Source organism: Paracoccus fontiphilus, from assembly GCF_017356265.1.
In the GTDB taxonomy this organism is placed as follows: Bacteria; Pseudomonadota; Alphaproteobacteria; order Rhodobacterales; family Rhodobacteraceae; genus Paracoccus; species Paracoccus fontiphilus.
The window spans coordinates 1-57,440 of record NZ_JAFNAW010000008.1; the positions used below are offsets into that span (position 1 = coordinate 1).

At 62.9% G+C, this 57,440-nt stretch carries 50 protein-coding genes and 5 pseudogenes (1 of these 55 running past the window's edge); 25 read left to right on the forward strand and 30 right to left on the reverse strand.

What is annotated here, in order from left to right:
• Window positions 1–74: 74 nt before the first annotated feature.
• Window positions 75–404: pseudogene (locus tag J0F76_RS04620) on the forward strand (ATP-binding protein); the annotation flags it as partial.
• 256 nt (window positions 405–660) lie between these two features.
• Here the strand turns inward: J0F76_RS04620 and J0F76_RS04625 are convergent.
• Window positions 661–882, reverse strand: a pseudogene (locus tag J0F76_RS04625) (transposase); the annotation flags it as partial.
• Between J0F76_RS04625 and J0F76_RS04630 the strand changes: the two are divergent.
• Together J0F76_RS04630 and J0F76_RS04635 are read left to right on the forward strand one after the other, a co-directional pair.
• Window positions 869–1,360: a transposase gene (locus J0F76_RS04630; protein ID WP_207466257.1), complete on the forward strand. Its 492-nt coding sequence runs from the start codon at window positions 869–871 to the stop codon at window positions 1,358–1,360. The pseudogene J0F76_RS04625 and the gene J0F76_RS04630 overlap by 14 nt on opposite strands.
• Window positions 1,361–1,375: 15 nt before the next feature.
• A complete protein-coding gene (locus tag J0F76_RS04635; RefSeq protein ID WP_207466260.1) occupies window positions 1,376–1,726 on the forward strand; it encodes a transposase in 351 nt (116 codons plus the stop codon).
• A 406-nt stretch (window positions 1,727–2,132) separates the two neighbouring features.
• Here J0F76_RS04635 and J0F76_RS04640 read toward each other — a convergent pair whose 3' ends face one another.
• Window positions 2,133–3,071 (reverse strand): GlxA family transcriptional regulator, encoded by a 939-nt coding sequence (locus tag J0F76_RS04640; protein WP_207466262.1) that lies wholly within the window; start codon window positions 3,069–3,071, stop codon window positions 2,133–2,135.
• Between the two features lie 133 nt (window positions 3,072–3,204).
• On the opposite strand from J0F76_RS04640, the gene bcoG reads away from it, so the two are divergent.
• From bcoG to J0F76_RS04665, 5 genes and pseudogenes are all read left to right on the forward strand, one after another.
• Window positions 3,205–4,131, forward strand: coding sequence for a 3-dehydrocarnitine:acetyl-CoA trimethylamine transferase BcoG (bcoG, locus tag J0F76_RS04645; RefSeq protein ID WP_207466264.1), 927 nt, complete (start codon window positions 3,205–3,207; stop codon window positions 4,129–4,131).
• Window positions 4,128–5,591, forward strand: coding sequence for a carnitine 3-dehydrogenase (locus J0F76_RS04650; RefSeq protein WP_207466266.1), 1,464 nt, complete (start codon window positions 4,128–4,130; stop codon window positions 5,589–5,591). Before bcoG ends, J0F76_RS04650 begins: the two co-directional genes overlap by 4 nt.
• Window positions 5,592–5,790: 199 nt before the next feature.
• On the forward strand, window positions 5,791–6,477 hold the full coding sequence (locus J0F76_RS04655; protein ID WP_207466268.1) for an alpha/beta hydrolase fold domain-containing protein: 687 nt from the start codon (window positions 5,791–5,793) through the stop codon (window positions 6,475–6,477).
• Between the two features lie 53 nt (window positions 6,478–6,530).
• On the forward strand, window positions 6,531–7,910 hold the full coding sequence (locus tag J0F76_RS04660) for a BCCT family transporter (protein ID WP_207466270.1): 1,380 nt from the start codon (window positions 6,531–6,533) through the stop codon (window positions 7,908–7,910).
• A gap of 116 nt (window positions 7,911–8,026) precedes the next feature.
• A pseudogene (locus J0F76_RS04665) lies at window positions 8,027–8,354 on the forward strand (transposase); the annotation flags it as partial.
• A gap of 80 nt (window positions 8,355–8,434) precedes the next feature.
• On the opposite strand, the gene J0F76_RS04670 reads toward J0F76_RS04665, so the two are convergent.
• Complete coding sequence (locus tag J0F76_RS04670) at window positions 8,435–9,583, reverse strand: helix-turn-helix domain-containing protein (protein ID WP_207466272.1); 1,149 nt, start codon at window positions 9,581–9,583, stop codon at window positions 8,435–8,437.
• A 258-nt stretch (window positions 9,584–9,841) separates the two neighbouring features.
• Here J0F76_RS04670 and J0F76_RS20850 point away from each other — a divergent pair.
• Window positions 9,842–10,620: pseudogene (locus J0F76_RS20850) on the forward strand (recombinase family protein).
• A 276-nt stretch (window positions 10,621–10,896) separates the two neighbouring features.
• Here J0F76_RS20850 and J0F76_RS04690 read toward each other — a convergent pair.
• The 6 genes from J0F76_RS04690 to J0F76_RS04715 all read right to left on the reverse strand — a co-directional run bounded on the left by J0F76_RS04690 (window position 10,897) and on the right by J0F76_RS04715 (window position 16,705).
• Complete coding sequence (locus J0F76_RS04690) at window positions 10,897–11,364, reverse strand: ParB N-terminal domain-containing protein (protein WP_207466279.1); 468 nt, start codon at window positions 11,362–11,364, stop codon at window positions 10,897–10,899.
• A 607-nt stretch (window positions 11,365–11,971) separates the two neighbouring features.
• Window positions 11,972–13,042, reverse strand: coding sequence for a plasmid replication protein RepC (repC, locus tag J0F76_RS04695; protein WP_207466281.1), 1,071 nt, complete (start codon window positions 13,040–13,042; stop codon window positions 11,972–11,974).
• Between the two features lie 294 nt (window positions 13,043–13,336).
• The gene (gene repB / locus J0F76_RS04700; RefSeq protein WP_207466283.1) at window positions 13,337–14,359 is read right to left on the reverse strand and encodes a plasmid partitioning protein RepB; all 1,023 of its coding nucleotides are present in this window, start codon (window positions 14,357–14,359) and stop codon (window positions 13,337–13,339) included.
• Window positions 14,359–15,567 (reverse strand): plasmid partitioning protein RepA, encoded by a 1,209-nt coding sequence (gene repA, locus J0F76_RS04705; RefSeq protein ID WP_207466411.1) that lies wholly within the window; start codon window positions 15,565–15,567, stop codon window positions 14,359–14,361. Before repA ends, repB begins: the two co-directional genes overlap by 1 nt.
• A gap of 558 nt (window positions 15,568–16,125) precedes the next feature.
• A complete protein-coding gene (locus J0F76_RS04710) occupies window positions 16,126–16,443 on the reverse strand; it encodes a type II toxin-antitoxin system RelE/ParE family toxin (RefSeq protein ID WP_207466285.1) in 318 nt (105 codons plus the stop codon).
• A gap of 4 nt (window positions 16,444–16,447) precedes the next feature.
• Complete coding sequence (locus tag J0F76_RS04715) at window positions 16,448–16,705, reverse strand: addiction module antitoxin (protein ID WP_207466287.1); 258 nt, start codon at window positions 16,703–16,705, stop codon at window positions 16,448–16,450.
• A 198-nt stretch (window positions 16,706–16,903) separates the two neighbouring features.
• Between J0F76_RS04715 and J0F76_RS04720 the strand changes: the two genes are divergently transcribed.
• The 4 genes from J0F76_RS04720 (at window position 16,904) to J0F76_RS04735 (ending at window position 23,256) form a co-directional block, all read left to right on the forward strand.
• Complete coding sequence (locus tag J0F76_RS04720; protein ID WP_242689987.1) at window positions 16,904–17,356, forward strand: metallophosphoesterase family protein; 453 nt, start codon at window positions 16,904–16,906, stop codon at window positions 17,354–17,356.
• A gap of 523 nt (window positions 17,357–17,879) precedes the next feature.
• Window positions 17,880–20,000: a hypothetical protein gene (locus J0F76_RS04725; protein ID WP_207466289.1), complete on the forward strand. Its 2,121-nt coding sequence runs from the start codon at window positions 17,880–17,882 to the stop codon at window positions 19,998–20,000.
• Between the two features lie 263 nt (window positions 20,001–20,263).
• Window positions 20,264–21,604: a hypothetical protein gene (locus tag J0F76_RS04730; protein WP_207466291.1), complete on the forward strand. Its 1,341-nt coding sequence runs from the start codon at window positions 20,264–20,266 to the stop codon at window positions 21,602–21,604.
• Window positions 21,601–23,256 (forward strand): DUF6119 family protein, encoded by a 1,656-nt coding sequence (locus J0F76_RS04735; RefSeq protein WP_207466293.1) that lies wholly within the window; start codon window positions 21,601–21,603, stop codon window positions 23,254–23,256. Before J0F76_RS04730 ends, J0F76_RS04735 begins: the two co-directional genes overlap by 4 nt.
• Window positions 23,257–23,616: 360 nt before the next feature.
• Here J0F76_RS04735 and nadC read toward each other — a convergent pair whose 3' ends face one another.
• The 3 genes and pseudogenes from nadC to nadA all read right to left on the reverse strand — a co-directional run bounded on the left by nadC (window position 23,617) and on the right by nadA (window position 27,055).
• The gene (gene nadC / locus J0F76_RS04740) at window positions 23,617–24,462 is read right to left on the reverse strand and encodes a carboxylating nicotinate-nucleotide diphosphorylase (protein ID WP_207466295.1); all 846 of its coding nucleotides are present in this window, start codon (window positions 24,460–24,462) and stop codon (window positions 23,617–23,619) included.
• Window positions 24,459–26,006 (reverse strand): L-aspartate oxidase, encoded by a 1,548-nt coding sequence (locus tag J0F76_RS04745; protein WP_377706610.1) that lies wholly within the window; start codon window positions 26,004–26,006, stop codon window positions 24,459–24,461. The genes nadC and J0F76_RS04745 overlap by 4 nt, the downstream gene beginning before the upstream one ends.
• Window positions 26,003–27,055: pseudogene (gene nadA / locus J0F76_RS04750) on the reverse strand (quinolinate synthase NadA). The gene J0F76_RS04745 and the pseudogene nadA overlap by 4 nt, the downstream one beginning before the upstream one ends.
• Window positions 27,056–27,616: 561 nt before the next feature.
• Between nadA and J0F76_RS04755 the strand changes: the two are divergent.
• The gene (locus J0F76_RS04755) at window positions 27,617–28,519 is read left to right on the forward strand and encodes an ArdC family protein (RefSeq protein WP_341351558.1); all 903 of its coding nucleotides are present in this window, start codon (window positions 27,617–27,619) and stop codon (window positions 28,517–28,519) included.
• A 232-nt stretch (window positions 28,520–28,751) separates the two neighbouring features.
• Here the strand turns inward: J0F76_RS04755 and J0F76_RS04760 are convergent, their stop codons facing one another.
• Both J0F76_RS04760 and J0F76_RS04765 read right to left on the reverse strand, forming a co-directional pair.
• Entirely contained in the window at window positions 28,752–29,195 is a 444-nt protein-coding gene (locus J0F76_RS04760) for a hypothetical protein (protein WP_207466301.1), read from the reverse strand.
• Window positions 29,195–29,944, reverse strand: coding sequence for a hypothetical protein (locus J0F76_RS04765; protein ID WP_207466303.1), 750 nt, complete (start codon window positions 29,942–29,944; stop codon window positions 29,195–29,197). The genes J0F76_RS04760 and J0F76_RS04765 overlap by 1 nt, the downstream gene beginning before the upstream one ends.
• Window positions 29,945–30,156: 212 nt before the next feature.
• Between J0F76_RS04765 and J0F76_RS04770 the strand changes: the two genes are divergently transcribed.
• The 11 genes from J0F76_RS04770 to J0F76_RS04820 all read left to right on the forward strand — a co-directional run bounded on the left by J0F76_RS04770 (window position 30,157) and on the right by J0F76_RS04820 (window position 43,342).
• The gene (locus J0F76_RS04770) at window positions 30,157–32,370 is read left to right on the forward strand and encodes a ParB/RepB/Spo0J family partition protein (protein ID WP_207466306.1); all 2,214 of its coding nucleotides are present in this window, start codon (window positions 30,157–30,159) and stop codon (window positions 32,368–32,370) included.
• A gap of 171 nt (window positions 32,371–32,541) precedes the next feature.
• Window positions 32,542–32,964 carry an antirestriction protein gene (locus tag J0F76_RS04775; protein ID WP_242689989.1) on the forward strand — a complete coding sequence of 141 codons (423 nt, stop codon included), beginning with the start codon at window positions 32,542–32,544 and terminating at the stop codon, window positions 32,962–32,964.
• 207 nt (window positions 32,965–33,171) lie between these two features.
• Entirely contained in the window at window positions 33,172–33,402 is a 231-nt protein-coding gene (locus J0F76_RS04780) for a type II toxin-antitoxin system VapB family antitoxin (RefSeq protein WP_207466308.1), read from the forward strand.
• Window positions 33,403–33,712: 310 nt separating this feature from the next.
• Entirely contained in the window at window positions 33,713–34,756 is a 1,044-nt protein-coding gene (locus tag J0F76_RS04785) for a DUF7146 domain-containing protein (protein WP_207466310.1), read from the forward strand.
• A gap of 327 nt (window positions 34,757–35,083) precedes the next feature.
• Complete coding sequence (locus J0F76_RS04790) at window positions 35,084–36,019, forward strand: DUF2493 domain-containing protein (RefSeq protein ID WP_207466312.1); 936 nt, start codon at window positions 35,084–35,086, stop codon at window positions 36,017–36,019.
• Window positions 36,020–36,487: 468 nt separating this feature from the next.
• Complete coding sequence (locus tag J0F76_RS04795) at window positions 36,488–36,970, forward strand: DUF3768 domain-containing protein (RefSeq protein WP_207466314.1); 483 nt, start codon at window positions 36,488–36,490, stop codon at window positions 36,968–36,970.
• Window positions 36,971–37,137: 167 nt separating this feature from the next.
• The gene (locus tag J0F76_RS04800; RefSeq protein ID WP_207466316.1) at window positions 37,138–37,380 is read left to right on the forward strand and encodes a hypothetical protein; all 243 of its coding nucleotides are present in this window, start codon (window positions 37,138–37,140) and stop codon (window positions 37,378–37,380) included.
• Window positions 37,381–37,744: 364 nt separating this feature from the next.
• Window positions 37,745–37,951, forward strand: coding sequence for a cold-shock protein (locus J0F76_RS04805; RefSeq protein WP_207466318.1), 207 nt, complete (start codon window positions 37,745–37,747; stop codon window positions 37,949–37,951).
• 1,008 nt (window positions 37,952–38,959) lie between these two features.
• Complete coding sequence (locus J0F76_RS04810; RefSeq protein ID WP_207466320.1) at window positions 38,960–39,508, forward strand: DNA mobilization endonuclease VirD1/MobC family subunit; 549 nt, start codon at window positions 38,960–38,962, stop codon at window positions 39,506–39,508.
• Entirely contained in the window at window positions 39,489–41,384 is a 1,896-nt protein-coding gene (locus tag J0F76_RS04815) for a relaxase/mobilization nuclease domain-containing protein (RefSeq protein ID WP_207466322.1), read from the forward strand. The genes J0F76_RS04810 and J0F76_RS04815 overlap by 20 nt, the downstream gene beginning before the upstream one ends.
• A 14-nt stretch (window positions 41,385–41,398) precedes the next feature.
• The gene (locus J0F76_RS04820) at window positions 41,399–43,342 is read left to right on the forward strand and encodes a type IV secretory system conjugative DNA transfer family protein (RefSeq protein ID WP_207466324.1); all 1,944 of its coding nucleotides are present in this window, start codon (window positions 41,399–41,401) and stop codon (window positions 43,340–43,342) included.
• Window positions 43,343–43,345: 3 nt separating this feature from the next.
• Here J0F76_RS04820 and J0F76_RS04825 read toward each other — a convergent pair whose 3' ends face one another.
• The 16 genes from J0F76_RS04825 to J0F76_RS04895 all read right to left on the reverse strand — a co-directional run.
• The gene (locus J0F76_RS04825) at window positions 43,346–44,209 is read right to left on the reverse strand and encodes an Abi family protein (protein ID WP_207466326.1); all 864 of its coding nucleotides are present in this window, start codon (window positions 44,207–44,209) and stop codon (window positions 43,346–43,348) included.
• A gap of 251 nt (window positions 44,210–44,460) precedes the next feature.
• The gene (locus tag J0F76_RS04830; RefSeq protein WP_207466328.1) at window positions 44,461–45,411 is read right to left on the reverse strand and encodes an ATPase, T2SS/T4P/T4SS family; all 951 of its coding nucleotides are present in this window, start codon (window positions 45,409–45,411) and stop codon (window positions 44,461–44,463) included.
• Between the two features lie 44 nt (window positions 45,412–45,455).
• The gene (locus J0F76_RS04835) at window positions 45,456–46,832 is read right to left on the reverse strand and encodes a TraB/TrbI/VirB10 family type IV secretion system protein (protein ID WP_207466331.1); all 1,377 of its coding nucleotides are present in this window, start codon (window positions 46,830–46,832) and stop codon (window positions 45,456–45,458) included.
• The gene (locus tag J0F76_RS04840; RefSeq protein ID WP_207466333.1) at window positions 46,832–47,563 is read right to left on the reverse strand and encodes a TrbG/VirB9 family P-type conjugative transfer protein; all 732 of its coding nucleotides are present in this window, start codon (window positions 47,561–47,563) and stop codon (window positions 46,832–46,834) included. The genes J0F76_RS04835 and J0F76_RS04840 overlap by 1 nt, the downstream gene beginning before the upstream one ends.
• Window positions 47,560–48,246, reverse strand: a complete 687-nt coding sequence (locus tag J0F76_RS04845) for a VirB8 family type IV secretion system protein (protein WP_207466335.1) — start codon at window positions 48,244–48,246, stop codon at window positions 47,560–47,562. The genes J0F76_RS04840 and J0F76_RS04845 overlap by 4 nt, the downstream gene beginning before the upstream one ends.
• 24 nt (window positions 48,247–48,270) lie before the next feature.
• Window positions 48,271–49,311, reverse strand: coding sequence for a TrbL/VirB6 family protein (locus J0F76_RS04850; RefSeq protein ID WP_207466337.1), 1,041 nt, complete (start codon window positions 49,309–49,311; stop codon window positions 48,271–48,273).
• Entirely contained in the window at window positions 49,311–49,856 is a 546-nt protein-coding gene (locus tag J0F76_RS04855) for a hypothetical protein (RefSeq protein WP_207466339.1), read from the reverse strand. Before J0F76_RS04855 ends, J0F76_RS04850 begins: the two co-directional genes overlap by 1 nt.
• 107 nt (window positions 49,857–49,963) lie before the next feature.
• On the reverse strand, window positions 49,964–50,650 hold the full coding sequence (locus J0F76_RS04860) for a type IV secretion system protein (RefSeq protein ID WP_207466341.1): 687 nt from the start codon (window positions 50,648–50,650) through the stop codon (window positions 49,964–49,966).
• Window positions 50,647–51,798, reverse strand: coding sequence for a lytic transglycosylase domain-containing protein (locus tag J0F76_RS04865; RefSeq protein ID WP_207466343.1), 1,152 nt, complete (start codon window positions 51,796–51,798; stop codon window positions 50,647–50,649). The genes J0F76_RS04860 and J0F76_RS04865 overlap by 4 nt, the downstream gene beginning before the upstream one ends.
• An 11-nt stretch (window positions 51,799–51,809) precedes the next feature.
• A complete protein-coding gene (locus J0F76_RS21140; protein WP_278250398.1) occupies window positions 51,810–51,932 on the reverse strand; it encodes a hypothetical protein in 123 nt (40 codons plus the stop codon).
• Window positions 51,925–54,198, reverse strand: coding sequence for a VirB4 family type IV secretion/conjugal transfer ATPase (locus J0F76_RS04870; RefSeq protein ID WP_207466345.1), 2,274 nt, complete (start codon window positions 54,196–54,198; stop codon window positions 51,925–51,927). Before J0F76_RS04870 ends, J0F76_RS21140 begins: the two co-directional genes overlap by 8 nt.
• Window positions 54,199–54,268: 70 nt before the next feature.
• Window positions 54,269–54,544 carry a VirB3 family type IV secretion system protein gene (locus tag J0F76_RS04875; RefSeq protein ID WP_207466347.1) on the reverse strand — a complete coding sequence of 92 codons (276 nt, stop codon included), beginning with the start codon at window positions 54,542–54,544 and terminating at the stop codon, window positions 54,269–54,271.
• Entirely contained in the window at window positions 54,544–54,849 is a 306-nt protein-coding gene (locus tag J0F76_RS04880) for a TrbC/VirB2 family protein (protein ID WP_278250399.1), read from the reverse strand. Before J0F76_RS04880 ends, J0F76_RS04875 begins: the two co-directional genes overlap by 1 nt.
• Window positions 54,850–54,863: 14 nt before the next feature.
• Window positions 54,864–55,532 (reverse strand): lytic transglycosylase domain-containing protein, encoded by a 669-nt coding sequence (locus J0F76_RS04885; protein ID WP_242689990.1) that lies wholly within the window; start codon window positions 55,530–55,532, stop codon window positions 54,864–54,866.
• A 142-nt stretch (window positions 55,533–55,674) separates the two neighbouring features.
• Complete coding sequence (locus J0F76_RS04890; protein ID WP_207466351.1) at window positions 55,675–56,046, reverse strand: hypothetical protein; 372 nt, start codon at window positions 56,044–56,046, stop codon at window positions 55,675–55,677.
• A gap of 453 nt (window positions 56,047–56,499) precedes the next feature.
• A protein-coding gene (locus J0F76_RS04895) for an RcgR family putative quorum lactone hydrolase (protein WP_207466353.1) crosses the window boundary here: on the reverse strand, window positions 56,500–57,440 show its 3' portion. 67 nt of this gene lie beyond the right edge of the window; 941 of the gene's 1,008 nt are visible here — the last part of the coding sequence; its start codon lies off the right edge, out of view; it ends in the stop codon at window positions 56,500–56,502.

Here is a 57,440-nt window from a genome sequence, read left to right on the forward strand (position 1 = left end):
CAGCCAGAAAAGGTTGCTCATCAATCAGGTCTCCTTGCGGGGCCTGAATCACGTCAAACGCCTGAAATCAATGGGTCTGGAGCCTAGTCAACAAGCTCGACGCCGAAGCCCGGGCCGAACGTCAGGGGCGAACCGCAGACCTGATCTCCCGTCTCGACTTCCTGATCCTCGACGAACTCGGCTATCTTCCGTTCGCCCAGACCGGCGGCCAGCTCCTGTTCCACCTGATCAGCAAGCTCTACGAGCGAACCTCGATCATCGTGACAACCAACCTGGCGTTTGGCGAATGGCCAACCGTCTTCGGCGACGCGAAAATGACCACCGCGCTCCTCGACCGTCTGACGCATCACTGCGAAATCGTCGAAACCGGCAACGAAAGCTGGCGCTTCAAGAACCGGGCGTAAACCGAAAAGGCGACCCCGCTGGCCCGCCGCCGCTGCGTTACATGGGGACTACGCAGCGCCGGGCCAGCTCAGCACCGGAGGGGTCAATATTGGACGCCGATAAGGGGTCACGATTGGATGCTGATTGACAGCCTACAGGCCAACATCTTGGCACATTGCGATGCCGTCTGGGGAGGGCGGCAACCATCCCATCTATCGATGGTGGACATCTAGCAGGCACTCCATCTCCCCGTCAGAGCGGGGAAACCGGACGGATACCTTTCACACGGTTCGTGGCAACTCCGTTCCGGCGGTTGGCCTGTTCGGGCGGGGGCTCCGCGCCGGCACCATAGCCCAGATGCGCCGTCAGTTCGGCTCCCAGCATTCGTTCCATCAGCCGGACCTTCAGCTCTTTCATCAGCCCGGCATCGCCAAGCAGATCCTCAGGCCGCTTGCAGCCTTTCAGCAACTCGTCCAGCAGTTCGTTGGAAATTGTCATCGTCAGTGCTCCTTTCAGGAAGCATGGACCGATTCAGCGATACACAGAAGACCGGACACTCTCCTATCTAGCGACGCTTGTCGATGAAGCCCCGTCGAAACCGCCTAAATACATCTCGGAAACCGATCCCGAGGCCGCCTGGTCGGTCAAGGATGGCCCCGGCCGCTTCAGCTATGAAACCAATTACCTGATCGACACCGATCATGGGATTATCGTCGATGTAGAGGCTACGCCTGCGCGCCTGAGCCGAGAAATCACCGCCGCCAAAGCGATGCTGGACCGCAGTGCCGACCGGCACGATTTCCGTCCTGACCGGATCGCGGCGGATGGTTCGTACGGCACCGGCCAGTTCCTGGCATGGCTCTGGCGGCGCAAGATCACGCCGCATGTGCCGGTGCTCGACCGCCACCACCAGACGGGCGGCAAATACGATATCGGGTACTTTCAGTACGACGCCGAGCGCGACAGCTACACCTGACTCGAAGGTCATGAAATGCCGCTGCGCCGGATCAGGGAAAAAGACCGGATCAAAAGCTACTATTCCGGCAAGCCCACCTGCGGCACCTGCCCGATCCGCAAAGCCTGCACCGACGCCCCATTCCGCACCGTGACGCGCCACATGGACGAAGACGCCCGTCAGGCCGCGCGCGATCTGGTCAGCAAGGCAGCCTTCGACACCAGCCGACGACGTCGCAAAAAGGTCGAGATGCTGTTTGCCCACCTGAAACGGCACCTCGGCCTCAAACGCCTCCGGCTCCGAGGGCTGAAAGGGGCCACCGAAGAATTCCTCCTCGCCGCCTCCGCCCAGAACCTAAAACGTATGGCCAAAATGGTCCCCTGCTAAGCGCCAAAGACCAGACCGACAAAACCCATAGCTTTGACCGCTATTACAGCGGGTTAAAACGGTTTAACCACCCCAAACACAACATGTAGTAAGTCGAGTTTTTCACCTAAATCGACCGTTTTGGGCGCGTAGTTTCTGGCAAGGGGTTATTGTCCTCCTAACCGACGCGCTTCAGGCTTTCCGCGCAAGTTCTGCAGTGGCGAACTCTGCTACTCCTTCGTCAACACCGTTTGTGAAGCAGGCCACCGTCACTGGGTCTGGTCTGTCTGGGAAGTGATAGACAGCGTTCACACTGAACGGTCCAAGCGCAGCCGTCACGCTTGGCCCGAAAGAGCTCACCGGACCACGACGCCACTTGCCCTTGTGAGCGGCAGCAACGAGGACTGCACCCATGCAAGAACCCTGTTCAGGATGTCGGGCGCCGTCCGATCCAGCGGCGCAACGGTTGACCGTAGGTCCGGGTGAAGGCCTTTTCCAGGGCGGCAGCATCCGAATATCCGCAGCGTAACGCGATCTCTCGCAGCGGCAGCTCGGTGGCCGTGGCCAGTTCCCGCGCCCGCGTCAGGCGCAGCATCTGGGCATAGCGCCCCGGCCCCATACCGATCTCGGATTTGAACATCCGGTTCAGGCTTCGCAGCGACGTACCGATCGTGGCGGCAAGGTCAGAAAGTGGCATGGGCGTCTCGACCTGCTCGACCATCATGCGGATGGCTTCCTGCAGCTTCTGCGATCCGCGACTGCCAATCCCCAGCCCCATCCGCGACCCAGCCTGCTTGCGCACGGCGTCATGCAGGAACATCGAGGTCGCGGCGAAAGCAGCCGCGGTGCCGAACGTCCGCCCGACCAGGGCCAGCATCATGTCCAACGACGATGCCGCGCCGCCGCTGCTCCAGACCGGACCGTCCAGGACGTATCGCTGATGGCTGACCGTCACCTCGGGGAAAGCCTCGGCGAAATCGGCAAGCACGCTCCAATGAAGCGTCGCCGTGTGACCCTGCAACAGCCCTGCTCGCGCGATCAACCAAGAGCCGCAATCGGCGCCGATCAGACGTGCCCCCCGTCGTGAAACGCGCCGCAACAGCGACGAGATGCGACCCGTGGAATGCTCGCGAAACCCGTATCCCGCCACAACAAGTAGTGCGTCCGGCGCCCCTAGTTCGGCCAGCGGCATGTCGGGCAGGACCCGCAAGCCGCTGGAACTGCGCACGGGGCCGTCATCGGCGGTGACGGTGCACCATGAAAGCTCGGGATAGCCGTGATCGTGAACCGCGCGCAGCGGCTCAATCAACGAGGACAGGACGAAGTTCGAAAAACCGTCGAACAGCAGAACGGCATAGCGAGGCATGGAAACGGGGCCATTTGTGACAATAAAATGGCATTATTGAACAACAAATGCGTAACGTGAACCCATATGATCGCCCCATGCTCCCGGCATCGGACGACCGGGGGAAACCTGACATACCCAAAAGGAGGAAACCTTGCCCCTGAGCATAAACCGCGAGGTCTTCATCACCTGTGCCGTGACCGGATCCGGTGGCACGCAGGACCGCAGCCCCCATGTGCCACGTTCGCCCCGCCAGATCGCCGAAAGCGCGATCGAGGCAGCAAGGGCGGGTGCCGCCGTGGTCCACTGCCATGTCCGCGATCCCGAAACCGGCGCACCCTCGCGCGACCTGGCGCTCTATCGCGAGGTGACCGACCGCATCCGCGCGGCCGATACCGATGTCGTGCTGAACCTGACGGCTGGCATGGGTGGAGACATCGTCTTCGGTTCGTCCGAGGCCCCCTTCCCCGTCAAAGCGGACGCCACCGACATGATCGGTGCGACCGAGCGGATGGCCCATATAGCCGAATGCCTACCCGAGATCTGCACGCTGGATTGCGGGACCATGAATTTCGCCGAGGCCGATTACGTCATGACCAACACGCCCGGCATGCTGCGGGCCATGGGCGCCATGATGACCGGGCTGGGCGTCAAGCCCGAGATCGAGGCCTTCGACACGGGCCACCTGTGGTTCGCCAAGGAGCTTGTTCGCGAGGGTACGCTTGCATCTCCAGCTTTGGTGCAACTGTGCATGGGCGTGCCATGGGGCGCGCCGAACGATCTGAACACCTTCATGGCGATGGTGAACAACGTGCCGGCCGACTGGACCTGGTCGGCCTTCAGCCTGGGGCGCGACCAGATGCCCTATGTCGCGCAATCAGTGTTGGCAGGCGGGAACGTGCGCGTGGGCCTCGAGGACAACCTGTTCCTGGACAAGGGCGTCCTTGCCACCAATGCGCAGCTTGTCGAACGCGCCGTATCACTGATCACGAGCATGGGGGCAAAGATCCTCGGCCCCCAGGATGTCCGCCGCAAGCTGGGCCTTCGCAAGCAGGCCCGCGTCGCGAAGGTGCCCGCATGACCGGGATGAAAAAGAAGGCCGCCATCATCGGCGGCGGCGTCATCGGTGGCGGTTGGGCCGCCCGGTTCCTTCTGAACGGTTGGGACGTCGCGATAGTCGACCCCGACCCGCAGGCCGAACGCAAAATCGGCGAGGTACTGGCAAATGCCCGCCGCGCGCTGCCCGCGCTCTATGATCGAGCACTGCCACCCGAGGGACGACTGAGCTGGCATGACGACATGGCCGACGCGGTTGCCGACGCCGATTGGGTGCAGGAAAGCGTGCCGGAAACGCTGACGCTGAAACATAAGGTACTGGGCCGGCTAAGCGCGATGGCCCCCGCCCATGCTGTCATCGGATCCTCGACATCCGGCTTCAAGCCGTCCGAACTGAACGCCGAAGGCGCCCGCGCCATCGTCGCGCATCCCTTCAATCCGGTCTATCTGCTGCCGCTTATCGAACTGGTGGGTGAGGCCGAAACCTGCACCCGCGCGTCCAAGCTACTGCGCGATGTGGGCTGCCATCCGCTGACCCTGCGAAAGGAGATCGAAGCCCATATCGCCGATCGCCTGCTGGAGGCGGTCTGGCGCGAGAGCCTCTGGCTGGTCAAGGACGGCATCGCCACGACCGAGGAGATCGATGAGGCCATCCGCATGGGCTTCGGCATCCGTTGGGCACAGATGGGTCTGTTCGAGACCTATCGCATCGCGGGCGGCGAAGCGGGAATGAAGCATTTCATGTCCCAGTTCGGCCCGGCGCTGTCCTGGCCCTGGACCAAGCTGATGGACGTCCCCGAGTTCAACGACGAACTGGTGGACCTCATCGCGTCGCAATCCGACGCACAATCCGGGCACATGTCGATCCGCGAACTGGAACGCCTGCGCGACGACAACATCGTGGGCATGTTGCGCGCGCTGCGTCGCACGAAGACTGGCGCCGGCGGCGTGATCACGGCGCACGAGGCCACCCTGCCCGCCCCCGTGCCGGGCGATTTGCCGGGCGACCTGCCGGTCACGGGCGACAGGCAGGTGCCGACCAGCTGGGCCGACTACAACGGCCACATGAACGATGCCGAGTACTTGCGCGCGGCATCCGATGCCACCGACCGCTTCATGGAGATGATCGGCGCGGATACGGATTACATCGCCTCGGGCTGCAGCTACTTCACGGTCGAGACGCATACCCGCTATCTGGCCGAGGTCCATGCGGGCGACCGTCTGCGCACGACCACGCAGGTGATCGACGGCACCGGCAAGCGGATGCACCTGTTCCACCGCCTTGTGCGCGGCGACGGGACGCTGGCCGCCACGGTCGAGGTGATGCTGCTGCATATGGACCTGACGACCCGCGCGACCTGCAATCCCGAGGGTATCGTGGCCGAACGGCTGTCCCGGCTGGCCGCTGCGCATGCGGACCTGCCTGCCGAAGGCAGCGGTCGCCATGTCGGCCAGCGCAGCAAACCCGCGGTGGAACCCGCGTGACAACCTTGCGCCGCTGCATGATCTGTGGCGGCGCATCCCACCAAGTCATCCGAAACGGCCATGCAGCATGATTGCCATTGAACAGTTCGAACGCGAATTCCAATCCGGTCTGGACACGATGGCGCGTCTTCCCATGAAGGATATGCGTCGCGGCTACGACGTGCTCTGTACGCGTTTCGCTCCGGCCCTCCCGTGCGGCATGACCATTCGCGACAGCGCTGTCGGCGGCGTGCCGCTGCGCCATCACCGTCCGTCATCCTGTAAGTCCGGCACGGTGGTATACCTGCATGGCGGAGGCTTCACGATCGGATCGCTCGACAGTCATCAGGGTGTCGCCTCCGGGCTCGCGCAGGGGCTGGGCCGCGAGGTGGTGGCAGTCGGCTATCGCCTTCTGCCTGAGGCAAGCTATGCCGATGCGATGATGGATTGCCGCGACGCGATCTTCGCGCTGGACCCGGTGGCGATTGTCGGCGACAGCGCCGGAGGGCGACTGGTCATCGACATCGCACAGGACATGGTCGACGCACCGCCACTGGGGTTGATCTATCCGGTCGTGGGACGGCCAAGGGCGGAAACGCTCGGGCCCGATGCGCCGCTTCTGTCGCGCGCGGACGTCCTGTCGGCCTGGACAGCCATCGAGCCCCATGCCCCGGCCGACGCCCCCTGCCCGTCCGCGCGGATCGAGGTTCTGGGCGTCTCGCGCGATCCGCTGACCCTGCCCCTTGAACATGCGGTCGCCGAATGGCGCGCCCTTGGGGCCATCGTCGGCTATCGCTGCGCGACCAACATGCTGCATGGCTGTCTGCACGCCCGCGAAGCCCTGCCCGCGATGAAGGTCGCCTGGGACGAATTCTGCGCCTCGCTGAAGGCGGCGATCGACGGATGACAAGAAGGGCCCGGCATCTGCACGGACCCCGCACAGCAACAAAGGAGAGCGATTTGAAGCATAATCTCGGCATCAGCATAGCGACGGTGCTGACGGTCGCAGCCCTTGTCGGGGCGGCCGCCATCGCACCCCAGACCTTCCAGTCCATGCTCGAGACGATCAAGGTATCTGTCATCGGCAATATGGGCTTCATCTTCACCTGGCCCGCATTCCTCGCATCGGTCTTCTTCGCCGTGGCAATGTTCACCCCGGTCGGCAAATTGCGCTTCGGCGAGGGTCCCCCCGAATTCTCGACTCTCAGCTGGATCGGGATGCTGTTCGCGACCGGGATGGGGATCGGCCTGCTGACTTGGGGTGTCCTCGAACCGAACTATCACGTCGATGCCGGTAACAGCCGCGATCAGGCGCTGCTCTATGCGTTCAACCATTGGGGCCTGCTGGCTTGGGCCGGATATCTGGCCGTGGGCGTAATCTTCGCTCATGCGATGCACAACATGGGCATCGGGAAGCCGGCCGAGACACTGCTGGGCGGCGGCGTGCTCAGCCGCATCAACCTGATCAGCCTTGTCGTCTCGACCGTGATCGGGCTGTCGCTGACCTTTTCCTATGCCGCCGACCCGCTGAGGCAGGCCGTCGCGCGCTATACCGGCGTGGATCTGGACGCGGCGATCGTCATCCTGGTCCTGTCGGCCTTCGCCATCGCCTCCAGCACGACGGGCATCAAGCGCGGCATCAAGTGGCTCAGCAACTACAACACCCTGTTGGCTCTGATCCTGATGACGGGCGTCTTCGTGCTGTCGCAACCGCTGGAAATTTTGGGCACCTTCGCGCGTCTGGTCCCGGAATATATCGTGCGATACCCCGCGATGGCCACCGATATCGGCCTGGGCGATCCCGAACGCAAGGCATGGCTGGCCGACTGGCTCTATGCCTTCGAGGCGGCCTGGTACGGCTGGTTCGTCTTTACCGGCGTCTTCATCGCCCGGATCTCGAAGGGGCGGACCCTGCGCGAGATGGTCGTCGGCGTGATGCTGATCCCCAGCCTGTTCTCGTGCCTGTGGTTCACGGTCATGGGGATCGCCGCCCTGACGACCGGTTCCGGAGATGTCTTCGCCCTGATGTCCACGCTGGACGACAGCGGGGTCCTGTCGGTGATCCTGACGCTGAACATCCTGCTGTTCTTCGTAACCAGCGCGGATTCGGCGGGTCTCGTCTGCGAGATGCTGACCGTGCGCCATTCGCGCGCATTCTGGATCTTGATGATGGCGGGCCTGGCGGTCGTGATCAATCGGATGGATGGCGATATCTTCAAGGTGATTTTGTCGCTGATTTCGGTAGCTGCAATTCCGGTGGCATTCGGGGTCTTCGCCCTGACTGGTGGCTTCGTGCTGCTGGCAAGACAGGGCCGAACTGGCCCCCTTCGCTCAATCTGACCATGATCGAGTCAGCGAAGGCCCCCGTCACGGGGGCCTTTTCCTATACAACTGGCCTTGTTGCGCAAATGGGGCGGGGGATTCACTGCGCGAATCCTGCATGATAGCTGGCGGCCATGAGCAGACCGGCGAAAACCCCGTACAAGACCACCAACTGGCATAGCTACAATCAAGCGCTGAGGCAGCGCGGATCGCTGACCGTCTGGTTCGATCCCTCGATGCAATGGGAAGCGGCGCCTTCCGGGCGTCGCGGCCGCCAGCAGGCATACAGCGACGCGGCGATCCAGGCCTGTCTTACCATCAAGGTCTTGCTCGGCCTGCCACTCCGGCAAACGACTGGTTTCGTGGCGAGCCTATTGGAGCTGTCCGGGCTCGGGATGGGCCGTGCCGGCCTTCAGCACCCTGTCCCGGCGACAGAAGACCTTGGACGTGACCATCCCATACCATAGAACCGCATGGCGAGGCTGCGCATCGTTGCGAAGGCGGGGGAGCCGGCCCTAAGATCGTCGACTTTCCCGTGATGTTCAAGCCGCCGCCCGCCACATCCGGTATCGTCCCTGCCCTGTTACCTCCCGGATGAGGCCACGCTCGACCATCCAGTCGATGTTGCGCTGAACCGTTGCCCGATGCGTGCCTGTCAGTTTCTGGGCCATTTGGACTGAGACCAGAGGCCAGCTTGTGAAGAGGCCCCGCAGCATCGGTGGCGTCTTGCCCGAAAGTGGCGCCATCGTTCGCTCCGCGGCAGCCGACCAGTCCTCGATCTCCTCGAGCCGGCGCAGGGCTGCGAAGGTCGCGCTCTCCATCGCGTTGAGCCAGCGCGCCAACCGGGCCGGCGGGTCCCCGGTTGCGCGGAAGCCCCCTCCTCCGCCCATTGCGATCGGTGCGAAGAAAGCGCCGGGCGTGCTCCCTGACGGCGCGAGATCGCCGATCGCGACACGCACCGCTGTCACCGCGGCCTCCAGCGGATCATCGATCGGCGACAGCTCCGCGATATGCCAGAGATGGAAGCCCACGCAGGCCCGTGTCACGGGGTGGAGGTCTTCGGCCTGATCCATCATCGCGAGCCATCCGGCGGCCCGGTCATCGAATGCTTCGCGCTCTGCCATCTCGACGACGCGCGAAGAGGCCTTTGCCCGTTCGAAACGCTCTCCCTGCCCCGGCCGGTCGCGCCGATCAAGGAAGGCCTCCAGGTCGTCCGTTCCGGACCGAAGCGTCAGCAGCGCGGGTCCGCCGGACAGTCGGCGCACGGCCCAGCCGATCCGGTACATGGCCTGCGCATCATCCGTTGCGGTCGACACCCGCAGCGCCATGTAGAGTGACAGCCGGTCGAGTCCAATCCGGTCCTGCGTCAACCAGCTGAGATCCGCGGCTTCGATCAGGGCGAGCCGTTGCCGCCAGCCAGCCGGGCCGCGGCGCAGGCGTTCATCGAGGATCCCCAGGCGCGCAGCAACACGGGCGAGCTGCGCCGCCTGCCCGGCCTCGGCCGCGCGCCAGGCATCGACGATTTCAGATTCCCTGGCCTCGGGCGCGGGTCCGGGCGGCAGGTAAACCGGCTCGTCCTCAAGCGCCCCGGGCAGAAACCAGAGATCCGCGTTATCCTCGTCTTCGGACGCCTCCAGGTCTTCAAGAGGCACCCCGTCATCGTCCCATGATCTATGGCTAAATTTTCTCATATGCGCATTATAGGACTATTTTGCGCTCTTGGAGAAGGAATTTGAGATCTCTCCGTTTTCTCTACTATAGAGGTGTTCGAGCATGCCGTCTTCTCGGGACTGTTGGAGCGCCTCTCGTGAGCTTCAGCCCATAAAAACAAGGCTTCTCGTGCTCTGCACGACGAGAGAAATACCCATTGCACACGTTTACAAACGGTCGTTTTATCATGCTTTATGAATATGTAAGATACGACGCGGCAGCGAAAAATGGAACTTTCCATGCCGCTCATCGGCTATGCCCGCGTCTCGACCGGCGAGCAGACCCTTTACCCGCAGTTGGTGGAACTGCGCCAGGAGGGCTGCATGATCATCCATGAGGAGCACGCCTCAGGCGCCGACCGCTCGCGCCCTGCCCTCACGCGCCTCCTGGCCGCGATCCGACCCGGCGACACGCTGGTGGTGGTCCGTCTTGACGGGCTGGCCTACTCTCTGGTTCAGCTCCTCCGTCCCTGGGCGATCCCATCGACACCGCCACGCCGCAGGGCCGTTTCTCGATGCAGGTGATGGGCGCGGTCGCCGAATTCGAGCGTGCGCTGATCCGCGAGCGGACCAAGGCAGGCTTGCGCTCGGCCCGCGCGCAAGGCCGGGTCGGCGGCAATCCAGGCCTGCGGGCAGGCGACCGCGAGGCCATCCGCAAGCTGCGGCTGACCCGTGACGAGAGCTATTTCCGGAAGCTGGAGGTCTCGGTCGAGGCCTGGCTCCTCTTGGTGCGCCGGTACCGCCCGGACATGACCTGGGGCGATCTGGCACGCTTCATCACCGTCCGGACCGGACAGGCCTGGTCTGTCGAGCGGCTGTAGCGCGCCGCCGATCGTTATGTCCGCGACGGCCTGCTGCCTGAGGTGGTGCTGGATTGCCCGCCGCGCCGCACGCCTGACGATCGCCTGCTGGCCATTGTCGCGGGGATGCGCCAGGGCGATCCCGAACTGACGCTCGCCGGCATCGCCAGCCCGCTGGAGGCCATGCGTGAGCGGACTCCTCGGGGCATTGGCAAGTAGCATCCCTTCACCGTCAGGATGCTGTTGCAACGGGCCGACAGGATGGGGTTGGTTGGCGGCGCGTGAGGGGCAAAGGACCCTGCCCGAGCCGCTCTGGTCCAGAAGCGCAGCCACGGCGGCTTCCAGCTTGCAGCGGCAGATAGCCGAAACGTCGCGGCCGGCCGATTTCCAAGCGACCTTTGGCGGCGCTGCATTTGGCGCTGCTCTGGGGACGCGGGATTTGGAAGCTCGTCCTGGCGTGGCCGTCGCCCAGGGCCGGGTGTATTCTCCGGCGTGTCACTCCCCTGCCCCGCAAATCGGCGCAGCACGTCCAACTCGTCCTAGACAGACCGCGTGTCCCAGTCTTTCAGTTCGGCCGCGATGGCAGTAGCCAGGCATGGGCCGAGGGGACTTCCTGGAATACTTCAGTGCCTCGCCAAGGGCGTAGACCATGCGGATGAAGGTGCGGATATGGCGGCGCTTCTGATAGCCTGAGAGCTTGAATAGGATCGCCATAACGGTGTCGGGATCGTGTTCGGCAGTGTGCGGGTCTATCAAAAATGCGGCGATAGAACTGTTCGAGCGCATTACCCCACGCGGCAAGTCCCGCGTCAATGCTGTCCAACCTTTCCGCACCACCGTGCCGGTCAGAAGCTGGTGATAGGCGGTCAGGCGGCGCCAGGCCTGGATCAGTTTGTAGCGGCCATCCCTGCTCGGCTGCACTCGGATCGGGTTCGACGGGCTGATATAGCGGATCGACCGCACCAATTCGGCCGTTCAAATCCCGCTGCGGTCGCGCGGTCGTAGCGCTGTGCCCGCGGGCACAGTGGCATGATCTTGTCTATCCTGGTACGTAGGCTTTTAAGCTGGAAAGGTTTCGGTGCCTTTGCGCGAACAGATGAACACGTAGGCTTCAATGGCAGCCCACACTGCAACCGACTGTGACCGCGGTCACAGTGGCCGATGACATCCACAACAAAGGCCTCAATTGCCACTGCTGGAACTAGCCTGCTCAACTGTTGCGGTGCATAGCGACCTAAATATCTGGGCATGCCACTGTGGCCGTGGTCACGTATGAGGGGTCGTGTGAGCATTTATGGTGGGCGCCCCAAGGTTTAGTACGTCAGGGCGGTGTCGCAGCAGATGTATCATTGTGGTAGACTTGATGACTAAAGCTCCGGGCGGTTGCTGTCCCAGGCGGAGATGGTGGATACGGAGCCCGCCATTTCCAACTGAGAAAAACTGACCCTATTCGGAACCCCTTGTGCCCGCGGGCACAGTGGTTCGCCGAATTGGTAACCTCCGCAGACTCTGCAAAAACTAGCTATGCGCGGCTACCGTCGCCAGAATATCTGAGGTCGGATCAAATGCATCAGGACGACGCAGATGAGCCTGCCGCAAGACGATCCAGCAAGGTGAAGGGATCAAATCGAACAGACCGCTTTCCAACAACAAGGCTGCGGAAATAAGCCTGCATGTTGCGGATCCGGGGCTGTAGCTGCACCATGGCCAGGACAGTGATGGCAGCTTCGCGGACGCCGAGGCGTTCCCTTGCTTTGGTGAGGAGGGCGTGGTCGATGCCGATCATCGGCGCCAGCATGCGAGCGTGGTTATCTGCGGCGTCCCACGTCGTGACTGGCTCCAGTGCGAACTCCATCGCGATTGGGCAACCTATTTGTAGTTTCACCAACATACCCTGTGCACAATCTTCATCTCGTTCCTCAGCTTCCTTACGCAAGTCTGATTCATGGTTTTCAGTGTAAGACTTAAGAGGATGTCGGTCATTTTGACCGGCAGTGGCGGTCATCGGATCGGTCCAGTTTTCTTTGGTCTCCGGCGCATCGGAAGGGTAGGGGGGGTGTCGCTCGTCCTTCTCCGAGATTCTGTTGTCAAGTTCGGCAAGGATGTCTTCTAGAAGGGCAGGCGTCAGGGACGTGCGACGCAGCATTTTCCGTGCGACGTTCGTGTCTATTCCATCGTGCCCGCGGTCATCGATCCAGGCAAGCCGTGCGAGGATCTTGGTTCTAAGGTGCCTCATATGAGCCTTGTCGCGCTCATATGAGGCAAGGGCATCGGACCACCGCTCGCGGTTGTTGATCATTGGCGACAGGTCGATCCCATAAGCTTCAACGGCACCGCTTTGCGGATCGCGGGTGCTGTATCGCTTCCCGTTGGGGCTGCTGCGCCGCTGGATTACCCCGGCCTCTGCCAGTTCAGCCAGGTGCCTGCGGATGGTCTTGTCGCTGACTCCGGCAAGTCGGCGTTGCAATTCAGCATTCGAGGCGAAGCAAATCATCCCACGGCCGGGCTTAAGGCAACTGAGAAGCGCGGACAAGGTCTGCACTACTTTGGGCTTGATGCCGAGACGAGGCGCCGCATCGCGAAGCACCCGGAAGATGCCCCATGTTTCGTCGGCCCTAGCTGCGAGGGTAGCTGGGCTCATCGCGAGGCCACTAACTCGCGAAATTGCTCGTTGAAATGTCATCCTGCTCCGCAGGGGGACCGTAAGCCCATGCGTCACCAGCCTCTGCCCGGGGTTTCTCAGAAACGCAGACAAACTTCTCCCGCCAACCGAATCGGTTGTTGTTGACGGGCACAATGGAGGCTGCTAGTAATGAAGGTGCAAAACTCGAGAACTAGCAGGGCCTTCCGAGGGTGACTTCGGGGGGCTCTTTCCTTTTCCGGTCTCCGTTGCGCTCCTTTCTGTTTTGCTCGTGTTGATCAAAGGGAAGGGGGTTCAGCCCTCTCCCCGGCTCTTCGACCAATGATCGTGGATCATCTGGACGATCTCGTCCGCGTTCTCCTCAAACCACTGTCCGAACTGGGGCTGGTGTCTCAACGAGACGCTCAGCGAAAGGCTACGGCCGGTCTTTTTCATGGTCCCGAGATGTCGCCCGCCGAGATCGAAACGGCGGATGTCGGAACCAAGCGCCCTGTCTTTCACCGCTGTGACCGCGGGCACAGCGGCTTTGCGCCCGGGCACAGGTGCCACCGGGGCGTCGGCAAGACCGGCTAGTCTCTGGGCCTGCAACAGGATGTTCTCGAATCGTTCTGACCCAGTAGAAGGCGTGTCGCTCTTTTCGGGAACGAGGGACAGAAGATCTATGCCATGCTCGCGCGCTAGGAAGGCTAGCTCGGTCCATTGCCTGCGGCCAATTTCGGGCGCGGCGCCGATAAAGAGGATTACCTCGACCGGGACATTGTCCACCACGGTGTTCATCTTCGAGATAGCCGTCCTGTCAAGGCCCAGAGCATCCTGGATGACTTGGTTCTGGTATCCAGCTTCCCGCAGCTCCCGGACGAAGAGGGCCTTCTCGATATAGGAAGGATCGACCCTGAGGTTGTTCTCCTGCCCCTGTGCGATGATTGCCGCGTCCTCGGCCAAATGGCGAACGATCGCCTTGATACGCATCCCGTTGCCGAGACTGCGCACCGCAGCCAAACGGCGGCGGCCATAGACGATGATAAACCGATTCATGCTGTCTGGATGGGGCCGCACCAAAATGGGCACCTGCTGCCCATGGGTGCAGATGCTCTCAGCGAGGCGGGCTATGTCGGCCGCCTCCAGTGCGATGCGGTCCTGGATGCCCGACTCGTCGATCACCCAGGGATCGAGTTCTTGGATCCCGCTGGCGGACATGTCGCGCAGCGTGTTGCCGAGGGCGGCCATTGAAGGGGCCCCCTGCCTGCGTAGCGCGACAGTGCTGATGGGCGGAGCGGCTGCGTCGAGAGCTGCCTCGAAGACGTTCTTGCGTCCCATCAGACACGCCCCCAGGACCGCTGGATCAGACCCTCGACCTCATGTGTCACTGCCGTGCAGCTTTGTACTGCCCGGTCGAGCGTCTTGCGCAGCAGCTTTGCGGGATCGATCTCGAAAACTGTCTGCTGCGTCATGCCCGCATCGCTGATCGCGGTGGACTTCAGCATCGGGTTGGTTAGCACCTCGTCCTGCAGAATGGTCCGGAGATAGGCGGCCATCTGGGTCTGCGGGCCATCCGAGGGCTCATAGCGGGTCAGCAGGAACTTCACGAAGTTCCAGGAGATCGGCTCCGACCGGCTGGTATGGGTCTGGATGGTGCGGAACAGGTCGCCCGCGAGGCTGAGGAACTGTGACATGGAGGCGATGTCCAACATACTAGGTACGACCGTGACGATCAGCCCGGAGCTTGCCGCGAGCGCAGAGAGGGTCGTGAAGCCCAGCTGTGGCGGGCAGTCGATAATGACCACGTCATAGCGGTCCTGGACACGATCCAACTGGATCGACAGCCGCTCGGCGAAGTTAGGCGTGATCCGTTGGCTCAGCGCATAAGCCGTATTGGTCTCGTATTCGGCAAGAATCAAGCCGGCAGGCGCCAGATCCAAGTTGTGAAAATAGGTCTTCAGGATGATGTGCTCCATACCCACCTGCTCTTCGTCGTAGCGCAGGCAGTCATAGACCGTGCCGTTCTCCTGAAACTCTAGTTCCGGACGATAGCCAAAAAGCGTCGTAAGGCTGGCTTGGGCGTCCAGATCGACGGCAAGGACCCGGTAGCCATCGAGGGCCAGCTTCTGGGCAACATGCGCCGCCGAGGTGGTCTTGCCCGACCCTCCCTTGAAATTTACAAAGCTGATGACTTGCATGGCATCGCCCGGCTGGCGGCCTGGCCGATAGGTCAGGTCCTTCTTGCCAGTGCGGAACATATGGTCGCGGATCTGGTCAATCGCCTCGGCGCTGAACCAACGATGGCCCCGCTTGTCCAAGGTTGGCTGGGGAAAATCAGGATCGTCTGCCAGGCGGGTGTTGAGATTCGAATTGGAGATCCCCGTCAGCTCGCAGACCTCGCGGGCCGAGAACAACCGCAAGGCCTTTCTTTCCTCCGGCCGGAAGGCGTTCTTCATCTGCCGGTCCAAAGACGTGGCGAGGCTTTCGGCGAATTCCGTGATACGGTCCGAATCGAAGCTGCGCCTGAGCAGGCTGAGATCGTTCATCTTGTCCTCGTCTGCCACCCAATTTCCTGGGCTTTTCGTCACTTGTATGGTGCTTACGCACCTAATTGCATCCGACCATACAAGATCTTCAGGGGCTTCCATATGCCAAATTTGCATTTAGGAACGAGTGCAGCAAGAAAATTGTGGATTGTCATTCCTGTGTGGCGAGGAGGGGACGGTTTTATACCTCATGGCCTAGCACGACTTCGGCAGTCTGCTGGAAACGCCTGTGACTGACTCGCATTCTGCTGCCGGCGGGGGATTGCACACACCCCCAGGACCGGGTTTGCGCACCGCTAGTCAACCTGGCTACCCTCGCAAGCGATTGCCACCCGAAGCCCCGAGATGGAATCCGTGCGGCCCGCCTATTGTGCCCCTGCAGTTTGGCTCGGATCTAGACAGTCGGCGCAGCACACAGGCGCAAAGGAGGGGCAGGGGTCTAGGCTCAGGGCAAAAGCCGGGGTCGGTCGGTCGCAGCCTGGAGCGAGGTCTCGGCAAGGGCCGGGATGCGGCCTGACCTGGTCATCCTGATCTTGGACTGTCGTCTCAGCCTCATAACTATTTCTCACCAAGGTAATCGTCCTTGAACCGGTCGATCTGATGCATTCGTTCATGCAAGATCGTGACAATGCCAATGTCGCCATTGGCGAGCCGCTTCCAATATACGACATGACGCTCGTAGCGGAAAAAGCATCCCTCCACCCCGAACTCGGCCGGCACGGGCCGCGACATCACACCGCCCGTTTCGAGTTGCTGGAACGCAGAAAATAGGCCGGTGATGTAGGTCTCAGCCTGCGCTTCGCCCCACCGGTCACAGGTGTAGAGATAGATCTCGTCAATGCGGAGGGATGCTGCCTCTTGGACCCGGATCGTCATGGGCTCAAGCGCGCTGGTTCCGAGCAATGACCTCAGTCGCTGTCAGTCGCTTGTAGCTGTCTTCGGGCGCTGCGAAGGCGCGGGTCAGTTCGGCCTTCAGCCGATCAAACGCTTCGCGCTCAGCCCGCTCCTTGTCGCGCCGGATCAGGTCACGGATGTATTCGCTGACGTTCTCATAGGACCCATCCTCGCCTACGTTCGCGGCTACAAAGTCGCTCAAGGCACCTCCAACGCTGACGGTCATCGTTGTCATGCGGGACACAACTGGCCTCCTGTCGCTATCAGCGTCTTCAATATAACCAAAAATGAAGACAAACCAACCTCTGTCTTGGTCTGGGCCGCACCCTTAAAGGCTACGGCTAGATAATCCGGGTTGTACGACGCGGAGCAGGACTGCAGCCGTGCCGTTAACCGGCGCCAAATGCGCGACCGACGTGCGATGACCAACAGGAGCTGCCTCATGCAACCACTCCGCCCGACATCGCCTGGAGAGCGCATCGGCGTCATCTCCGATACCCATAGTCTGCTCCGCCCCGAGGCGCTGGAGGCTCTCGAAGGCGTCGACCGCAGCTTGCACGCGGGCGATATCGGCGATCCGGGCCATCTTGACGGGCTGGCGCGCATCGTCCCGGTGACGGCAGTCCGCGGCAACATCGACCGCGGTCTCTGGGCTGAGGCCCTGCAAGAAACGGTGAGCCTCACGATCGGAGGCCTGCGGATCCACATGATTCATGACCACAAGGCTTTGCGGGCCGATCCAGCAGCCGAGGGGTGGAACGTCGTGATCTCGGGCCACTCCCACAAGCCTGGCATCGAGGAAACTGGCACCACCCTCTGGCTGAACCCTGCCGCTTCCACCTGCCGATCACGCTGGCTTTCCTTTAGGAAGAGGCTGGCCGCCCCCGCGCCGTGATCCACCCCTTGCCTGTCTGACTTGCTTCCGCCCGGACATGGCCCCCTACGCCGTTAGCCCTTGTGCCTCATCCAAGCGCAGTCGGCCCAAAGCTGCCGGTCGGCCTCAGCCTTTGCTGCGCGACCGCATCCCGGAAACCTAACATTCGAAACGCCCTGCAGAATTTCGGCCGAGATGGCAACTGCGCGCGGACAAACCGGCCGGTCGCGTCCGCACCACGGGAGTTTTCACAAACTTGCGACATGAACTACCCGCCAGGCGGTGACCCGACCTTCGGCCGTGCGGCACAGCATCCGCAGCAATCTGAGATAGCAGCCGTCCATGAGTGTTGCAGCGAAAGCTGGACCGGTACAGCCATATCGGTTAAGTTTCTGATATGCTATGATATTTTCTAAGGCGTGGACGGCGAATTGGGAGTCGGTGCATTACTCCTCATGTCATTGAAGATGATCGTGCTGCCATTACAAAACCGGTGACAACCTCTGTGATGTCGGCCATATACACAGGATACGAAGAGGTTGTTATGGCCACGCTGCAAGAGAATTTAAGAAATCGTATTCGTAAGCTACCCAAGCCAGGAAATGCAGCGCAAGCGCTGAAGCCATTTTTTGAGGCTGTCAGTAATGCATTCATGGCGATTGATGATCAAGCAGAAGCGCTTGGCACCTCTTATGAGGGTCGGGTCAGTATCGTTGTGCAGGGGCTGGGAACCGAGCAGCTTTCAATGATCGTGCGCGACAATGGGATTGGACTCGATCAACAAAGATTTAAAGCATTTTGCACTGTAGATACTGATTATAAAGAGAAAAAGGGCGGAAAGGGTGTGGGTCGCCTTTTCTGGCTTGATGCGTTTTCACACGTGGAAGTGGAAAGTCGTTTTCTTGAGGGCGATGTAATTTCCACTCGGGCATTTAAGTTCGAGCTGAAGGACCAGGATCAAATTACAGATATTGATCCTGTAGAAAGCTGGCCCCAGAATGAGACGGGAACCGTCGTCAGGTTACACGGCGTTAGCTTTGGGCCTTATAAGGATAATTATCCGCCAAAGGCTCGTGTATTGCAGGGGCATTTCGTTTCAGAGTTTATTGCAAACTTTTTGAGCGGGGCGGGCACGCATATTAATCTAACTTGTAAGGGCAAGCACGGGGTCGAGCTTGACGTCGAATATCCTTCGGAAATTCAAAAACTGGTAATGAAGGGTCCTGTAACGCTTCCTACCTTGGATTGGGATGGCAAAGCACGCGTGAATGTTATTGGATATCTTTGTGATAAGCAGACAAGTCGGGGACTGCCGGGTAAGCACCATGTGCATTTATTGGGAAATGGGCGCACTGTAGAAACCAGAAAAATTGATGACTTGCTTGGAATCACATCTCTGTCAGATAATGGTAACGATAATCTGTCGATGCATTTGGTTGTGTCGAGTGATTATCTAGACCAACGCACGTCAGAGAGCCGCACGGCATTTACTATGCCTGAGACAGACATTGCTGCGCTGGTAAAACTCATCGTTGAAATGGCGCGTAAGGACTTTATTGCAGAACAGGTCAAAGCTTTCGATGCTAAGCGCCGAGCTTCGTTTGATAAGTTTTTGGAGGAACAGCCAATCTTTGGCTATGGGAAAGCCAGTGAGATTTTCGCGTCGCTTCCCACTAGTGCTACCAGTGCGGAAAGCTTTGCAAGTGCGCTCGCGATACCACGCATGCGTGCTGAAAGAAAAAGAGAGGAGCGCTTACAGCATTTGGTTAACGCTGTTGTTACTGGCGACAAGTTACCGGTGGACTTTCCTGATGCGATCCGTTCGGCAGCGGCTGGCATTCATGAGAATGAGCGTAGCGCTTTGGCGCACCATGCCGCTCGGAGAAGAGTAGTCCTTGATCTTTTGGATGTTCTGATCCGTCGCGTCAGAGAGCGTGATGGTAAGGAAGATGTTTACCATCTGGAGAAAACATTACACTCTCTCCTCGCTCCAATGCAGTATTCGGGGGCAGGCCATACTGAGAATGAGCCGTCGTCACATGATTTGTGGATTCTTGATGAGCGACTAGCATTTACGGCTGGCTTTACATCGGATGTGTCGTTGCGAACCTTTGTAAAGGACAATACGCAAGATGATCGTCCTGACTTGGTTCTGTGGGATACCCTTTTTGGCCTTGGTTCTGTGAGCAGTCAGAATGGCGATGAACTGGTCGATGATGTCGAACTGCAGTCTAAGGTTTTCATCGTGGAACTTAAGCACCCTGGTAGGAAGAGCTATGGACCAGAAGAAAACGTTCAGTTGCAGGTCCAGAAATATGTAAAAGCTATTCGGGGCGGACAGATTGAAGGGGTTGGCCGTAGACCTATTAAGGTTTCAAGTGACTGCCGTTTCCATTGCACGATAGTTGCTGACTTTGTGGGTGGCTTTGAGACGCAAATTGCTTCATGGGATTATATCCACAATAGAGCTGCTAGGCAACTTACGTTGAAAGGCGACTTCGAGGGCGTAACAATTGATGCTTTGCCGTGGGACTACGTGCTGAGGACAGCACGTGAAAATAATCGTGCCCTCTTGGATGCTGCCGGCATGAAACGACATGGTCAAACGGTGTTTCAGGTGGAGCCAAGCGACGCGGAGGATAAGTCTCACGTAGCAGCTGAGTGATGCAAGTTTTAATGCTGTCAAACCTACTAGGGAATGCACCGGCCCACAGCATGTGCAAGACCTGCTCCGGTTCATTTTGTCGGAGGCTAGTGGATATTTCCAATGTATAGCGAGAAGGTACAGAGACCAAAGTGAATTGTGAACGCTACTATGACGACCAAACTTATATCAGAAGTATTTTGGTATTTTTCAGGCTAGCCACGCGCCCGGATGCCTTGGGATTTTCGCTCTGATACCCCCTCCACGAAGAAGGACGTATAGTGATGGTGGCGGCTGGTGGCTACATTTTGCGGGTACCCAAGCAGAGGAGAGAGCTGCTTCTCAACGAAGCCGAACACGGCGGTTCCTTCTATTCGCCGAAACCCTTTGTCTCGGAACCTGTTTCCCGATTCGACCACAGCCGAAGCGCGCCGCTTGCCGTCTTCGCGTCCTTCGAAGATGGCTTCATCACCCACATCGCCGGCGGACGAAAAGGACAGTCAGCGGGCACAGGCCTCGTTCGTCTGAATCTCGAAGAACTTCAACCGCTGGGGCGGCCCGTAAGCTTCGATGAGATCCTTGCTGGTATCGACATACGCGTTGCCCGGCACGTCAGGCAGCGCTTGGAAACAGGCGGCCTGCTCCCGCCGAAGTCGCTCGGCGCATTTGTTGATCGTATCACGCAACTCGATGAGACCGTCAGCCCACGCCTTGCGCGCTATTCCAAGCGTCGCGCCGATGCGCTGCGGCGGCTCGAGCCCCGTGCCCGCGAAAACCTTGCCTACCAGAAGGAAACGCTCGGCCTCGCACTAGAGATTGCTGGCATGTCGCGAGACGACCTTTTGGCGTGGACCCCGACGGACGCCTCACAGCAATCCTTCCTTGATGGACTGCCGGGGGCACAAGTTCGGGAAGACGCTATGCTTTTGTCCGACTTCTCGACCGTGCCGGGCTTTGAATCTATGGGCGAGACCACCCACTACGGCTCGAAGGTGTTCGCGAGCGAAGAGGATTCGTCAAAGCGGTTGACGGTGATCATGGCCAACCGTCTGCCCCTCGAACAACAGACCGGCGCCGACCTCATCTACTTCAACGAAGCTTACCGCAGCTTCGTGATGGTCCAATACAAGGCGATGGAGATGCGCGAACACGAGGTGGAATTTCGTTGGCAGGCCAAGGATCAGTTCTGCGAGGAAGTTGAGCGGATGGAGACCCTGCTGGACGCGATCAGGAAGCTCCCGAGCGGCGAACATCCTGACGGGTTCCGTTTCTCGGACAACCCGTTCTTCCTGAAATTCTGTCCACGCGTTGTCTTCAACCCCGACGACAAAGGACTCTTCAAGGGCATCTATCTGCCCCTCGATTTATGGAAGCGGGCGGATGCCGCTGGTCTATTCTCTGGGCCGCGCGGCGGCAAGGTTCTGACCTTCAAGAACGTCGGTCGTCGGATCAACAATTCGGAGTTTGTCGGGCTCGTGGCCGGATCGTGGGTAGGCACGTCGATAGAGCAATCCACTGTACTCAGCGAGATTGTCCGGCAGGTGCTGGAAACCGGGAAGACCGTCACGATCGCCATCAAGCACACCCCGCCTCCTCGTGCGTCCGAAATGGAGGCCGCTGAATGAGCAATACCCAGAAGCTTTCCATCCGCCTCTTGCGAGATGGCCTCGCCCCCGCTGACGCAGTTCGCGACGGTGTAGACCTAACACCATGGGACAAGCTGGAAGGCGCTCTCATTTCATTGGCAACGCTCGGCGGCGGCGCGCCGAAATGGGCGCGGTTCCTCGAACTGTCGGAAGACGAGAAGAAGAACGTCTTCAACCACACAGCCTTCGGACTCGTGTTCGTTCAGGAGTCAGGACGCTGGTTCGCCGTGTCTTTTGGCATGGGTCACGTCAAGCTCGATCCTGCGGCGTTCGAGCAAGATTTTGGGCTGCGCGTCGTCCTCAATGCTGTTGACCCGAAGCAGTTGAAAAGTGCGGATGTTCGGACGCCCGATGAGAATACCATGTCACGCCGTACGCAGACCAGCCGGGGCTCCGATCAGACTGCCTTCGCCATCGACATCGAACGCGACCTCGTCCGTGGATTGGCAGGGACACCCAAAGATGAAGCGTTCGGTTCCTATGTGGCAGGGACCGACGGCCTGACGCTCAACCGAAAGCTTGAGATTGCGGAACTCGCCCAGGCCTGTGCGGACACGTATGCAATCTACCAGAAGACCAACTACAAGGCCGACTTCGGCTGGATCGATCAGATTCGACACATCCGTGAGGAAGAGTTGATCGACAAGCTGGACGCCAAGCTGGTCGAAGCTTTGGCGAAGGCGGTTGACGAAGGCGAGACAGACGGTATTCACCTCGCGTTTCCGGTCATTTACGACCCTGAGAAATCAAGCCTCATCCGCTACAAGGGTTTTCGTAGCTGGCAGCTCTATGCCGACCTCGACTTGCCCGGTTACCTCGACGCATTGAAGGAGCGCGAGAAAGCCGGCTACTCGGACGAGGACCTCCGCAATCACACCGTCCACGAAGTCGATGATGATGGTCACGACTGTGGTGGGAAGTGGAAGTTGCGGGAATGCATAGTGTTCGAAACAGAACTCGATGGCTCGACCTACGTCTTCTCTGGAGGCCGCTGGTATCAGATTGACCAGGACCTCGCCAAAGCTGTACAGGAGTTTTTCGACGCGACAAGCAAGGTCGAGATGCCTGCCGCTGAGGCTGATGAGACAGAAGAGACTTACAACAAGCGCGTTGCCGGTCTTGATGCGGACATGGTCTGCCTAGATCGTCGGCTCATCAAGCCTACAGGTGCTGCAAGCAAGATCGAAGCCTGCGACTTTCTCGGCCGTGAGCGTCAACTGATCCACGTTAAGGACAAGACGTCCTCCTCTCGACTCAGTCACCTTTTCAACCAGGGAACGGTCTCCGCGCGTGTTCTTGCCACCGACCCGCCGTCACGCGACAGCGTTCGGAACGAAGTGATCGCGGTCCAGGCTGAAACCGGACAGACTGGTTACGATGACATCATCCCAAATTCCGGGGCTGACTTCACCCGTGGCGATTTCACCGTCGTCTACAGCGTCATTGTTGCATCGGATAAGCCGAAACTTCCCTTCTTCAGCTTGGTTTCGTTCCGCCAGGCCGCGCGCGAATTGCATGCTCTCGGCTACAAATGGGCTTTCGCTTGGATCGAGAAGCCAAGGTCTGGCGCGAAGGCGAGAGCTAAACGATCTGCGAAGGGTGCTGGAGATGTTGCGGAGGTCATTGAATGAGCGAAAGACGTAATTGCACGACCCCAACGCAGGAGGGGAGCAATCTCAGACCCTCAGACGGCGCCCACGCGCAACTATTTTCAATGACTTTCGTTCAAATGGCAGTTTTCCGGCGCACTACTGTCATTCGTGATAATCGCGGCGAACGTCCACGTTCCGCCCCGTGATGGACAGAAGGGAGCGACCTGTGCTGCAGGGTGCATGAATGACTGCTATCCCAAGTCCGCCGCGGGCGCCAAGCTGCACTGCCGTAAGTCAGCTTTCCGCCCATAACGCCATCTGAGGTTCACTCGTTGCGATTTGTGTCTGCCGGTCAGGTATGCTGGACTGTGGTCCTGGGACAGTCCCCGTCAACTCGCGTCAAAAATCCAGACCCAGATCCAGGACGGGAACAGAATGGGTCAGCGCGCCGACCGAGATATAGTCCACGCCGGTCGCCGCCACGTCGGCGATGCGGGACAGGCGCATGTTGCCGGACGCTTCCAGCACCACGCGGCCCTTGGCCATGGCGACGGCCCCCCGCAGCGTGTCGCTGTCCATGTTGTCCAGCAGCACCACATCCGCGCCGCCTTCGTCCAGAACCTCGGCCAATTGGTCCAGCCGGTCCACCTCGATCTCGACCCGCATCATGTGGGAGGCGCGGGCCTTGACCGCTTGCAGGACGGCGCGGATGCCGCCGCCCGCCGCGATGTGGTTGTCCTTGATCAGGATCGCGTCCGACAACGAGACCCGGTGATTGAAGCCGCCGCCATGCAGCACCGCCTGTTTTTCCACCAGCCGCAGGCCGGGCGTGGTCTTGCGCGTGCAGGTGATGCGCGCGGATGTTCCCCGGGTTTCGGCCACGAAGGCGGCGGTCAGGGTGGCGATGCCCGACAAGCGGCCTGCAAAATTCAGCGCCACGCGTTCGGCCGACAGGATCGCGGCGGCGTCGCCAGTGATGCGGGCCAGGGTGTCGCCTGCGGCAAAGGGGGCGGCGTCGGGGACCAGAACCTCGAACCGCAGGCTGGGATCGATCAGGCGAAAGGCCAGCGCGGCAAGCTGCATTCCCGATGCCGTGCCGCCGTCGCGCGCGCGGATCGCGGCGCTTGTGACGGTGCCGGGCGCGATCACCGTGCGGGTGGTGATATCCCCATGGCTGCCCAGATCCTCGATCAAGGCGGCGCGGACCAGGGGTTCCAGGATCAGGTCGGGCAAGGGCGGGATCATGAAGGCTCCGGCTGGGGGATGGGACGCAGGTCCAGGGCCTGCGCCAGGGTCATGCGGCTTCGGCGCGCCAAGGGCAGCGGGTCGGGACAATCGGTGCGGCAATGCGCGCCGCGGCTTTCGCGGCGGGCCAGGGCCGCGGCGCAGATCAGCGTGGCGGTGGCGGTCATGTTGGCAAGCTGCGGACAATCGGGCTGCGCAGCCTCGATGACGGCAATGGTGCGCAGCGTGTCGGTCAGGCCCGGCGCATCACGCAGCACACCCGCACCGGCGGTCATGGACTGGCGCAGGCCCGCGACCAGGGCCAGGTCTGGCAGAGGCGCGGGGGCCGGACGCGGCAAGGCCACCGGGGCCGCCGGCGGGCCATTGCGCCCGATCGACAGCGCCGCGCGACGGGCAAAGACCAGCGCCTCGAGCAGCCCGTTCGAGGCCAGCCGGTTCGCGCCGTGCAAGCCCGTCGAGGCCGCCTCGCCACAGGCCCAAAGACCGGGCAGGCTGCTGCGGCCGTCGGCATCCGTGGCGATCCCGCCCATGTGGTAATGCGCCGCCGCTGCCACGGGGATCGGCTGGCGCGCCGGGTCGATCCCGGCCCGCGCGCAGGCGGCGGCCACGGCGGGAAAGTCCGAATGGATGCGCGCGCCAAGCTTCCGGCAGTCCAGCGCAGGTCGGCGGCCCGCGCGGGTTTCGCCATAAACGCCGCGCGCCACGATGTCGCGGGGCGCCAGTTCCGCATCCGGATGCAGCGCGGTCATGAAGCGGACGCCCGCGGCATTGACCAGATGCGCGCCCTCGCCCCGCAGCGCCTCGGTCGCCAAGGGCGCGGGATCGGCGCCGCAGGCAATGGCGGTCGGGTGGAACTGCACGAATTCCGCATCCGCAACCGCCGCGCCGGCGCGGGCGGCCATGCCCAGGGTTTCACCCCGGATGCGAGGCGGATTGGTCGTGACCGCGTAAAGCCCGCCCGACCCGCCGCCCGCGATCAGCACCGCAGGCGCAGCGACGGCGACGCAGACCGACCCTGAGGCCAGCGCCAGCCGGACACCCGACACACGGCCCCCGTCCCGCAGCAGCCCGGTCGCTACCCAGCCTTCGACGACTTGGACCGAAGGCGCCGCCCGCACAGCGGCGACCAAAGCGCGCATGATGCAGGCCCCTGCCTGGTCGCCCTTGACGCGGACCACGCGGGCCAGGCTGTGCGCGGCTTCCCGGGACAGGACATAGTCCCCTGATGCGTTTCGGTCGAAAGGCGTGCCCATCCGGGTCAGGGTCAGGATATGGTCTCGGGCCTCGGTCGTGACCATCCGGGCAATATCGGGATCGACGATGCCCGCGCCCGCCCGCAGCGTGTCGGCGCTGTGCAGCGCGGGGCTGTCGGCCGGATCCATGGCAGCCGCCACGCCCCCCTGCGCCCAGGCGGAACTGGCCCCCTGGCCCAGAGGATCGGGCGAGATCATCAGCACCGGGCGCGGGGCCAGCACCAGGGCCGCGTACAGCGCGGCCAGACCCGCGCCGACGATCACCACGCGGTCGGTTCGGATCATCCTCAGGCCGCCAGCCACCGGGACAGGTCGATCATCCGCTGCACGGCCCGCCGGGCCGGGGCGGCGATGTCCGGCTCCACCTCGACCTGGCCGGTCATGGAATGCAGCGACCACAAGACCTTTTGCAGCGTGATCTTCTTCATGTGCGGGCACATGTTGCACGGTCCCAGGAACTCGACCTCGGGGTGTGCGTCGGCGACGTTGGATGCCATCGAGCATTCTGTGACCAGCATCGCCTGGCTTGGGCGTTCCTTGCCCACCCAGTCGATGATATGGGCGGTCGATCCTGCAAAGTCGGCCTCGGCCACCACGTCCGGGGGACATTAGGGATGGGCGATGATCTTCAGCCCTGGATACCAGCCCCGGAAGTCGCGCAGATCCTGGGGCGTGAAGCGTTCGTGGACGATGCAGGCCCCGTCCCACCAGACGATGCGCTTCTGCGGCACCTGTTTTGCCACGTTCTGCGCCAGCCACTTGTCGGGTGTCATGATCACCGTGTCGCCCGGCATCGCCGCCACGATTTGCGCCGCGTTCGAGGAGGTTCAGCAGATGTCGGACGCGGCTTTCACGGCGGCCGTGGTGTTGACGTAGCTGACCACCGACGCGCCGGGATATTCCGCACGCATCCGGGCGATCCCTTCGGCGGTGATGCTTTCGGCCAGCGAACAGCCCGCCTTCATGTCGGGCATCAGGACGGTCTTGGCGGGGTTCAGGATCTTCGAGGTCTCGGCCATGAAATGCACGCCGCATTGCACGATGATGTCGGCATCCACGCGGGTCGCCTCGACGGCCAGTTGCAGGCTGTCGCCCACCACGTCGGCGATGCCGTGATAGATGTCGGGCGTCATGTAGTTGTGCGCCAGCACCACCGCGCCGCGTTCCGCCTTGAGCCGGTTGATCGCCGCCACATAGGGTGCGGCAATCGCCCAGTCGGGAAAAGGCATCACCCGGTCCATGCGCGCATGGATGTCAGCCATGTCGCGGGCCAGCTCGATCGAGGGCGTCAGGTCGTAATGCGCCGCCAATTCGGCGCGGATGGTCGTCACGTCCAGCAAGCTCGGCTCCTCCGCACGCCGCGTGGCGCGCCCTCGCATGATGATGGCTGGCGCGGTCCTAGCGCGTCCTTGACGCTACGGCAACCATGTTCAGGCATCGGCCTCAGGATGATCGGGGGAAGAGCAATGCAGACTTTGCCGCGGCAGCGAAGCAATGGCCGCCGAAAGGCCTTGCCCAGATGCAGGTCGGAGGATTGGAGGAAGCGGAACATCGGGGCAGGGGTCCTTTGGGTCGGCACCGTCGCGGATCGAGAACAGATCACGCGCATGTCAGGTTCGGCGATCACGAAGAAGCGCCGCGAGCCCGTGCTGGTGCCTGCTGTTAATCTTGGTCCTGCGCCGCCTGCCAAAGAGAGCCAGAGGTCTGGCGAACGGTCCGTGACGGGTCGAGGGCTGGAGGAGAGGCCTCCGGCACCCGTCGCGGAGGACATTCCAATGTCTGGACCAAGGCGAGCTGCCCGAGCGACACATTCATCAAGCCGTGCTCATTCGGCCGGCTCGCGTCGCCCCCGCGGAACTGTCCCATCATCTCGCGGGACACATCCTGAAGCGCGCTCTGACATCTACACGCGGGTTACCGCAGAGATCATGGCAGCCCTCGAGCACGGGGCCGGTGAGTGGCACGCCCCGTGGTTCCATGACGGTGCCCATGCCGCCCGCCCCACCAATGTCGCATCGGGCAAGCGTTACCGGGGCATCAACACCGTGGCGCTGTGGGTCGCGGCCATGACATCGGGCTACAGCGATGGCCTGTGGGGCACCTATCGGCAGTGGCAGGCTGCCGGTGCTCAGGTCCGCAGGGGCGAGCGCTCGACCACCGTGGTCCTGTGGAAGCAGATCGCCTCGCGCGAGGAGACAAAGGCAGAGGACGACAGCAAGGACGATGGCGGCCGCACCCGGATGGTTGCGCGGGCCTTTTCGGTGTTCAACCTGGCCCAGGTGGATGGATACGAACGCCCTCTGACACCGTGCCTGCCCGAGAGCGAGCGTCTCGCGCATGCGGAAGCCTTTATCGCCAACCTTGGGATAAGAACCGTGTTTGGCGGCTCAGACGCGTTCTACCGTCCCTCTGTGGACACGGTGTTCATGCCCGAGTTCGCGCAGTTCCGGGACGCTGCCTCGTTTTATGGGGTCTGGCTGCATGAGCATGGCCACGCCTCGGGGGCAAAACACAGGCTTGATCGCGATCTCTCGGGCCGGTTCGGCTCGGAGGCTTATGCGGCAGAGGAATGCTGTGTCGAGATCCTCAGCGGCTTCGTGCTTGCCGATCTCGGCATTGCCCATCATCCGCGGCCCGACCATGCCGCCTACATCGCCTCGTGGCTCAAGGTCATGGCGGCAGACCCCCGCGCGATCTTCACGGCTGCCGGCAAGGCACAGCAGGCCGCCGACTGGATGCATGCGCAGCAGCCTGTTCCCATGCCCTTAGCCCACACCGAGAAGACGGAGGCAAAGCCCGGCTGATCGTCTGATGTCCCGGCAGGATGTAGCAGTGCCTGGAACACGCCCCTGCGGGATAATCGCCAGCGCCCGACAGGCCAGTCTTTGTCCTGACTCGCTGGTGCGGCGGGCTGACGTTTTTGCGGTCAACCGGCAATCCTCCCCGACTGTTTGAGATGCACGTAGGGAGCCTGTTTCATGCCGTCCTTTCCCGACCATCCCGCGCACCTGATGCAACGTCCCTGCCGAAAGCATCTCAGCGCAACTGACGCGGTTCGCTGATCTCGTCCGCATCCTGGGTGGCTTCATGGACTTCTTCGCGAATGATCCTACTGGTGATTTCGTTGAGGTGGGATGTCAGAGCGCGGCTGAGTTCCTCGAACTCCGGCCAGAGCGTCAGATGCACGACACTGGCCGGGGCACGGACCATGACGGTCTGGCGGTGCATTCGCGCGTAGCGAAACGGTTTCAAACCGTAACGGCGGCACAGGGCAATGAAGAGCTGACGTGACCAGGGATCGGTGATCGAGAACTTGAATTCCTCGGCCTCCTCCTGACTGCTGGCCGTCTCGAACCGGCGCCGGATGCGGTCTGCGGCAGCGCCTGCAGCGGATTTCTCCCCGGGCGTCGCAGCACCAGCATAAAGCGCCTCGATCTTGCGCAACTTGTCGCGCAGGCGGTCCTCGGAGGACAGGGCCATCAATGAAGCGTCGGCTTGGCAAATGGGATGCCGTCAAGCCTCTGGTGACGGACCCGGGCGCAGGACAGTACGGCCTCGTGGATCTCGGTCTCCATGATCCGAGTCAGCTCCTGCAGATGCCTGAACGTCGTCTCCAACTGAGGCCGGTCATCCGGTTGGGGCTCACGCGTCACCAGCTCACGGATGCCGGCCATCATGGCCCGCAACTCCTGGAGGCGACCGACGGCCTCATGCGCATGCTCGGGCAGATCAATGGCCTCCTCGCCATTGAAAAGCCCTTCGAGAAAGCCGTCCAGTTCTTCGAAGCGGACACGGGCGTAGCGGGCGACCTGTGCCGCGGTGGCGTCCATGGACAGGCGCGTGAGCCGGAAAGGCTGACTGCGTTTCTGATGGCGGGTCAGGTCGTTCCACAACCCCTGCACCAAAGCCTCGAGCAGCTCATTGAGATCATCCATGCTGTCGAACGGAGGCAGTTCGCCGCCCCATAGGCCCTTGACGATCGGCAAGGGCGAAGTCGACATCGCCGGAGTGGCGATATTGCCAAGGAAGCGTGTGCGCACCGCGTGAAACGGCACAGGACAGGCGTACTTGGCAAGCAGCGCCTTGACCGCTTTCTCGGCGGGAGACTTGGCAGTTTTCTTCATGGTCACCCCTTGCAGACACACAAGCTTATCCGCCTCGGGGCGCGCGGTCGAGGATCGGGTGTCTTGCGGGCATCGTTGCTGCAGGACCCGGATGAAGCTTTTCACCAAGAGCAGCCTTATCTGCACCGGCGAGGACGAAGACCTGTGTCGATGCGCTTCCGACCGCCTTTGCCAGTCCTTGTATCCGGTCAGGTGGCTGAGATCCGGACGCAGGCTCGGATGGGAGAACGACAAGAGCGAGAGGAGGGCTGGGGGCTCGTGACGGGTTAACAGCCAGGGAGAGAGGCTCCCGGGCGCCCGTCGCGGAGAACACCGCCATGGCCAAAGCCACATTCCCCATCACCCTCGCGTCCGCGCGCGACATTCCCTTCGACAAGCTGGTCCTCAGCCAGTCCAATGTCCGGCGGATCAAGTCCGGCATGTCTCTCGAGGATCTCGCCCAGTCCATCGCTCGGCGCGGCCTGATCCAGTCCCTCCATGTCCGCCCGGTTCTTGGAGAGGACGGCCAGGAGACAGGCCTCTTCGAGGTGCCCGCCGGCGGCCGGCGCTTCCGGGCGCTCGAGCTGCTGGTCAAACAGAAGCGCCTGGCCCGGAACGCGCCCGTGCCCTGCATTGTCTCGCAGGCAGGAGCAGCATCCGGTGTCCACATCGCCGAAGTGTCGCTGGCCGAGAACATCGAGCGGGCACCCCTCCATCCGCTCGATCAGTTCCGCGCCTTCCAGACCCTGCGCGAGGAGGGCATGACCGAAGAGGCCATCGCCGCGGCCTTTCTCGTCGACGCCAAGGTCGTCCGGCAGCGCCTGCGGCTGGCCGCGGTCTCGCCCGCGCTGCTCGAGGTCTACGGCGAGGACGCCATGACGCTCGAACAGCTGATGGCCTTTACCGTGACCGACGACCATGCGCGCCAGGAGCAGGTCTGGCAGGTGGTCAGGGACAGCTGGTCGAAGGAGCCGTACATCATCCGCCGCATGCTGACAGAGACCACGGTGCGGGCCTCCGACCGCCGGGCGCTCTTCGTAGGCATCCCCGCCTACGAGGCGGCGGGTGGCATCGTGCTGCGCGATCTCTTCGAGACCGACGATGGCGGCTGGCTGCAGGACGTGGCCCTGCTCGAGCGTCTGGTCGCGGAGAAGCTGAAGTGTGAGGCCAAGGCGATTGCTGCGGAAGGCTGGGCCTGGGTGGATGTGGCCGTCAGCTTTCCCTACGGCCATGACCGGGGGTTCCGGCAGATCGGCGGAACAGTCGTCGACCTGACCGAGGAGGAGCGCGCCGCGCGCGAGGTCCTGCGCGACGAATACGACCAACTGGAGGCCGAGCATGCCGAGGCCGAGGAGCTGCCCGAGGATGTCGACCGGCGCTTGGACGAGATCGAAGCGGCGCTCGAGGCCTTCGAGACCCGGCCAATGGTCTTTTCGTCCGAAGAGAAGGCCCGCGCAGGGGTGTTCGTCAGCCTCAAGGCTGACGGCAGCCTGCTCATCGATCGCGGCTATGTTCGGCCGCAGGACGAAAGGCAGGTTTCGACAGGGGGTGACGATGTCGGGAGCCTGCCTGACACGGAAGCCGGGCAGGGAGAGGACGAGACCACCCGGTCTGTCGGGATCACCCTCGAGGGTCAGCCAGCAAGCGGTGAGGATGGCGACGAGGCCGCCGACGTCCACAAGCCCTTGCCCGAGCGGCTGGTCTCGGAACTGACCGCGCATCGCACCCTGGCGCTTCGGGATGCTCTGGCCATGCATCCCGACGTGGCGCTGACAGCCCTCCTGCACCGGCTGGTGATCGATTGCTTCGGAGGCCGGTCGGCCGGCGCAGCCCTGGAGGTGGCCGTGCGTCCCGTGCATTTTCCAGAGCAGGCACCGGACCTGGGCGAAAGCTTGCCTGCCCGGAGCATCGCGGCGCGGCATGCCGTTTGGCAGGCTGACCTGCCCCTGGCCGAGGGCGACGACGCCCTCTGGTCCTGGATCGAGAGCCTCGAGGAGCCCCGCCGTCTGGCGCTTCTCGCCCACTGCGTGAGCTTCGGGGTCAATGCGCTTGTCGAGCGGCCAAACCTCTATAGCGGCATGGGCGTGAGTCAGGCAGGCCTCGAGCAGCGGCTTGCCGAGGCCGACCGGCTGGCCCGAGCCACAGCCCTTGATCTCGCCCGGGCCGGCTGGCGGCCCACGGTCGAGACCTATCTTGGCCGGGTCACCAAGCCGCGCATTCTCGAGGCGGTGCGCGACGGGGTAGGGGAGGAGGCTGCCCGGCGCATCGAGCACCTGAAGAAGCCCGACATGGCGCGCGAAGCCGAGCGCCTCCTGGCCGAGACCGGCTGGCTGCCCGGGCCGTTGCGGCTGCGGACTGCCGAAGACGACCTCGGCACAGGGGTGAGCGACGAGAGGCTGTCTTCTGTTTGGCCCCTGTCTGGCGGCAACGGCGGGGAGAACGCCGGGCTCGCTGGTGAGGAGACCTCCACAGACGAGAGCCAACCCAATGCCGGGGAGAATGGCAGCCTGCGGCCAGGCGATCGCGATCCTGAGGAAATTGCGGCGGAGTAAGGGGTGAGGCGGGGCGGCGTCCGTCGCCCCGGCAACATCATCACGCGCTTGTCCGGGAGAATGCCCCAGGATCTCGAGAGGGAGAGGCGGGCCGGACAAGGCTGCGCCTGAACGGATCCAGAGAAGCCGTCCAGGCCGCCCATCCCGTTTCGCAATTTCGGAGATCCTGTCATGAGCATGACCACACCGGCCTTCACGCCCGCCACGCCTGTTGCCGAGGACCGCCGCATGGCATTTCTGCCCCGGCTGTTCGGACCCCGCCTGTTCCTCATCGGGGAACAGGCGGTCTTCGGCTTCATGGAAAAGCTGAGCCCGACGGACTACACAGGCGGCATCTGGGACTTCTGCGAACAGGCAGGCCAGCCGCTTTATCTGGCTCCCACCTCCCGGCCGCGCTTCCACCTCGTCTGGGACGGCAACGGCTATGAGGGCGATGTCTCGGCTGACGCTGCCGGCATCATTGCCACGCTCTTTGCCTTTTCGCACCTGTCGTTCCGCCATGACGCCCCGGAGCTCACCGACGGCTTTGCCCGGCTTTTCGCCCACGCCGCGGATCATCCCGAGGCGCGCGAGATCTTTCAGGTCATCGATTGACTGCTGCAAGCGCCCGGCCTTCTTGGTTGGGCGCTTGTTTCATGTGGGCTGTCGCTGCGAGGGCTGACAAGATTGATCGGTGGCGGCAGGCGGGCGATGACCCTAGGCGGCTCCCTTCGGGGTAGGCTGCACTCGCGTACTGTCTTGCCGGGCAGACGTCCTTGTGCATACCGGGGGATGGACGGGGCGACAGACAAGGCGGAACCGATGACGGATAAAGGCCGGATCCCCAATGACAGCCTGGACGCTCTGGCGCAAACCCTGGCGGAGATGCTGGGCGTCGACACGTCCGAGGCCATGCGCCGGGCTTTGCGGAACGAGATCGAACGTGTGAAAACCACACCCACCATCGACGACCAGATCGAAACCCTGCGTGAGACGGTGAAGAACTACGGCCGCAAGTCGACGCGCATGGTGCACCCGTCGAAAAAGCGTTGATCATCCTCACAGAACTGCCGTCTGCTCTGTCACCTGGCCAAAGCCCCCTGTTCGGGCGCCGTGCTTGACGTCGTGTGGCCAAAACGCCGCCATCATACAGGCTCCTGGTCCTGGACCATGCCCGCCAGAGCACTGCGCCGTTGGTGCTGGCCTCCAGGGGAGCGGCACCGGTCCAACAACCCCTTTCCCAAGGCGTTGATCGAGGGGCTTCCGGAAAGGCAGAGGCGGATTTGGATCGGGAATGAGCCGGTGCGGTCGAGAGTGCACCGCGGGCTCGCTTCTGTTCTTCCGCTCTCCCCAGGAGTCCCCAATGCCCCGTCATGAAGCACTGGATCTGGCAATCCGTCTTGGCCGGCAGGCCGAGGCCGTCTGCCGCCATTACCTGTCGTCCGGCCATCGTGCCGGAAACTACTGGCTGGTGGGCGATGTGAGAAACACCCCCGGCCGCTCGATGTTCGTGCGCCTGGCAGGCCCGGCAACCGGCGCGGGTGCCGTGGGCCGCTGGTCCGATGCCGCCACGGGCGAGCACGGCGATCTGCTCGACCTCATCCGCGAAGTGACGGGCCTTCTCGACTTCAAGGATGTGGCTGCCGAGGCACGCCGGTTTCTCGCCCTGCCGCGTCCCGCGCCAGAGCCTGACCTTTCTCCGGGCGGTCGGACATACCGCAGAGCACCCGGCTCGCGGCAGGCGGCACGGCGGCTCTTCGCCATAGCCGAGCCGATCGGCGGCACGCTCGCGGCAACCTATCTGGCCAACAGGGCAATCATCTGCCTTTCCTCCACAGGCGCGCTGCGCTTCCACCCCCGGTGCTACTACCGCCCGGACGAGCATGCGCCAACGGAGGCCCGGCCGGCGATGATTGCCGCCGTTACCGATCTTGCCGGCCGCCAGACCGGCGCGCATCGCACCTGGCTTGCCGCCGATGGCTCCGGCAAGGCCCCGATCGCCGCGCCGCGCCGGGCCATGGGGGAGCTTCTCGGCCACGGCGTCCGCTTCGGGGTGGCCGATGATGTACTGGCCGTGGGCGAGGGCATCGAGACTGTGCTGTCGCCGCGCCAGGTGCTGCCTAGCATGCCGATGCTGGCAGCCCTCTCGGCCGCCCATCTTACCGCCGTGCTCTTCCCTCCCACGTTGCGCCGCCTTTATGTCCTGTGCGACCGTGACCCCGCCGGCGACAGAGCGCGCGACAGCCTTCTGGCCCGAGCGGCCAGCCTCGGCATCGAGGCGATTGCCCTTTTGCCCGTCGGAGGCGACTTCAATGACGACCTACGGCATCGTGGCGCTGCTGCCCTGAGCGCGGCGCTGAAGGATGTGCTCCATCCCGACGACCGACGCCGCTTCCTGCAGGAGTGAGGGCAGGCCCGTGGAGACAGGGGTGCCAGTCTTTGCCTCTTGGCCGGGTTCCTCCCTGTCCCGGTCACCTCTCCTTCACGCGCAGAGTTTCGCGTTCCGGGCCTTCGAGGAGGCAATCGGCGCACAGCCAGCCCGGCCCGGCAATGGCGGCGGCCGACTATTTTCCGCCGCGTCCTGCGGACGCTTTGCATCGCGAGGCAAAATAGCCGGCCTTGGCCATCAAGGCCCTCGCGAGGCGCGAGGGCTGCCCGTCCGTCCCGCCCGTGCGCTGCGATGCCCGCGAAGGCCGCGAGAAACGCGGGCTCCGCCCCATCGAAGGAGAACGCGATGACACAGGATCTCGACAACCACACGTCCGAGCCGGTCCATACCGCCTCCCAGACCGACCATGTCCTGACCGAACTCCAGCTTTACGGCTGGCGCCCTTTTCAGGACGAGCCCGATCCCCGGCCGTTGCCCGAGGCCGATACCGTCTCCAGCGCCGTGTCCGACATCTTCGACGCCTTGGTGGCGAGCATCAGTGACACCCGGCTCGAGCCCGATCTCGAGGAACTGCTCTGGGGCACCGTCAATCTCTTCCACCGTGCCGCGGCCCGCGTGGAGCGCGAACTCGACAGCAACGAACAGGCGCAGCGCCGGCTGCAACGCGAGCAGGACGGCAGCGAGGTGAAGTCGGTCGAGCTCGAGCGCCTCACGGCCGAAGGGCAGACCCTGATCGAACGGCGCGCCGGCATGGAGCTCTTCCGCGACCTTGCCACCGAGGCCTTCGAGCACCACACCGGCAGTGCCTGGCGGCCACGCACGGGCTCGATGGTCAGCCACCGCCACCTCACCGCCGCGATGATCGACAGTCGCGACTTCCTGGCCGCGAAGCGTCGAGCCGAGACGGAGGTGATGCTGCCTGCCGGGCCAAAGGTGGCCTTGACTGGCGGTGCGGACTTCAACGACCACCGGCTGATCTGGGCCAGGCTCGATCAGGTCCATGCCAAGCACCCCGACATGGTGCTCCTGCATGGCGGCTCGCCCAAGGGCGCGGAACTCATTGCCTCCCGCTGGGCCGATCACCGCAAGGTGCCCCAGATCGCCTTCCGTCCCGACTGGACGAAGCACGGCAAGGCCGCGCCCTTCAAGCGCAATGACGCACTGCTGGATGTCCTGCCGGTCGGTGTCCTAGTCTTCCCCGGCACCGGCATCCAGGAGAACTTGGCCGACAAGGCCCGCAAGCTGGGCATCCCGGTCATGAAGATCGAGGGCGGCGCGTAAGCGCCGTTCCCTACTCCCACTGCCTGCCACGGCTTCGTTGTCAGACGCAGCCGGCTCCACCGGCCTGCGGCGTGTGGTCCGGCAAAAAGTCCGGGTGGCGCAGGGAGCGCCGTGCAGGGGGGATTCGGCCAAGCCGAACGCCCCCTGCAGGACAGCATAGCGCCTGGCCCGCACCGGTGTCGGAAGGGAAGGAAGAGGGGAACCGCCGGTTCCCCCGTCAACCGCAAAATGCGGCGCCCCAAGGGGGCACCCCCATCTTCCGCGCCGCCAAGCGGCGGCTTGTGCAGACGGGGCCCCCGACCCTTGGGGCTTGATTTTGCAGTTGCCGGGCCCCCCTCCCGCCCTCGCCGGGAGGCAGCCCAGGAAGGTGAGACGCGCCGGGGGCGCGGCTCGCCTTCCTGGCCCGCTCCCATTCTTGAAGAAGGGGAAGACCGGAGGGGATCGCCAGATCAGAAGGAGGGTTTTCTCATGACGCGGTATCGATGCATCTCCTGCAAAGCCATCCAGATCACCGCAAGCCTTCGTCCAGACGCTTGCCGCTATTGCTCGGGGCCGGTCTTCAATCTCGACCGCTACGAGGCTGCCATGGCCGAGGCGCGGATCATCGGGGCACAGAACGACGCTTTCCGGGCAGCCCTTGGGCAGACGGAATGGCAGGGCGAGACTCTGCGCGGCAGGGTGGTCGTGACGCGCGGGATCGTCGCCCGTGGCCCTGACTTCGTGGACGCGGCCCTCAATCGGGTGCGCGCCGACGCGACCGCTATGGACGATCATGGCACCGATGGCCTCCGCAGCTTCGGCATGCCGGATGTGCCGCACGGAGACGAAACCGTGCGCATCTACTGGAAAATCGACCTTTACGACACCGACGGACTGATGGGACCGGAGCAGGAAACGGATCCTGCACAGACGATCCGCATCCTCACCCTCTGCCTGCCTGACGAATACTGATCCGGCATGGGCGGCTTCGAGACGAGGGGCCGCCTGATGTTGCCGATGGGATCAGGTAAGAGATCGCCTTTACCAGACATCCTCAAGCATTTCATTTTTGTCAAATGCTGGTCCCTTATGAGCAGAAGGATCGTTGTTCCTATTCATCCCTTGAGAGAGGGCAGCACATGACCGACGCGACACTCTCGCTTGACGGCATTGAGCCGATCAGCGGCACAGTCGAAACCGGGGGCGACTATATCCGGTTCAGCGCAGACACCACCCTCGACGAGCATCAGATCAACGGGCCTCATGAGGGGCAGCTGTCCCTGGACGGTGCCGATGAACGGGTCGTTCTCGAAAGCTACCACGCCATTGAGGGCGGCGGCTGCGAGATAACCCTTCGACGCATTACGCCATCTGCGTCCTGATAAAGGTCAGAAATATTGTCAAAGGTGCCCCGGTAATCCTTGGTCATGACCATGGCGCGCCCTTAACGCTGCCTCCAGCATAGGGAAGACGCGAGCACAACGCGACCGGCGAGATGCTCAATCGCACACTGCCCCATGACCCGTTCCCGCAGTGTGACGACGAGGGCGTGGAGATAGGGTCCTCGCAGGATTGCGACAGGCACATTAGGCCTGTGTGATGCGTGCCGTTCCACCAGGGTCTAGCCGGGCCGTCGCCCCGGACGTGGCCGCAGTAGGTTTGCTCTGCCGACCGCGATCAGAAATCTCTTGCTGCGCGGCTGAGCGCTATGCCAAGCAAGGTCTTGTTGTGCAGCGGAGAGGGACGATGGCACGCGGGACTGTCAAGTGGTTCAACACCGACAAGGGTTATGGCTTCATTGCGCCGGAGACCGGGGGCGGGGATGTGTTTGTCCATATCACGGCCGTTCAGCGCGCCGGACTGGACACGCTGCGGGACGGGCAGAAGGTCACCTTTGAACTGGAGACCGGCCGCAACGGCAAGACAAGCGCAGTCGATCTGCAGGCCATCTGAGACGACAAAGGTGGTCGCCGCCCTGCCGCAAACATGCTGCGGGTGAGGGCGTCTTCACAAGATCGGTCGGCACCATCCCGCCCTGTTAACCGCTCCTTAACCAGGTCTGCCTTATGCAAATAGCGCATAAGAGGATCGGGCATGAGCTACCGGATCACTATCTACAGCGCCTTGCAGGCCAACCTGTCGGCGGCCAACACGGCGGTGATGCTGTGTCGGGCATTATCAGCCGGCTGCCTTTGTCCAGCTAGGAGCGCGATGCAGCAATCGACCGGATCAGAAAGCAGATCGGCGGACTGGAGACGCTCATCCTGGAGCTTGAGGGTCCGGGCGGCAAGCTAGCCGCGCCCTTCATCCGGACACGGGTCAGAAAGGCACCCCCGCCTCGCAGGACCAGCACCCTGTCGGACAACCGGACGTGACAGCGGGCCCCGATGACGAGGGATTCCAGGCGAACGCGGGCCCGGGCTTCATGTGAGGGACCTGGAGCTCTTCTCTGCCCCCGACATCACTGGCACCACGCCTTACGGATGGGGGATCTCTCAGCCGGGCGGGAACACTCTGAAACCAACCACACACACCCGCTCGGCTGATAAGACCTTTATGTCTGCGCCGGGCTTCAGGGGATAGTTGTCCTTTCGGGCAGAAAACAGTGCCCACTCCGCCAAACCATAGAAAGAGGCGTAGGATCTGCCTTGATGTGTCGCGTGATCTCTGGTCCTCAGGCAGCCGTGCCCGTAGAGGAAGAGCGCGATCATGAGCCACGGCCCTCGGCAGGCGCGGCTCCCCTCGGCTCGGGGTATCAGATTGGTATGGGCCAGCTTGACCCTCCGGTAGACACTGGGTGCTTGTGTTCTGAAGCGCCGCGGGCCCCTCTAACAAGGGGCGGTGGATCTCTCGGATTGCCAGCACGAAACCCGTGACAGATCCCCCAAAATATGGCATGCTGAGAGGGTGTAGAGATGGCAGGAAATGCCCAATGTCTACACCAGTGGAATGGAGCGCCCGATGGCCCTTCGAGACACGCCCCAGACCCCCGCAGACCCAGTGCGCCCCGGCGGCAAGCGGCGCTCGCCCGCGTCACAGCACGGTTCTGGCAAACAGATCAGCAAGACCCGCCCGGACGGCCCCCGCCAGAGCCGGGAGACGGCCACCACCGGAGGCCAAGCCGTCTCGGCCCGGCTGTCGCCGGTCGAGCTGGAGGCGTTTGAGACGCTAAAAAGCCGCCATGGCCTCGGCTCGACCTCGGACGCCCTGCGGGGCCTGGTGCGGGCGGCCTCGGGGATGCTGGAGTTCGACCCCGCCACCGGTGCGCGTCTTGAGGCCATACGGGCCGAACTCCAGGAGATCGGCGTTGCCGTGAACGCAATCGCCCTGGCGGCGAACCAGGGCCGGATCGATCCAAGCGGTGAGCACTGGGCGGTCCTCAACGCCCTGCGCCAGAGCCTGCCGGAGATGCGCGCCGATCTGCGGGCGGTGGTGGACGAACAGCGCCGCCGCGGCATCCGGCTCTTTGCAGCATGGAAGGAGGCGGAAGGTGGCCAGCCTCGCGGATGATCTCATTGGCGAAATCCGGCTCCGCCGCGTGGGCGGCAGGGCTCCGCGCGACAGCGGGTTGGGCCAAGGGGGACGGCGGCGCAGCGGGGCCGGGGGGTCGTCCTTCTCGGCGCGGGCGCGCAATCTCTGGCGGGTGGGCCAGGGCTCCAATGCGGCGGTGCTGAAGAAGATCGCGCGCGGCGGCACGCAGACGCCGGGCCGGCTCCAGGCGCAGCTTCGCTATCTCTTCACGAAGTCCCACGCGCTTTTTGGCAACACGGTTGCGCTTGATCCCGACGCAGAGGGACTCACGGCCGAGCAGCGCAAGGCCATCACGCTGGATTGGTCGGACGGCTGGCGGGGCGAGCCGAAGAACGGCCACACCACGCATCTGCTCCTGTCTTTTCCTTACGACTTGTCCCCAAAGAAAGCGCTGCGGATCGCAGAGGCCTGGGCCTTCGAGATGTTCCAGTCAGGCACCCATGTGCGGGATGAATGGGCCTATGTGGCGGCGCTGCATACCGACCGCTCGCACCCTCATGTCCATATCGTGGTGAACAACCGCGGGCTTGAGCAGGACACCTGGTTCTTCATGGCAAAGGACCATGCCTTCAACCTCGCAACCATGAAGGAGCGGCTGGTGGAGATCGCGAGCGGGATGGGGGTGGAGCTTGACGCCTCCTCACGCCTCGAGCGGGGCATCCTGACCTATGGGCCCACCCGCGCCGAGATCGAGGGGGCGGCGCGCGAACATCGTCCGGTGCGCGAGCGGGCGTTGCAGGGCCCGGCGCTCGAGGAAGGGCTTGCAGTAGTGACCCGCAGCGCAGCCACGCTCAGAATGCTGGCTGGGGTCGCCAGCCTTGCCCGGCTGAAGGAGGTGAAACTGCGCATGGAGCGGGCGGCCGCGATCCTCGAGACCGGCGGCATCCTGAGTGCGAAAACCCTGGAGGGTGAGATAATGGACTTGCAGACGAGGGACGTCCCGCACACCCGGCGAAACCTGGACCGGGTGTTTGCCACCTGGCTCGATCGGGTCGAGGGCGAGATCGCCACCCTTGGTCCCGAGGACCGGCGCGAGATGCGCACGGAACTGGCGGAGGTCACCACCGCGATCCTGCGCGATCTGGGCGATGCACGCGGCGCCGAGCTGGTCATGGAGCCGCCGCGCTCGGCCCTCTACCGGACCGAGCTTGGAGACAGCGCCATCACCCGCGGGACGGTCACGAAGACCCTGTCCCGGACCGCCGCCCTTGAGGTGCGGACCGGGGTCCTGGAGGCGGCCGAAGCCATCGGCATCGAACGGCCCGTGATGGAGCGGCGGCTCGAGCATCCGGCTGCCAATGCCTGGCAGGAGCGGGAGTGGGTCAAGGCAGATCTCAGGGCAGTCTCGGTCGCCCGAGGGCTCGATCTCAACGTAAAGGCCGAGCGCGACCAGGTGGCCGACGTCGTGGACAGCTTCTACGCCACCGCCGCCACGGTGCTGAACCACGCCCTGGGGATGGAGCACGCCCGGGAGACAGTTCACAGCCACGAGAGCGATCGCCTGGTGCGGACGCTCGAGACGCTGGCCCGGGTACACCGCCAGCACCGCCAGGTCGAGTTCGAGCGGGAGGATCACGCCGAACGCTTCACGCGGGACCTGAAGGAGCGTTACGGCGAGAGGGTCATGGAGCAGATTGCTTCAGGCGATGATCAGGCACTGGCCTCGGACTTTCCCGAAGCAGGGCCACGCCGAGAGATCGCCCGTGCCCTGGTCGCAGCCGCCGAGAGCCACGAAAGCCTGGGTCTCTCCCGGCGGCAGGCGGAACTGGCTAGGGAACGGCTGCTCGCGCGCGAGCACCAGCACGAGAAACCGCAGCATGAGTTGCGCCGCAAGGACTTCGATCTGGATCTCTGAACGAGGGCAGGGCCATGAACCGGATGATCATTGCTATTCCCACGGGATTGATTGCCGGAGCCCTTGTCGGGCTGATGATCGGAGGCTTGTGGCTGCATTGGCAGCTTGGGGCGGGCATGAATTCGGGACACCTGTTCGTTCTGGTGACCGAGTTTCCCGGCCTGCGGAGGGCCGGGCAGGATCCCTGGCGTTCGGCCTATGGGATCGTTCTGGCAGGTGCCGTGCTTTTGTCCCTGCTGGCTGTTGCGTTCACCCTAACCCATCGGCTGACCACCTATGGCACGGCCCATTTCCAGACCCGGCGCGAGATCCGGCGCAACGGGCTCCTGCAGCCCGTGGGGGCAGGGCTGGTGTTCGGCAAATTCGGCAAGCCGCACAGGAAGGGCCGCTTTGTCTGCGGCAGCTACGACCGCTTCCCCCATGCTCTGGTGGCCGCGCCCACCCGCTCGGGCAAGGGGGTGGGATACGTGATGCCGAACACGCTGCTCTTTCCCGGCTCCTGCGTGGTGATGGATGTGAAAGGCGATATCTTCGAGGCCACTGCCCGTCACCGCCAGGCGCAGGGCGACCAGGTGTTCCGCATCGCGCCGTTTGACTTCGAGCACCCGTCGCATCGCTACAACCCACTTGAGCGGATCAGCAGGATTGCGGAGACCGACCAGCGGTTCACCGAGCTCTCGAAGCTCGCCAGCTATTTCCTGATCCCGAAGAACGAGAAGGGCGGCGCCTCGGACTTCATCGTGGGGGCGCGCCAGCTCTTCGTTGCCGGCGGCATGCTGGCCATCGAGCGCGGCACGCCGACGCTCGGCGCCATTGCCCGCATCCTCTTCGATACCGGCAACAAGGAGGCAGCCTACGCCGCCTTGGCAGCCGAGGCGCGCCACGCCCAGACCGCGACAATCTTTCGTAACTTCTCGGGCCACTCCGACCGGACGCTGTCCTCCTACGCCTCGGTTCTCGACGGTACCGGCCTTGGCCTGTGGTTCAATCCGCGCATCGACAAGATCACGAGCGCCAACGACTTTTCCTGGGACGACATCCGGCGGCACCCGCATGCGATCTATGTCGTCGCAAACTCCGACGACATTCCGACGCTTTCGCCGCTTCTGCGGCTGATGTTCGGAGAGTTGATCGCCACCATGCGCGCGCACATCCCCGACCCGACAACCGAGCCCTGGCCTGTACAGATCATCCTTGACGAATTCGATCAGCTTGGCCCGATGCCGATCATCGTCCAGTCGCTGAAGCAATTGGCGGGTCACGGCGTGCGGGTGTCGATCATCACCCAGTCGGTGCCGGGATTGGAAACCATCTATTCCGAGAACGAGCGGCTCTCGATCGAGTCGGCCGCTGGCATGAAGCTCTACATTGCGCCCAACGAGAAGAAGACAGCTGGCGAGGTGTCCGAGGCACTCGGCAAGACCACCCGGCTGTCCCTGAGCGACAGCTACTCGCAGAACGGACATGGGATGCTGAAGCGCTCGGTCTCACGGCGCAACGAGGAGCGCCCGCTCATGACCCCTGACGAGGTCCGCAGGCTCCATCCCGACAAGATCCTCCTGATCCCTGAGAGGCAGAACCCGATCCAGGTGGACCGGATCGTCTACTGGCAGGACGCCTGGTTCAAGACCATCATCGACGCGCAGAAGGGACCGCTCCCTTATCCCGATCCGATCCGGGCCGAACTGGACGCCCTGCGAGCCGAGGTGATGGCGCTGAAGGAGGACCGCATCCCCTATTCCGATGCCGAACCCAGGAGAGATGGCGCGGAGAGGTCCGAGACGGAGCCTCCCCTGGCGCAAGACGTTGCAGAGACTCATAAGGCCGAGGCCGATGACGCCGTGATCGAGGAGCCAGATTTCCAGGCCGCCTCAGACAAGATGGACCATTTTGACAGTAGGTTGCGAAGCAGGGCGAGGGCTCGCCAAGAGCAGGCCAATCCGCCGGTATCGATATAGAGCTTACGGGCCGCCCCAGACACTTCGTTCCTGCCAATCTTCCGGAAAGCCCATGGCGCGCAGTTCCAGGTCCGACACTGTTCCCAGAAGATCAATCAGGCGTGACCGCCAGGTGCTGTCCGTCCGCTGGCTGTCCAGGAGGTGAAGCAGGGCGACCATGACGTTGTAGAGCCTGTTGTCGGGTTGTGCCTGGCCGGTCGATGTGTCGAGCACCATGTCCCGGCCCCACCGCTTGACCCGCGGGACGCGCTTGACCAGCCGCTTGTTCCACAATCTGGAGTGATGCGCACAGATGTTGCGGACATACGACAGGGCCTGCAGGACGCCGTCCGTGATCTCCACCGTCGGGAGGCCCAGATCGCGCGTGACGGCGGCCTTGATGGGAAGGTCCCTGGTGATCTGCACCCATCGGGACAGTTCCCCGAACGTCATCAGTTCGGTGACTGCCCAGAGCGGCGGCAGGTAGGGGTCCGTGTACTTGGTGCGGTAGTGGGCGATAAAGGTTTCGTCTGACTTTTCCGCCGAACGGGCCAGCTTTGCGAGAAGTTCGGTATGCACCCTGGCGCCCCGGAAAGCGGAGGCACGGAGATGGGCATGCGCACCGTGCGCATGGGCCAGATGATAGGTCCACCGCGATCGTACATGGATCTCGACGCGTTCGATCGCCTCCAGGAGCAGGAGCCGCAGCTTGCGGTCGAAGACGTAGCGCTCAATGACCTGGTCGAAGGATGTTCCCTCGGCGAAGCGCTTGCTGCGGGTCTGACCAGGAGGGGGAGGCAACTCGAACGGCAGCCAATAGGCGCTCAGTCGATAGTAGCCGACGGTCTCAAGCCACGTCTCTGCCTCGTAGGTATTTCTTACCAGCATGCCACGCTGCCGAAGAAGCGCAACCTGATCACCTGTAAGAGTGGGGAGCTTTCCGAATTCCAAGAAGACGACGTCCGGATATAAGTAACCCCCCGGTATTGAGCTCGGCCTTTCGGCCGGTCGCCTGGGGGGTGTTGTTGAAATGAAGATGGCGATTTGCGCCGGGGATGTCAACCGTGCGGTCCCGTGTCGCAAACCTTATCCATCCCTTTTTATCCTCTCCGCTCTCCAGTTGCCGCTTGGGGGATACGTCAGGCGCTCTCCCCATCGAGCCCCGGAAACCACGTCTCCAGGATGCCCCGCCCGGTGCCGACCCGGCCAGTCTGCACGACGACATCGACGGACTGGAGAACATAGTCACGGATCTCCGACAGCGTCAGCGGCATGCCTGCGCGCATCACCAGGAAGGCCAGCCGATTGACGGCCTTGCGCGCGCTTGTGGCGTGGATGGTGGTGACGCTGCCCTCATGGCCCGTGTTGATGGCCTCGAGGAAGGTGGCCGCCTCGGTCCCACGGAGTTCGCCCAGGATGATCCGGTCGGGGCGCAGGCGCAGGGTCATCTCCAGAAGCCTTCCCGCCGAGCGAGGGGAGGCCTCCGTGCGTTCGGCGATCAGGCTGACCGTATTCTCCTGGGCTGGAAGCAGTTCTGTCGCATCCTCGATCAAGGCCAGGCGATGCCCGTCTTCCACCATCCACAGGAGGCGCCGCGCCAGTTCGGTCTTGCCCGAGGAAGTGCCCCCGGAGATCACGAGGTTCATGCGGGATTGAACGCAGGCCCGCAGGAACGTGTCGGGATCGTCGTGTTTGGTTGCCAGTTCGCTGATGGCGCGCAGCTTTTGGAGCCGTTCCGCCTCGAGCGACACAGTCTGGTCGCGCAAGAACGGGAAGTGACGGGGGGCCGTGCCGGCCGCCCTGCGGCGGAACACCCGGATTGAGATCACCGTGCCGCCCGCGGAGGCGGGCGAGATGATGGCCTGGCAGCGCAGGGCGGCTCCGGCAACCTCGACGGTGGTCGAGATCGCGGGCTGGCTGTCGGTCAGCGTCAGGCGCTGCTTGTTGGCGATCAGACCCGCCAGATCCCTGACCTCGACCGGCGGGAGGATGATCCTGGCCAGGGACATATGACTGTCGCCTGCGCGCTCGACCCAGACCCGGCCGTCGGCGTTAACAGCGATCTCGATGGTGGCCTCGTCGCCGATCAAGGGCTGCAGGATGCCAAGCCGGGTTTCCAGGTGGCCCACCTCCGTCATGGGAACAACTCCAGGTCGGCGTTCACCATGACCATGACCACGGCGCCCTGGTCGACGCTGATCGTCGCCGGAATGTCGATGTAGTCCCCGATCACCCCGCCGATCGCGTCGCTGGCGTTGCTGCCGATGTTCTCGGCGGTGTCGCTGGCTATCCCGTCGCCGCTATCCTCCTCAACGGCGGCCGCGAGCACCGCCGGGGCAGCACCGATGATCGACACGGCTGCCGCCGCCGAGAAGCGCGCCAGGGTGCGGGTATTGACCCGACCCGTCAGGCCCACCCGCCCCACGCGGTCTGTTCCGTAGGCGGCAAGATCGACCGACTGTCCGTCGGGCGTCACCACCCGGTCCCAGGCCACCATGATCCGCCGCTGGCCCTTTTCGATGGACGAGCTGTAGCGGCCAAAAAGCCGTGCGCCCCGCGGGATCAGGACATTGGCCATGTCCATCGACCAGACATCATAGCTGACGGTTGCCGCGACATTGCCTTCGAGCTGGCTTGAGATGGCGTTGGCGAGCGTCGCCTCGATCAGTGTACCCTGAACCACGGTGCGCGAAGGCTCGGAGATGACCTCCGCCTGTACGGCCTCGGACCGGCCCGCACGTCGGAACCGTTCGGCGGCGTCAGACCGCTCGTCGATGCCACCCGCCCCATCGTCTTCGCCTGTCCCGCCCCCGCCTGACCGGTATGCCACCATCGCCGACTGCGTGCGGGCTTGAAGCAGCGCCTCTTCCTCGGCACGGCGGGCCTCGAGCTCGGACCGGCGCCGCTCCAGCTCTGCCAGGCGCTGCGCTTCCAGATCGGTCTGCACCTGCGTCTGGTTGGCCAGTTCGGCAGCCAGGTCGAGATCGGATTGCAGGCGCAGGTTCTCGCGGGACAGTTCATCCAGCGCCTGGTCCTTGCGGACTATGTCGCCCTTCAGCCGGTCCAGCTCCGCGCGCAATGCCTCGATATCGGCGGAGGAGGTCTCCGGGTTGGCCCGCGCCGCGGCAAGCTCTGCCCTGGCTGCCGCGAGGTCTGCTCTGGCCTGCTCCAGGGCCGCCCGCGCTGCGGCTACCTCAGCCTGGGCTTGCGGATCAGCAACCGTGCGCACGGCGGTGCGCGTGTCCGGCGGGGCTGGCGCGGGGTTCGGCTCGTTCTCGGTCAGCGTGAAGCCGTCAAGCCCCGTGTCGTCCTGGAACTCGCGGACGTCCGAGGTCGGCAAGGGGGATGGGGCCGGGTCTCCCGACGGGACCACCGTTGCCACATAAGCGCCCCCGGCAAGTCCGGCAGCCAGCATCCCGGCGGGTAGCGCTAAGCGCCGCCACAGGGGCGGCCTGGCTGCCGGTGGCTGCATCCGGCGCAGCCGTTCCTCCAGGGGATCGGCGTCCGCCATCAGCGCGTCCTCTGCCCGGCACCAGGCTTTGTACCCTCCACGCAGACATAGGCGTCGCCATAGCGCAGCACCCAGCGTTCCGAGCGCGCGCCCACGGTGATGACAGTACCGTTTACACTGGTGTTGACACTGTACTCCCGGCCCTTCGCATCGGCCCGGAAGACCGACGGGATGGGCGCGCCGGGCGGGATCTGGAACAGGGTGCGCTTTCCGTCATCTGAGATCCCGACTGGAGTGAATTCCGTTGCGCCCTTGCGGCTCAAGACGCGGTAGGTCATCGGCACCTCTGCCGGGATTGCTGCCGCCGTGGCCGCGCCGCGGGACCGCGATCCGCCGCTGCCCGGCACGGTGAACTTCACCGACCAGTTGGGCGTGGCCTGCGATGACTCCACGGCATGGATGAAGTAGAAGCGCCGGTTGGTCTCGACCGTCAGGTTGGAGCTGACGCCCTCGAGCACCGGCTTGACGGTGAAGACGTTGGAGCCTTCGAGCTTTTCGACCTGAAAGGCTTCGCTGTCGCCAATGGCAATCGAGCGGATCGTCTCGCCGTTACCCAGTTCGATCAAGGTAACGTTCCGGACCCGGGTGTTGATGGTATAAACCTGCCCCTCCTGGAAGGTGGCATAGGTCAGGCGGCTGTCATTTCCGCCGGCGCGGGGGCGTGCTTCCGCATGGGCCAGGGCGGGCAGGGACAGCGCGAGCAGCGCGACGATCGTGGCGGAGCGGATCATGGCCGGGCCTCCATATCCTGGGCATCAAAGCTTTCCGCCGTGACGCGATAATCGGTGACGGTGAAGCCGAACGGGTTCTCCCAGACGAGTTCCACCGCGCTCGCGGTCGTGGGCTCGAAGGCATAGCGGACCGTGGCATAGAACTTGCCGATCCGATCCGGCTCGCCGGGCTTCTCGAGGCGCTTGGTAAAGCGGACCTGGGCGGTGTTCTCGGCAACTGGTGTTATCGACAGCACGTCCACAATCACCTTGCCGCTCGATCCGTAGATCAGCGGCGGATAGTTCGGGTTCGCCTTGTCCCATTGTGCCTTCAGGGCCGCCTGCACGCGCGTCGCCGACATGCGGTAGACCCGCAGGATACGGGCCTCGGTATCGGCCTCGTCATAGGTCTCTCGGTTCTTGACGTAGTTGTAGAGGAGCGACTGCTCGACGGCCACGCCTTGCTCGACACCGGCCGCCTCGATCCGGACCGCGCGCTCGGCCAGACCCGTGTCCTTGTCGACGATGGTCACAAAAGCCTGTGTTTCCTTCAGGGGCAGCGTCAGCCCTGCGACGGCAACCCCGCCGAGGCCCACCAACACCCCGCCGATGGCCACGCCCCAAGCCAGCCGCTCGCGCCGACGGACCCCAAAGATCAGTTCGGTTTCCAGGATCGTCCTGCTGTCAGCTTCGCCATCCTTCATGGCAATCTCCAGAACTCGGGCGCCTCATGCGCCACTGTCACCCTTGCCCTGCATGATGTTGATGCCGCGCAGCTTGGCGCGCAGATCCGCACCCTTCTCGGCCCAAGCACGGTCCCGCGCACGGGCGGCCAGCATGGGCGTTTTGCCCGTAACGACCCCCGATAGAAGGGCCTCCCCACGGGCCTTGAGCGCCTCTCCTCCCCTGCGTATCCCGGCCCCAGTCGCAGTCGCAGGAAGCAGCAACGGACGCCCCACCAGCCGTACGGCCTCGGAAGCGAAGTTTGCGAGATTGAAATTGCCGGTGATGTTGGCTGCCGCCGTGGGGATCGCCAGTAGGGCGAAGATGCCGACAAAGGCAACGCAGAGGAAGCCGAGGATCATGGAAAAATCCCTCACCTCAGCTTGTGGTCTGAACTGCGCTTCGGCCATCGCAACAACTGCGCCAATTACTGCAGCTGCGGCAATGGGGTAGAGCAGGTATCCCACGAACGAAGTGAGCCAAGCCTCGAAGAGGGATTTGGTGCGCTCGAATAGAGTGGCAATCATGGCTAGCGGCGCAACGCCCAGCAGGAAGGCGATCATGATCTTGGAAAAGCCGACAATCAGGACGTAGGCCGCCATGAGGACGGATAGGATAATGAAGAGAAACCCTGCGATCACGCCCCGGGCAATGGCGCTTTGGGCCTCTGCGGCCCCATCCGCCACGTCCGACATCTGTACCGCAAACTTGTCCATGGCGGCTTCGGGTGTAGCCGCTCCGCCGTGGAAGAAGCTGAGAGCAAGATTGCCTGCGCCCGAGGATAGCGCATCATAGATCGTGCCGAAGTTTGCCCAGGAGCGGGCGAACAGGAAGACCAGAATGATCCGTGAGACAATCTGCCAGGTATCGCGCATGGACAGCCGATAGGCTCCGAGCGCCATGTTGATGCCGACCAGGATAATCAGCAGCGTGGCCACAATTGTCAGCATGGGATCGAGAGCGTTGGCGGTCGCGGTGAAGTATGTCTCGCCAACATCGAGAACCGCTGCGTCCAGATCGCCGAGAATGGTTTCTACCAGGGCCATCAGTATTCTCCGCACATGGCGTCGACGATCTTGATTTGGCGCTCATAGGCCTCATAGAGGCCGCGGGTGTGGTCAGGCGTAAGGACATCCACGTCCAGTTCCCTGCGCAAGCGATCCTCGAATTTAGCGACCATTTCGTGCGGAATGATTTTTCCGGCACAGGTGCAGTCTTGTGTTGCGATGACATTCGTCGTCGAAAGATAAACCGCGATGTCTCGGTAGGCGCGATCGCCAGGCTTATTGGATCGGCGCAGATTGGCATTCATTTCCGGCGTGGGCTCGCAGGTCCGGTTCGGTCGGTTTAGGGCCGCACTTGGAACTCGCTCGACCTTGGACACATCCACCTCGGGCGACAGGTCGAAGTTCAGGAAATCCCCCTCGGCTATCTCTTCCGCCTCGCTCATCTCGGCCTGCTGGTCCAAGCGTTCCTGCAGTTTCTCTAGTTCCGACTCCGGGAGCCCAGGAGGCGCTCCGGAGGTTTGCGCCAGTCCCATCGTTCCAAGGCCCAGGATCACCAGTCCGCTCAGCAATGCCGTCCGTGTCATGGTCAGTCCTCCAGCTTCATGCGCAGGTACTTTTCCTCGTCGGCCGCGGTCGCCGCGTCCATGACGCCCATGTTACCCTGACCGACTGTCTGGATCGCCTCCATCGACTAGACATTGGCCAATGCGATGCCAAGCTCGGCGGTGACCCGCGTGTTGAGATCGATGGCTTCCTTCAACCCGTCCGTGTCGGGAATGGCCTGCACGAGGCCATCGAGCCGCGTCAGGCTGTCGGTGGCTCCCTGCGCCGAACTTTCCGCCGCTACACTCATGAAGGCATTGACGTTGGCGGACTGGCCGAGCCTGGCCGCTGCCTGATCTTCGCTTCTGGCCAGCGTATCGACGCGCTCCCGAGACAAGCCTGCGGTTGCGAAGGTTCCGTCCACATGACCTGTGACGGTCCGCCCGCTGCCCAGGATGTCGCCCGTGGCCAGTACGCGGGTCCAGTCGCCCATGCGCGCTGCCTCGACCGAAGCAGTCAGGTCTGAGAACCGGGGCAGGATATCCTCAAGGAAGCTCTCGGGATCTACGCCGAGATCGGCGAGGGTGAGCCCATCGCGCAGCGCGCCGATCTGGTCCTGCAGGAGCACGATCTGCTGGAGGAGCTGCGTGGTTTGCTCGTCGAGCTTGAGGTTCTGGGCAATCTGCTCCTTTAACTGCAGCTTTGCCTCGGTGAGCTGTTCGACCAGCTTAGCCAAGCTCGTTGCGTCGATGGTGGGCACGCCCTGGCCGGTGACGGGCAGGGCCAAGGCGCAAGAAAGGGCGCCGAGTGCGAACGCTTTCAAGATCCGTTTCATCCGTCGATCCTCATGTTCAGGTAATCCTCATCCCGGGCATAGGCCTCGAGGAGCAGCGCGGTGCGGGCGGCCTCGACCTTGCGCTCCACCGCCTGCAGCCGGGTCAGGATCACCGCCATGCGCGCCACCTCGGCGCGGGCATAAGTGTTCAGATCCATGGCAGACTTCGCAGACCTGGTCGCCTCAACCTGCCCCAGGATGTCCTTCAGCCGGGTCATGGAGCCGTGCATGGTGTTCAGACTAACCGAGGCATATCCCAGGGCCGCATCCGAGATGTTAGAGGCTTCGGCAATCACCACGTCGCGTGAGTCGAGTGTACCGATGGCTTGCGGATCACCGCCCATGCGGGCCGCATAGCGGTTGTAGTAGCCGGTGATCCTCGCGACGTAGGTCCGGGTCTCCGCGTAGGGCGGGATGCCGTCGTATTTCTGGACGGCTCCGGGACCAGCATTGTAGGCGGCAAGCGCCAGCGGCATGGTCCCGAACATGCCGAGACCTTTCAGGAGATACCGCGCCCCGCCATCAAGCTGGGTGCGGGGATCCTGACGACTGCCATCGTCTGGAATACCCAGCTCGGTGAAGGTGCCCGGCATGATCTGGGTCAACCCGAAGGCGCCGACAGGACTGCGGGCGCCGATGGAGAAGTTCGACTCCTGCTTGACGAGCGCCTGCAGCCAGCAGCGGAACTCGACCGCATCGATGCCCGCCCGTGCCAAAGCCGGGTGTCTGGCATGCGCCTGCGCGGTGTCGGAGATCATCTGCTCGATCGTGAGCGGCGCATCCCCCATGATGCGGGCGGCATAAGGGTTGTTGTCGGGGATCGCGTAGATTTCCGTGGCCCCCGTGAATGCACCGTCGCCCGAGACTCCCGCGGCTTCGAGGCCGGGCACGAATCGGGAGGTCTTAGATAGCAGGTCGAGCGTCTCCTGCGCCGCCACCAGTTGATCGCCCCGGGCCGCGATCTGTCGGAGCCTTTCCTCGTTTTTGGCCTGTAGCTCCCCTGTCCTGGCCATCTCCTCGCGCAGGCCGAGAACCTCGAGGGCAACCTTTTTCGCGTCGATTACTGGCACGCCTTGCCCCGCCACGCCTGCGGGGATCACCACAAGGCCGATCAGGATGCAGGCGGGAGCGGAAACGCGGGCCTGCATCGCACCTCCTCCTACTTGCAGGGGCTCGTGGCCACGAAGGCCATGCCCGACCAGCAGTTGGTCTTGCGGATCGGCGGGTCGCCGCAACCTGCAAGCAGGGTGGCGAAGGCAGCCAGGAACACAAGCCTAGGCATCGGCGGTCCTCCAGAAATGGGGCCGGCTGAAATAGTCCGCACCGAAGGCTCGGTGGCCTGCCTCGCCGCCGCCGAGTGCGGTCAGGAGGAGTCCGAGCGGCGAGAGATCGACATCCAGGATCGTGGAGCCGTCACCGTGCCGCCATAGGGCCTGACGCTCGGCCGTGCGTCCCGTCAGGATGAAGTGCAGCTCGTTCTCGGTGAAGCCAAAGCCCTCATAGTCCGTAATGTCGGCAGCCCGGTTGGGAAAGATCATCTGGTTCGGCATGGCTTGGATGATCGAGCCGGAGTGGCTGTCGCGGATCTGGGACGGGAACTGCGTGAGCAGCACGACCACGACATTGAGCTTGCGCACCGTGACCAGCCACTTTGGCAGCCAGCGGGCGAAGAACGTGTCGTCAAAGACGGTGGAGGCCTCGTCAATCACCAGAAGGGTCGGCTGCTTCTCCTCGAAAAGAAGCTCAAGGCGGCGGAAAATGTAGGACAGCACCGCCGTGCGTTCCGTGGCCATGAACAGGATCTCTGTCAGGTCGATCCCCGTCACGGGCGCGGTGAGATCGATCACCGGTTGATCGGCCTCCCCGAAGACCCAGGCATAGCGCCCTTCGGGGGCCCATTCGGCAAGCTTCATCGCCAGGTCCCGGTCATCCCCCACATCGCCGATCAGATCCCCGAAATGGGCGAAGGTCCTGAGCGCCTCCGGTGCCTGGCCGTTCTGGCGCACGGCGCCCTTCAGCGCCTCGGCCTGCTGCGGCGTGAGCCGGGGTCCGTCTCGCTCAACCAGCCGGGCCAGCCAGTCTAGAAGCCAGGCTTCGCCGCGGGGGCCGCACTCCGTCAAAAGCGGATTGAGCCCGGTGGGCTGACCCGCGCGAATGGCCGCGTATCGGCCCCCAAGCGCCGTGATCGCCATGCGCAGTGCTTGGTCCTTGTCAAAGAGGATCATGCGGGCACCCGTTCGCTGTGCCTGCGCGGCCAGAAACGCCATCAGCGAGGACTTGCCGCTGCCCGAAGGACCAAGGAACAGCGTATGCCCAATAGTCGGCTCGGCCTTCGGATTACCCGGCGCATGGAAGCTGAAGCGATGCGCGGCACCTGTTACCGTCTGGAACACCGTGACGGGCGTGCGCCAGGGCAGGGCCTCAGCCCGGGTGCCCGCGTTTGCCATGTGGAAGGAGGCCATGTCGGCGAAGTTGATCGACTTGGTGAGCGGGCTCCAGATCTCGTAGTCCCGGTTGCCGGGATGGGCCGCGAAGTAGGTGGCAGCCATTGTGTCATTGCAGCGTACCAGCTTTACCTTGGCCTGTTCCGCCACGCTGCGGACCTGGGACACCTTCGCCTCCAGCACTGCAGGGCTCTCGGCAAAGACTGTGATCGTCAATTGGTGCTCGCCAAAGCCGCAGCGCCCGGACTCCACATCGTCATAGGTCTGGTGCAGATCGGCGGCGATGGAGCCCACCAGATCACCCGCAGCTTCCATCTGCTGAATGCGGCGCTTGGCCAGCTCGCCGACCTTGTTCATGGCAACGGGTGTATAGGAATGCGAGATCACCGTGTCGGTGCCAGCATCAAGGGCATCGAGCATGCCCGGCCAAGTCTGCTGGGCATTGCGCCAGACCGAAAGGACGGCCGCAAAGCGCGGCTCGTCAAAGCCGTCGCGGAACTCGGCCAGCGGTCCCTTGAAGCGGACGGACAGCAGCGAGACGTCCTCGGCAATCAGCGTGTGCAGCCCGCGATACTCGGGGCGGTAAAGCCCGGTGCTGATGGCCGCGTAAAAGCCGAGAAGCGTACCGTCGCTGATCCTGAGGCGATGTGCCTTCAGCGGCAGGCTGGTTTCCAGGATCGAGACGATCTCGCGGAGTTCGCCCAGGCGCTCGGCGGTGTTGCGGTCGAGAAGCCGTGCGGCGGCCTTTGCGAAGAACGGCACCTTGAGCGGCACGCGCTTGTTGCGCACCACCGTGAGCACCAGCATGAACTCGCGCAAGGCGCGGCCGGACAGATGGCCGCGCCATGCCATCTCCACGTCCTGCGCGAAGCCCTCGCCATAGAGGGGCTTCAGCCCGAAGGCAGCGGGCCGCATCAGCCGGTGGACGTAAAAGGTGAACCGATCATCAAGTCCGTCAAGGATGGCGGCGAAACTCCGGGCCAGATCGAGGATGTCGCGGTCTGAGGCGGTGATCCCATCGATGCCGCCGACCTCCAGGCTCATCATCAGCGCGTTCTCGCGGGTACGCACCGTGTGATCGTCAATCTCCAGCGCATAAGGCATTTCCGCATAGACCTGCGGCGATCTTGGCACATGACGCCGCGCGCGTTCGCTGACCGGGAGAGCTCGGGCGCTAAACATAGTGGCGGCCCAGCCTTCGTTTCCTGCGCGACAAAGGCGGCGCGGTCTTCCTCATCACCACCGCCACCGCCTTGTGGCCGTTCGGGTTCATTGCGGTGATCAGGCGGGCAAGGCCGTACCAGAGCGGTGCAGTCAGCAGCCAGGACGCGGCCTTGACCCAGATGAAGGGCAGCATGACAAGGGCGCCGACTGCCATCGTGTAGGGCATCGGCAGGCCGAGGAGCCTGGCCTGGCGCGACAGCCCGAGAATGACGGCATGGCGCTCCATCAGCTGAAGACCGCCTTCAGGTCCGCCACAAAGCCCGGCGCGCCAAAGACCAGGAAGGCACCAACCGCAATCATCAGCACCCACATCCAGCTGATCTTGTTGAAGGCGGCTGCAAAGCCTGCCAGCACCAGGGCCACTGTGAAAAAGACAGTGGCGATGTTGCCGCGGATCCAGGCGACGAAGTCGTTCCCGACTGTATCAGCCTTTGTGAAGTCTACGCCCGATTGCGCCAGGGCATCGCCGGCCACAGCGGTCACAAGGAGTGCGGTGAGGAGCAAGGGCATCAGAAGACGTGTCTGTGCCATGATAATGGCCTTTCCTAGTTTCGGAGGAGGCGGTCGCGTTCCGCCAGCACGCGGAGCACGTAGTCTCGGGTTTCCCCGTAGGGCGGAACGCCTCGGTAGCGTTCGACGGCGCCAGGCCCAGCGTTGTAGGCGGCAAGCGCAAGTAACGGTGAGCGGAATACCTGCAGCTGCAGGAGCAGGTAGCGGGCACCGCCGTCGAGGTTCTGCATTGGATCGTGCGGGTTCACGCCAAGCTTTGCGGCAGTGCCGGGCATAAGCTGTGCATAGCCTATGGCACCCTTGTGGCTCACCGCACGGGGATTGAAACGCGACTCCTGCCAGACCAAAGCCTGGAACAGCGCGGCCCATTCCCGCGGGGATATATTATTCTCGGCGAGGGCAGGATGATGCTGGTAGCGGAGCGCCACATCTTGCGTGGCATCGATACCGGTTGCACGGTGGCTAGAGCCGGGCAGATCAGAGAGCGACGCATCCCGAGAGGCAAGGAACAACATAGTGTTCTTGAGGTTAGCTTCCCCCTTGTCGGGGGCGGCACGTTCCCGTCCTTGCGAATTGATGCGACGGCCATCAGCATCAAAGCGCTGCACAAAACTGGATCCTGGAGTACCGGTCTGCCTTCCGCTTGCATCGAAGCGGATAACGTCGGCTGCGGCAGGCGAAACAAGTCCGATCAGGCTGATCAAGATGCCAGCTCTGAAAGAAATATTTGGTTCTCGTTTGAAGGAGGTTGCCGTTTCCACGACAAGCGGCCAAACAAAATTCCTGCGGTCTGGACTATACGAATTGAAAACGTCGGATGCGCAGGACGCGTCTTTTTTGCCTAAGTTAGAGCCGCGCGACCATGGTGATGCCTTTGGCTCCGGGAATGACTGTAGCAGTGATCCCCAAGTCAATCTGTGCGTTGAACAGCCCGGTGGTGGTCTTGATCTCCTTGTACGTGTAATCTGACGGATCGAGCCTACGTCCAGATTGCTCAGCCCGCCGTCGTTCGCGGTACAGGTCTCTCTGAGTGACAACCACCCCAAAGCGGCCTGTTTCCGGCTCAAAGGCCACCAGGTACCAAGAGCCCCGGACCGTATTTTGTGCTGGGACAGGGTCTTCGGCACAAACAACGTGAAGTTCCCAGCCGTCCAGGAGTTTTTCCCTACACATGTCAAGGGTGAGCACCTCGTTGCTAACCTGGACTTGGTTGGTCATGCGACGCGCTCCCAAAGGTAATCCGACGCGTCAACGTCAGACTATCAAAATACGTATCCACAAGGCAAGTAGGTAAAATTCATCTCACCCTGTCTACCAACTCTTTTTTATCCGTGTTGGCCAAGTCACTTCAAGCCGTGGCAACGATCAGCGTGATCCTGCTCAGGTGAATTTATATTACATTTGAACACCATGAAGCCGAATGGAACTCGACGAACCACAGCAGTTCCTGAGTTTTCGGCTACTGGTGGCCCGCCAGCCGGTGTCGCCATCCGCAACTGCTGCCAGCATGGGCTTGATACCTTGTTGGGTAATACTAACACGCCTTCTTCACCGACGGTGCCTGCCGCGACCTGCCCAACGGTCGATACGTCGGAGCTGGATATCCTGCAATCGTCTTGCTGCGATCACAATGATGGAGAAACTTATGCAGGAAACTTAGGTTGAAACCGGCTAACGGCGCCGAAGAAGTAAGGTCCTCAATCTCAGGCCGGCAGAAAGGATGAACGGGGGGATCGTCAAGGAATAGTGGCCGCAGTTTGTTTCCAGGATATTCAACCTGGCTCCCGCGTCTCTCAGTTGGTCCACAAACCGCTTCGACAATTCAGGCAATACCACCCTGTCCCTTTGGGCCAGAACAATCAGGATGTCCAAATCTGGCCGAGCGAGCCGCTCGGTGTAGTTCTCCAGGTTGATTGGTCCCCAAGCCCTGTTCAGATCGGATAATTTGATCGACGGCTCCAAGCTGACACGGATCGACTGTGTTGCGCGACCCGTCCAAACCATATCGGCAAGGCTTCCCGCCGTTAAAAACAACGCCGCCTTCTTGACCGTCCTATCGTGTGCCGCAATCAATCCCGCTATCCAAGATCCCAAACTTATTCCGAGTACAGAAATCTCTTGGTAACCCTGAGCCTTCAGCCAACGTATGAGCTTTCGTCCATCCAATACTGCTTGTCTCACGGACTGTATGGTTCTGCCGAGATTTGCGCTCAGCATATAGTCAGCATGAGAGGAGCCCGGGCGCTTTCGCTCAAGATGATAGGGCAACGCGATTTCAACAACCGTTACGCCTTGCTGCGCAAACAATTTTGCCAGGAAATCATTCCGGGATCGGGCGTTCCAGTGATGGAACACGACCAAGGCTCGATCGAAGCCTTTGCCGGGTTTTATCCGAGCGAATACTGTATTATTTTCGCTAGTTCCCGTGGATATAGCCGAAGGAAAACTGATCAACCCATTGTCCACCTTGATCGACAACTCGGACCCGACCGGTTCATCGAAATACGAAGGATCTGCTGCGGCCCGATCAGCGAGATGACAAAAGTCTGCGACGGTTGCGGCATTGGTTGCTCCCGGAAAGGCCAGTTTGGCAGCAAGGACGAAGTCCGATG

Coding starts and splice junctions, on each gene's coding strand:
- J0F76_RS04890 (WP_207466351.1), bottom strand. CDS start 56,046: ATGACCAACCAAGTCCAGGTTAGCAACGAGGTGCTCACCCTTGACATG.
- J0F76_RS04870 (WP_207466345.1), bottom strand. CDS start 54,198: ATGCCTTATGCGCTGGAGATTGACGATCACACGGTGCGTACCCGCGAG.
- J0F76_RS04860 (WP_207466341.1), bottom strand. CDS start 50,650: ATGAAACGGATCTTGAAAGCGTTCGCACTCGGCGCCCTTTCTTGCGCC.
- J0F76_RS04850 (WP_207466337.1), bottom strand. CDS start 49,311: ATGGCCCTGGTAGAAACCATTCTCGGCGATCTGGACGCAGCGGTTCTC.
- J0F76_RS04875 (WP_207466347.1), bottom strand. CDS start 54,544: ATGGAGCGCCATGCCGTCATTCTCGGGCTGTCGCGCCAGGCCAGGCTC.
- J0F76_RS04880 (WP_278250399.1), bottom strand. CDS start 54,849: ATGGCACAGACACGTCTTCTGATGCCCTTGCTCCTCACCGCACTCCTT.
- J0F76_RS04825 (WP_207466326.1), bottom strand. CDS start 44,209: ATGCTGGTAAGAAATACCTACGAGGCAGAGACGTGGCTTGAGACCGTC.
- J0F76_RS04655 (WP_207466268.1), top strand. CDS start 5,791: ATGACCATTCGCGACAGCGCTGTCGGCGGCGTGCCGCTGCGCCATCAC.
- J0F76_RS04865 (WP_207466343.1), bottom strand. CDS start 51,798: ATGCAGGCCCGCGTTTCCGCTCCCGCCTGCATCCTGATCGGCCTTGTG.
- J0F76_RS04785 (WP_207466310.1), top strand. CDS start 33,713: ATGCCCCGTCATGAAGCACTGGATCTGGCAATCCGTCTTGGCCGGCAG.
- J0F76_RS21140 (WP_278250398.1), bottom strand. CDS start 51,932: ATGCCTAGGCTTGTGTTCCTGGCTGCCTTCGCCACCCTGCTTGCAGGT.
- J0F76_RS04820 (WP_207466324.1), top strand. CDS start 41,399: ATGAACCGGATGATCATTGCTATTCCCACGGGATTGATTGCCGGAGCC.
- J0F76_RS04810 (WP_207466320.1), top strand. CDS start 38,960: ATGGCCCTTCGAGACACGCCCCAGACCCCCGCAGACCCAGTGCGCCCC.
- J0F76_RS04670 (WP_207466272.1), bottom strand. CDS start 9,583: ATGAGAAAATTTAGCCATAGATCATGGGACGATGACGGGGTGCCTCTT.
- J0F76_RS04780 (WP_207466308.1), top strand. CDS start 33,172: ATGACGGATAAAGGCCGGATCCCCAATGACAGCCTGGACGCTCTGGCG.
- J0F76_RS04640 (WP_207466262.1), bottom strand. CDS start 3,071: ATGCCTCGCTATGCCGTTCTGCTGTTCGACGGTTTTTCGAACTTCGTC.
- J0F76_RS04835 (WP_207466331.1), bottom strand. CDS start 46,832: ATGGCGGACGCCGATCCCCTGGAGGAACGGCTGCGCCGGATGCAGCCA.
- repC (WP_207466281.1), bottom strand. CDS start 13,042: ATGAGCCCAGCTACCCTCGCAGCTAGGGCCGACGAAACATGGGGCATC.
- J0F76_RS04720 (WP_242689987.1), top strand. CDS start 16,904: ATGCAACCACTCCGCCCGACATCGCCTGGAGAGCGCATCGGCGTCATC.
- J0F76_RS04840 (WP_207466333.1), bottom strand. CDS start 47,563: ATGATCCGCTCCGCCACGATCGTCGCGCTGCTCGCGCTGTCCCTGCCC.
- J0F76_RS04855 (WP_207466339.1), bottom strand. CDS start 49,856: ATGACACGGACGGCATTGCTGAGCGGACTGGTGATCCTGGGCCTTGGA.
- J0F76_RS04795 (WP_207466314.1), top strand. CDS start 36,488: ATGACGCGGTATCGATGCATCTCCTGCAAAGCCATCCAGATCACCGCA.
- J0F76_RS04735 (WP_207466293.1), top strand. CDS start 21,601: ATGAGCAATACCCAGAAGCTTTCCATCCGCCTCTTGCGAGATGGCCTC.
- J0F76_RS04805 (WP_207466318.1), top strand. CDS start 37,745: ATGGCACGCGGGACTGTCAAGTGGTTCAACACCGACAAGGGTTATGGC.
- J0F76_RS04845 (WP_207466335.1), bottom strand. CDS start 48,246: ATGAAGGATGGCGAAGCTGACAGCAGGACGATCCTGGAAACCGAACTG.
- nadC (WP_207466295.1), bottom strand. CDS start 24,462: ATGATCCCGCCCTTGCCCGACCTGATCCTGGAACCCCTGGTCCGCGCC.
- J0F76_RS04800 (WP_207466316.1), top strand. CDS start 37,138: ATGACCGACGCGACACTCTCGCTTGACGGCATTGAGCCGATCAGCGGC.
- J0F76_RS04760 (WP_207466301.1), bottom strand. CDS start 29,195: ATGGCCCTGTCCTCCGAGGACCGCCTGCGCGACAAGTTGCGCAAGATC.
- J0F76_RS04710 (WP_207466285.1), bottom strand. CDS start 16,443: ATGACGATCCGGGTCCAAGAGGCAGCATCCCTCCGCATTGACGAGATC.
- J0F76_RS04730 (WP_207466291.1), top strand. CDS start 20,264: ATGGTGGCGGCTGGTGGCTACATTTTGCGGGTACCCAAGCAGAGGAGA.
- J0F76_RS04775 (WP_242689989.1), top strand. CDS start 32,542: ATGAGCATGACCACACCGGCCTTCACGCCCGCCACGCCTGTTGCCGAG.
- J0F76_RS04635 (WP_207466260.1), top strand. CDS start 1,376: ATGCCGCTGCGCCGGATCAGGGAAAAAGACCGGATCAAAAGCTACTAT.
- J0F76_RS04790 (WP_207466312.1), top strand. CDS start 35,084: ATGACACAGGATCTCGACAACCACACGTCCGAGCCGGTCCATACCGCC.
- repB (WP_207466283.1), bottom strand. CDS start 14,359: ATGGGACGCAAGAACGTCTTCGAGGCAGCTCTCGACGCAGCCGCTCCG.
- J0F76_RS04650 (WP_207466266.1), top strand. CDS start 4,128: ATGACCGGGATGAAAAAGAAGGCCGCCATCATCGGCGGCGGCGTCATC.
- J0F76_RS04725 (WP_207466289.1), top strand. CDS start 17,880: ATGGCCACGCTGCAAGAGAATTTAAGAAATCGTATTCGTAAGCTACCC.
- repA (WP_207466411.1), bottom strand. CDS start 15,567: ATGAACGATCTCAGCCTGCTCAGGCGCAGCTTCGATTCGGACCGTATC.
- J0F76_RS04770 (WP_207466306.1), top strand. CDS start 30,157: ATGGCCAAAGCCACATTCCCCATCACCCTCGCGTCCGCGCGCGACATT.